Origin of the sequence: Ahrensia sp. R2A130, from assembly GCF_000179775.1 — a bacterium.
GTDB lineage: Bacteria > Pseudomonadota > Alphaproteobacteria > Rhizobiales > Rhizobiaceae > Pseudahrensia.
The window spans coordinates 1-57,671 of record NZ_AEEB01000001.1 but is presented as its reverse complement, the minus strand read 5'-3'; the positions used below and the strand labels follow the sequence as shown (position 1 = coordinate 57,671).

Genomic DNA, 57,671 nt, shown 5'->3' with positions numbered 1-57,671 from the left:
ATCCAGGTTCCCCAGCCAACCTTCTTCATTATCCTTTTCTTTCAGTTGGTTAGACCAATTCGGCGCCTTACTGCCCATCGGGTTCCCCAGCAGTGTCACACAAACCTGTCACACAGGAGTGCCCACAAACGCCACGACAGCCGCAAAGCGTGTCATCATTGACGTCAGTCCGGACATGTCCGTTTTCGAGAAATACTTCGAAAATCATGGTGAAAACAAATCATGAGCGTCGTCGGCGTCCATCTTCGGGGGAAGACTTTCGTATTCCGTCGTCGCTTATTGTCGTTTTCAAAGCATCCACCTAAATCTATCGTACTGACACTATCACTATGTACACGCGACAGGTCGGTTGCGGAGACAATGGGTGCGAGGATCAATGCTATGATTGCCGAATATGCAGCGAATTCGGGACTGACCGACGAGGTTGTCCGTCAGGCAGTGGAAATCGAGCGAAAGCGTGTCGGTAAAAGGGTGCAGGCTCTGGGCGCGGCAATGCGTGCTTCCGCCTCACCTCAGGTCGTTGCGAACAGAGTGGAAGACGAGACCATACACGGATGGACGCAGCGCCTCGTGGCAGAGTTCGGTACGCGCTTCGTAGACGACGATTACGGGCTCGGCCTGTGTAAGAGCTATCTGTCTGGCCAAGGATTATCGGACGTGGGCATCGAACGCGTTTTGAATGATGCTATCTATTATGGCCAAAGCCGCTTTGCGACTGCAGATGCTCGTCGATCGCTCTCGCAAGCCGGCGTCGAAAAACCTGACTTCCGCGAGCTAGAAGAGCATGCAGGTCGGCTGGCATTGGCAAAAGCTGAATTGCTCCACTCATATCGCGACTATCCCGACCATATCGTAAGTCACGCGCTACAAGGTTTTTTCGTCGATGTTGTCGGAGGAGACGCACCTGTTGCCGCGGCAACAGATGCGCCTGCTCAGCTCTCTGCGGGCTCCGTGCAAGCGCCACGTGCAACGTCGGCGGCAAGTCCTAACGATGTGATGCCAGAGCCGCCTACCCACGCTTCACAAAGCTTCGCCATTCTACAAACCAAAGCAATATCTCCGACGAGCGAAACTGTCGACTTCCTCAAAGATGGTTGGGGATTGAACGCTGCTCAATCCGAGCCGCCAGTGTTGCTGCCCGTCGTTCCCGGCCCTGTTGATAATTTTCCTAAGTCAGTCGAGCCTGCAGAACGTCCTGGATTACCGCTTTCAGAGCTTGAGGCACATTTGATCGAGGTCGTCGCACCCCATCGCAATTGGAATTCGAAATCTCTTTGTCAGGCGGTAACCACATCGCGGCTGCTTTTGGCTGTCTGTCATAGCAACGGGATCAAAACCACGGGCGAGATAACCCAGCTTGAGATCGGCGAGTTTGCGGACATGCTAGCTTGGCTGCCGCCTCGTTACGGACAGCGTATGGCGCACTTCAAGAAAGGCACATTTCCCGACCTCGATCTTTTGCGGAAATGGGCGCTTGAAGCGAGACAAACCGCCAAAGACGCTGGCAAGGACCCAAATAAGGCGTGTGGCCTGAGCAACCAGACGCAACGACGTCACTTCTGCAATTTGTCCGCATTGCTCGACCGTTTGCGCGGTAGCGGTCTGATTGCACCAGATCTTTTCTGGAAAACACTGACGCCGAAAAAACGCAAACCTATTCCGCAGAAAAAACTCGAACCGGAGCAGGCTGGTGAGCTGCTTACGGCAATTCAGTGGGCGTACGATAAGGCACCGGTCGGTGCCGATAGAGACGCCCTGGAAGCACTGTTCCACTCAACTTCGATGTTGATTTAACACGGCACTCGCCGAGCCGAGGTCGTTGATATGACTGCTAAAGAACTCGTGGACAACACGTTCTGTCCGTATATCGATTTCAAAAGGGCGCCCGAGAGAAGCTTCAAGAACGAGATTTCGCAGCGTCCCGTTCCTTTCCATGATGAAGCCGTTCGCCTTGGTACTCTAACTTATATCAGAGAAGCTCAGAAAAGCGGCAGAGAGCGCGTGTTTCAAGCTCTGAAGCCTGAATGCACAGATGGGCTAGGCGATGCCTATTATGATCTCCTCCGTAAGGTCTGCGATGACTACAACGCGGAGCATGATACTGATGTCGGCAACTGGGATCGGTTGGTCCACAGCCTGCGGCACTGCGGCAACAATACGATACGCAGGATTTCCCCGGACCGCGAAGCGAGGTTTGAACTCTTTGGCCATTTGGATGGCAGTGTGAACGTGGAGACCTACTCCGAGCGGTTGCCGATCTTGCGGATCTCGACGATTGTGAACGTATTCCCGGTGGTCACAGCTTCGATTAGGCCTCTTTTGGCAAGGTGACGGTTGTAGGCGGATCAGTCAGGAAACGTGCCCTCCAGCCCGTCAGTACGCCCAGGTTTACGCAATACAATCCGGGGTGAACAAAGTTTCTAAATAGGTCGGAAGAAATCCGGCGTTGGACCGTCGTGCTTATTGCCGGGTTCTGGGGGCGGCTCGCTTGCCGTTCACCCTGCAACGGCAGAGTGTATTCACCGTTCTAAAAATTAACCAAAACCGCAAAACACGATGGCAGCACATCGCAGGGTGTGAGATAATCTTATTGTCTGGATTAGGCGGTCGCAAATGCGGCCGAGGATAGAGGTTACAGCCTCTTCCCCGACCTAAACCCGGACAACGCAGTGGAGGTCGCCGGGCCTGGAGCACGGATACCCAAAAAGCACACGTCGCGAAAGCGTCGTCTTCCCTTCTTCGAACTTTTCGTTCGACGAGGATGGCGATCTGTTCTTTCAGACCCGTGGCCTCCTTTTTCGCCCCTCGGATGTTCCGAGCGGCAGGTCGAAAAAGGATAAAGACCATGAAGAACGTGAATAAGAACACCGCCCGCAACACCAAGCTGTCTATCGGCGATGTGGCGCAGAAGTCTCCCGTGACCTACGGATCGGTGCTGCCGAACCTCGGCAATGGGTTGTACCGCTCGACGGTCATGCCGGATGGCGTGGGCGCAGTGACGAGCATCGCGGATACCGATGCAGATAGCGCTGCTGCAACCCGAAATGCACCCGAGCAGAGCAACTGCACCACCAATTTACGCGACAATGCCTGCGCCTCTCTCAATGCGAGTTTCGATGATTACCCCGACGATGGCATGGGTCCTCCCCCGATCACGATCGACTGTGCTGACCTGCGGGCCGACGAGATTGCGCATCGCCTTGGTGGCACGCTGATTGCAGAAAGGCTGCACGGCAAGATCACCTCTGCCTTGCAGGCGCAGGGTCTCGACACCGAGTTCGGAGCAGACGATCGTCGCTACCTCTCCGCGGCAGGCCTCGTTCGCAACTACGTGACCACTATGGCTTCGGCGATCGTGCAGGCATCGGTCGATCGTGACCTGCCGATGGATCCGGTATTGGGTGCGGCATCTGACTTCGCCTCGACAGCGTTTGCCATTCCAAAACGTTGCGGCCCGGTGTTGAGCGATACAATGGCGGGTGCAATCGACACGCACCCGGACATGATCGTGCTGACCGAAGTTCCGATCCCGGTCCCGCAGCGCGCGATTGCGACAGCTAAGCGTCATTTGAAGGCTGGGAAAGGCGACAAGGTGAAGCCGCAGTCCTACTCGCCAGAGGAGTTTGCGAAGGCGCGCGTTCGTAACGTGGACATCATCGCGATCGACCGCCGGACAGGACACGTGATGGCAATCGAAAGCAAACGCGGTCAAGGACCATCGGACCACGGCCAGGCTTCTCGCACATCGACGAGGTTGAAAGGTATCGAGCTTAGCCTCGCTTCCTGGCTCGACTGGAACAATATCCTCGACGTGACATGCGTCACGGCGATCGTAGCCGATCACTATGGCAAGAGCGGCTTTCGCTTCGGACTGCAGGTTTCGGGAGGTACCTTCGACGAGGCCCTTGGTGTACGCGGCGTGGATGAAATCATGCGCGAACTCGAAGACTGCCTCACAGAACGCACGGCCCACGGTTTGTGGCCGGTCTTGCTGGAGACGCTCACGGCCTTCATGGAATCGGGCTTCGCCGGTCAGCCGGATACGGCGATCGACGACCATACGGCGCGGCTGTTGTTGTCGTCTGTCGTGAAGTTCCGCTCCGGAAACATCATGATGCTGGAGTTGCTGCGCAACGCATTGGACGTTTCTCGTGGAGAGAACCAGCGCAGCTAGCCGAAGCGACCGGCAAGAATGGGCGAGTTTTGCTTGCCCCGACTAGCCGGTCTCAATCCTTGGGACGGCAGCACCTCGTATACGAAAGGTGCTGCCGCACTCGGAAAAACTCGACCGGCTCGTGAAGTTACCAGTCCATCAAAACGGTCTGCACGCGTAGATTTTGAGCCGGTCTATCTCGTTCCAAGTCTGACGCGCGTCGCAGAGCGTCCGGACCCTGCTGATCTCGATCACCCTATTTTCTCTCGTTCGCCTCCGATGTCCGTCGCGATATAGGAAAGGTGGAGCCGTATTTGAAAGCAAAAATAAAATGTCGAACACTCCCAAAACCCCGTCGAGCAGAAACATCATCAATATCAACGGCTACCCTGCCTTCCCGACGTCCTTGGACGATCTGCCTCCGCCGCGCTACGTGGAAGAGGTTGAGATCGGACATACGTTCGATGCACAGACAGCGGACGGTCGCGGCATCACAGTCTATGTCCCGCCTGCTGATATGCCCCTACCCGCCGACCCTCCGCCCTTGGCTGAAGCTCGACATGAGCCCCGGTCTCTGGCGAACTGCGCCATCGGCATATGGGCGGACCCTGCGCCGGTGGTTGCACTCTGCTTTATCTACGGACGGCTATTCGGCTGGGCCGGTCAACCGATCCCGCGTTCGCTGGCGGCGTTGCTGCTCGAACATGTGCGTCTCGGAAATTTAGCCGCGAAGCTCGTGGCGGATTGGTTGGTCCGCTCTGGAGGCCTGACAACTGAAGAAGCTGCGAACGTAAAGGCGGCAAAACAGGTCAACAAAGACCACCACCTCCTTCTCGAAGGTTCTTGCAACAGTTCTCCTAACAACGGGTTCGATGGTGGCGAAGATGCGTAGGAACTCATTCAGGCGCTCAGAGCGGCCTACGAACATGACGAATGGCACGCTTCCGATAGGTCAGCTGCCGCGGACCCGCAGATCGAAAGTTGATGTCAGGGCCCGTCAAAAAACGCTTCACGGAAATCAGCCGCAATCAGTTGCGGCTCACTTTGAATTCCGTGAATTGGCAGATCAACAGACGTTCAAAACCGCTTTCCCAGACGTTGCGGCGTTGCTCGTTGATAAAGATCGCAGCTTCCTTCAGCTTGGCCATCCCCGCCTGCATAAGCTTTCCGCCGCCTTCGAAGATGTTCTCTTGCGGACTAGGCGATTTAAGTCGTCCCTCGCGTTGGCCTCATCTGATGAGGATATGTTAGCCCCCTCGCAAACTGGTCACGCGGCTGAGCACAGCGTAATCATCGAGGCATCACTGTCGTCCTGCGAGAACCGTTTGGCTGACCTGCCGGTTCTCGTCAGCCTGCTCACCGGCCTGCCGGTGACGCCCGTCCGGTTTGGGAATGGACCACTTCCCGAGATCATTGCGGCGCTGGTGAAGAGCAACCGGCCGGACATCAATGAGGATTTCGAGGAATGGGAATGTCGAACCGACCCTGAGCTGGCGCTGATGATCGCGGACCACCTGTTTGGGTTGGCTGTGATCCATGACAGCGCATCGCTCGCTCATCTTGGTGATATCGTTCTGCATGACGTGTCGATACGCCATCGGACACGCGATGTGCTGAACCGTCTGACCATTCGCGCAGAAATGGTGTTGGGAACGATCAATCCGCGGTCGGTCGACTTCGATCGGGAGCCGGAGACGCTTCACGAGCTCGCATTCGAGCACGCCCGTGTCGCCCTGACGGTATTGCGGGCGTCGGTTGGCTGCATAGGGACGCCTCTTCTCGCCGATTCATTCGATGTCATGAGATACAGCGTGTCTGCTTTGGCCAGAGAGATGGGCGATCTAGCTTCCCAAGCTCGAACAGATCTTCTCTCCGACATGACCCGGTGCGTTGAGACATGGTGGTGGGACGTGTTCGCCGCAGAACCGCGTGTCGACGAACCGACTGGAGTTTCAGAAAAGCGGTCGGGTGACTTGGTGGATGAAGAAGCAAGCGACAGATCATTTCCATCCCGAACGGAGGCTTTGTCCGACGCCAAGGTCCTAATTAGAACACTAGACCATCTGAAACGCCAGCGCCCGACAGTTCCGATCGTTGAACAGCGCATGCGCACAATGGAACGGCTTCTGCAGTTGGTGGCGGACGAATGCGATCGAGCGGAGCAGCGCGTGATTGCGGACTGTAGAAAACCGGCCGACGGTGAGGTCTTCGTTGCGGATGCTAACCAGAACTCAGGTTCGCGTAGCGTTCCGCAAAACCAAGTGGTTCGCAATATCGAAGAAGAGAGCAAACAGAGCGGGACCGTCCAAGGGCAAAACGAAACTGCCGGAGATCGCTCCGCGTCGGATGCGTCCATCAGCGTGCCTGGGACGCGTTCCATGAAGCGGTCCGTTCCGTCGTCTGGTCCAGAGGACGGTGCGTTGAATTCTGGTCTTACAAAACCGGCACTGGTCGTCCTCGACAGCGTTCCCGTGTCCGGCACGAGGGAGATGAAGGACGACCTGAAGGTCTTTCGGGAAGAACTCGCCGGTGTGGCTCTTCCGCTTGTTCGAACTCCAGACCTCGTTCCAATCCGGCAGCATCTGACTGCACTGCTTCCACACCTGTCGAACATCATCGATGTCATCCTCAACGCTGTCGCGCGCCATGAGACCGTTCGCATACCCCCGATCCTCCTCATTGGTCCGCCTGGGTCCGGTAAGACCACGCTGGCGGAGGAGCTGGTGGCAGCGTTCGACTTGCCTTCGGTCACATGGGATGCAGTTGGGTCGAGTGATGCTAACATCTTCGGCGTCGATCGCCGCTGGGGGACTGCGGCACCGGGCATTCACTTGGACTTGATCATGGAACACCGGATCGCGAACCCGGCGATCATCGTGGATGAGTTGGAAAAGCTTGGCGGGTCGCGTCGCAACGGCGATGCACGCGTGAAGTTGCTTGGACTTCTTGAACCGCGGCGATCGAAAGCGTTCCTTGATCCCTATCTCGCAACGCCTTTGAACCTATCCGCCTTGAATTGGGTGTTCACCGCCAACGAAGTCGATGGGATTTCCAGCCCGCTTCTCAACCGGCTTCAGCGTCTGGACTGTCCGTATCCTGCGTCCGACCACCTTGATCTGTTAGCACCACAACTGCTGATCGCCGAATACGAAGCACGCGGACAGAATTGCGATTGGGCGCGTCCGCTCGATGGCACCGAGCAAGGACTGCTCAAACAGCACTGGCCTGGTGGTTCGATCCGCGACTTGCGTCGCCTTATCCAGGTAGTTGTAGACAGCCGCGAACGGGGTGGCCTGATGCACTAGGCATGCTCTTATCGAATATCGGCTATGCGCCCATTCCAGACATTCGAGAACAGCCTCTCTGCGCCGAGAGCGGACATTCAAGGTCTGCCGACCTAATATTTTTGCCACTGGCGAATTGGGCGGGAAGTGGTCATACCCCGGTTTTTGCGTTGGCTAAGTCCGAATTGGCGATCAGATGGTACGGGTTGCAGCAGCGCCCTCTTACTCCTTGCGCGCTTCATCGATGTTTGGAACATTGACGAGCGCCCAATCGCAGAGCGCGACGACAGGCTCTCGGAACGACTGATCCATCGCAGTATGTTCGTGTTCGACCTTCGGCGGGATCGTTGGATGGTATGTCCGCTTCATCAGACCATAGCGTACCAACCCCTTTAGTGTCAGCCGAGCATGCGCTGTGAGACGTCGAGGTGGCGTTTAAGAGCGTTGAAGCGAGGCGTACCGTATCGCGCGAGACTAATGACAACGAGAACGCGGAAATCTTCGGCGCGATGGACGCGGGCAACGGCCGCTTCGACTGCAAGATGATGGTCATCAGTTCGGAAGGATTTAAAAGGGCGTGACGAAGCCTGTCGGATCACCAAATAACCACGCTATATGATGCAATTAAGAGATATACCGCTTGTGCGATCAGCGCTGCTTTCCCACACGGCTGGCTATATTTCAACAAACCCAAGATGGTCAAATCGAGTGAGTGGCCCATGGCAAAGAAAATCCGACGTTCTCCCAAGCGAGCAGTACTGCCTGCTGATGAACTAGGTAACATAGGCGAAAGTCTATTTCAGGGTCTTGCGGCTGTCGGGCGGCTTGTCGCCAACAAAAGCGGTATTGATCAGAAGGGCTGGGACTACGTGGTCCAGCCTGCGCGGGGGAGCATTGCACTGTCTGGGTCGCTTGATCAACGGTTGGAATGGTCCAGCAATGTGCAGGTCAAAACAACTGCAAAAAAGGGCGGGACTCGTATTGGTGTCAAAATATCAACGCTCGAACTGTTTGCAAAAAGGTCTGAACCGTCGCTCATCATCGTCCTTGTCCTGGAGACGGATGGTGAACCAAAGCGTGGCTACATCATCTCCCTTATCGGTAAGCAGCTGAAACGCGTTTTAAGGCGTTTGCGCCAAGCCGAAGCGCAAGACGATCCCAACATCGCAAAACAGACACTGTCGTTTGATTACAAAAAAGTTGGACGTGCTTTCAAATTGACCGGGGAAGGGCTTCGTGAGGCGATCGAAGCCGAACTAGGCAGCGACCACAGCGCTTATATCGTTGATAAACAACGCCAGTTGCAGGAACTGGGATACGAAGACGCGGAACTGGTAGGACAGGTCGCATTCAGGCTTGAAGACGAAAATCAACTGGGGCGCATTTACCTCGGATTAGAGCCCATCCGAACTGAGGCGATGAAGGTTTTCGACGCTCGCTTTTGAATAGCCATTCCATACGGCAGGTCGTTGTTCGATGAAATCGATCATGTGTTTCTCACGCCGCCACTCATCGGAACATGGCGCGTTGCCATGAAAGTAGCGAATCCCCTTATCGAAGCTGCTGTATTCGTTGTGAGCTTGCATGTCTCACCTTCAACGATGCCGGGACCGCGATCAGTGCTCAAACATCGGGAGTTTGAGGTTATTTTCAGCGATGATGGCATGAGCTTTAAGACGACCGGCAATTTCGAGGTGGACAAGCGTGATCTTAGCGCATGGTGCAAACTGACGCGCGGGCTTTCGAACATGGCCAGCGGTGAAGGGATCTTAGCCATCACACCTGCGTCCGGTGAAACGATGCAATTTCCGGTGACGGGACCGCTGACTGGGCCTGATACTTCGCATTTACCGCAGCTTCTTGATTTCTTTGAGGGCTGGCGGAAACTGATCGGGTTGGCTGGGGTCGATGCACGTGAAGAGTTTACGCTCGATGACGCACGGAATACCCGGGATGCCCAGGTTGCTGTCGGTCTGCTGTTGGACCAAGCGACCTCTGGCTATTTAGAGCTCGATATTGGGGATCAGATCGAGAGTGATGACGCGATTGGACTTTACTACAACACCTGCTCTTTTGCAGGGGCAACTGTCAGTTTCTGTGCGCGAGTCTATATGCAACGGGTCCCAGACGATCCTGTCATCTTTCGTTCCAAACGGTTCGAGCCGGTGGAAATCCGATCATGCGTTGAAAATCTTGACCAGTGGGGAGAGGATCACGCCGAAGCAGAAGGAACCCATATCGTCTTACGGCCTGACCTTATCAGTATGGTCTAATGGCGAGTAGGATCTAGATCTGTCCGAGATCCCCCATCCTGCCTCGCAGTCATAAGGCGGCAGGCGAGTTCTCTTTGCCCCCATCGAGTGGCAAAGGTCTCGCTGACTTCGAACCAGCTGCCGTCATTACCAGCTCCATGATTAGCACCCATGCAGGAGCACTGACACTCGTGTCCCTTGGCGTTCATGCAGGCGTCGGAACATTTTTCGTACTCACGATAGGGCTGAATGACATAGATAGCTGGATAACGTTGCAAGGCACGGGTGATGAAATCATCGAACCAAGCTTTGGGAAGTTCCCAACATTTAAATCCCATCGACCAAGCGGGATTGGTGCGTCTTCCGTTTTGAAGCCATCGCCGGTTATCCTCCGCGAAGGGCAGTTTTACGCGCAACCGTTCCCCGGCACCGTCCCGGCGTAGAATTATGGGCACAGCCCCTTGTTGCCAGACCCGTTTTAGGCGGGGATCATTAGGGGCCGACACGCGCGACCCCTATCATGGCAATCGAACACGTAAGCGACGCGCGCGCTCTTGAAACGCCAATGTGCCACCTTCGAGTATGTTACAGACCACTTCTCGCATGTCCGGGTCTTCCAGACCTTCGGCGCGATAGCTGATACGTGGCAGTCCGCTGGGGGAATAACCTTTGGTTTCCGCCAAAATGATCTGGTCTGCGTCGGTGTTGATCACGAGATTTGCGTTGTGAGTGACCATAATCACCTGTCGACGATTTTTTGCCTGCAAAAATAGCCCAACCAGTTCGTCATAGACCGACTTCGGGTCGAGGTTTTCTTCGGGCTGGTCAATGATGAGCGGTCGGTCATCGCCGTCGTCTAGGGCGAGATAGAGCAGGAGCAAAACGATGCCCCGCGTGCCTGGGGACAGTTTTGCAATATCGACGCCATCATAGGATATGCCGTATTGGACCGACAAATGATCGGTGCTGAAAAGCCACTGTGCAAACCGATTGAGCCAGGTCCGATAGGCATCTTGGTCATTGGGGTCGACGGGCGCGTAGGACAGTAGATCTCTGTAGTGGTCGACGATGAAGGTTTGCATAGCGGTCTCGATCTCGCGAGCCGTCCCTCTCTCCCAAGCCGCCTTCAATCCATCACTTGCGATTTCAGTGAGTGTGCCAGTGCGCGCAAACTTACCGCCGCGGAGATCGAGCAGCTCCTTTTCCGCGAAACCGGCCCATCTTTCGATATCCGCACGCCTGTGGACCGAAAACTGGAGTTTCCTGAGTGTACCGGTCGAAGCGTCGAGCCGGTCTTGCAGTGGTTTATACAGATCTGGAAGAGCGTCTTCTTCAGCCAAGACAGCTGCGATTATTTTTTGAAATGCAGCGTCTCGTTCGGCATTTAGTCCTTTTCGTCGGTCGCCTGCAGCTTGGGCATCGACCAACCGTGCAGAAATCTTGCCTTTCTCACGTTCTTCTTCTCCAATTCGTTTGGTGAGCGCTTTGAACCGGTCCCGGGCGAGTGTGTCGGTTTTCAACAAACCCGCCAGGCGACCGATCTCATATTCCAGGACAGCAAGTGAGGTCTTCGAAAGATCAGCATTTTCGTCCAGAAGTGATCTGCCATCACTAGGGGGAGAAACGGGCGGTCCCTGAATTTCCTTGATTCGACGATCAAAAAACTTGGCGTAATTTGGAATACGTTCGTCGACCGGTCCTTTGTAATCAAGAAGGAAGTCCTCCCATTGTTCATCGGACAACCCGGTGTCGCCAATGCGAGACTGTGTCTGGCGCAGCAATTCAGGCGCACGGGATGCGCGCATGTTGCCGACCTCGTCTTGCAGGGTGTCGAGCGCTCGTTTTTGGCTTCTCAGCTGTTCGATGGCTGATAATTTGGACTGAATGGCTTTCGTCAATTCGGCGTGGCGAGCCATAGCCATTTCGGAGTTAGGAATGACGAGTTTCGAGACATCGTCCTGGTACCCGTTGATGACTTTAATTTTGTCTTCGAGACGCCTCGCGAGTGCGGGAACCAGCTGCTGCTTTTCGTGCTCTTCACCGATCTGCTTTGATGTTTGGGAGAGAGACTGGGCTTCTCGTTCCTTTTGCTGATGGTAGCGGTCGATTTTACGGTGCCGCAGTTCGCGGAAATTGATCGCGCCGTCCCGGGACTCTTCATTATGGGCATCGAAGATCACGCGTTCGATTTCCGCGATAAGATCATCGGATGGACCTTGTGCAGATGAGCCGAGATCTTCCACGAAGCGTTGTGACAAATAACGCGCACGCGGGTGGGCGGACGAAAATTCGGAATCCAAGCCGTCAAGAGCGCGGCTAGTTTGTTCGCCGCCGCCCCATGTCAATGTAACTCGGGCCTCCCCGATTAAGGGGCGTGCCCGAGCCAGAAACGATGAACTGATTGCATCTTGATCGCCCGATTCGGTTTCGTTGGGCAAGGCGTCGCAACCCATGGCGATGATGTCGGCCAAAGCAGTCTTGCCGGATCCACGGGACCCAATCACGGTGACTAACCCAGAGTTCAGCTTTACAGTGAGCACCTCTAGCCAATCGGCACCTTCGATTGTGATAGTATCGACCACCCGAGATGGCATGGCTGCTCCCGGTGGCTTCGGTCCAATATGAGTTCGGCCGGCAGGATCGATGCAAGCCTGACGTAGAGTGTCGAAGGTCGCAGCGCCTTTGATCCAAGAGAATCGATCGTCGTGAACCTCTCCCACGTCATCAGATTTGTGAGCGTCGCTACCATGTAGGCACGGTTTCAAACCGCCATAACGCGCTTGAAGATCCGTCGCGGCCACAGATCCGTTGCCCAACCAGAATTCTCTCTGATTTGGGCTGCTGGCAAAGATGATATGCGCGAAGGACTCTATCTCTTCACGCATCGTTTTGTCAGAGGCCGCACGCAGGCCGGGCGTGCCATCTCCAGACCCACCAGCGACAGCCACCAGAATATTCGAATTTGCTCAAGCACTGTCACGGTAGGCATCTCGCAGAGCGTTGAAACCAACCTTGAACTGCTCAGCGCCAGCCTTCAAAGCTGCTCGATCATCAGATATCGACGGATTCGAGCGTTTTCCAAGCCTGATGAGATCATCCACGCTACAATCATACGTATCGTTGAAAGCGCGAAACGTCAGCCTTTTGAGAAAGTGCTTTAACTCCTCGACGTGATTATCGTCATCTGGACACACGATGAGATGCAGATTTACAAAGCCTTTTTTGGCAGCGACGTCCAAGCGTAGTTCCACGTTGGGAAGCAGCAATTGAACCGATTTTAGTCGACCGTTTTCCTGATGACGCCGCGCCTGTTCGTAGGTCTCAGTGACGTAGTAGTCGGTAACTGCGACCACGTTTAATGCAGGGCTAACTTCCTCGATTGCTGTAAGGTAGTCGGGCCAAGCCGTTATCCCTTTGAAGTGGTCGTTCATCACGGTACCTGGAGCGTGGATATGTGGCTCCCATCGGAGCCATTGAGCGCCGCGATTTGTCATTACCCGTTTTCCTTCGGTGCCTGTTACCCGAGTTCGTGATTGTCATGATCCGATCCCGGTCAAATTCGACTGTGACAACATCAAACTGAAATCGAATCCTCACCATTATGCACTAAATGCACCGCTTGCACCACCTGCACCAAAATACTACATTGGGTACAAAGGAGACGATTATGGCGCAGTCGAAGCTTGATAAACCGGGTCCGGAACACGCTCTGCAGATCTTTGTCGGCGGTGGAGGCTCACCAGATCGCGTAGGACTTAGGGGGGAAATGATAGATCTCCCTGTCATCATCGGTCAAAACACAGCTGTGAAAAAATTTAAGGCAAAAAAGAGCGCCACAGATACTGTTTGGACAATTAAGAGTGGGCAAGACGGAGCTCGACGTAATAGCATAGGACAGCTTGAACCCGCTTTGGTAGAATTTTTAGAACAAGCGTTTACTTCGGAGCGATTGATCGGCTTAATAGTCGATAAAGAGAGTGGCACATTATTTTTGAATGAATCTACTCTTCCTCCGATTGAGGGGCAAGATTTATCCGCTCTCGCACAGAGCGTTACCGATATTTCTATTCCAGAATTTGAAGACAAGCCTTCTGATGATTATTGGACCGCGGATAAAACTGCTCGTGAACTCAATGTTGCAAAATCCACGATTACCCGACAGGTCAAGACAAACAAGGTAGTCGGCTTTAAGTTGTTCAAGAATGGTCTGTATATTCCAAAGGATCAATTTGACGGCGGCATGGTCATATCGGGCGTTGAAAACATACTCGCAATATTTGAATTTGATCATCACGAGGCCTGGAGGTTTTTGTCGAGTTCCCTGTTCTACGGTGATAAAAACCCGCGTCCTATCGACCGCCTTCGAAATGCTAGAACCGAAGCGGAACGGGCAGATTGTCTTTCTGAACTCGGTTCGGCGAAGAGAGGTTTTGAGTTTGGGGACTTCAGTTGAATGCATCAGATCTAGCCGTCATCACCGGAGCGCGTAGGCGGGCGGTTGCCGATTTATTTGCAGGCATGATGGTCACGCGCCCCCTCAACAACTTCGTGCGCGTCACGCCGACTGCCCGCGCTGCAACCCCCTTTGGATACGGCGCGAGCACAAGTCGTTTCAGCCCTTTGAGAGCAAGCCTTACTCCTACGCCGCCTTTCGGTGTCATCTATGGTGCCATGGAGCTTGCGACAGCTTGCTACGAGGCAATTATTCGAGACAGTTTCGATATCCAGGCTAATCGAGTTCTGAGAAAAAAGACGTACAATACACAGTCCGCCGTGAATTTCTCAACGGCGCCGGGACAGGCGCTGAACCTTCTCGACCTGACCGGAGGTGCAGCAGCAAAGCATGGAGTGCCGATGGATGTCATACGGTATTCGGACCACGAAGCGGGCCAGTATTTCTCAGAGCTCGTCCATTCTGGACTGGTCGACATCGACGGCCTTTTGTACGCTAGTAGGTTCACAGAAGGCTTATGCGTCGTCGTTTATAATCGAGGAATCGCGAAGCTCGTATCGCCCAATCCCGCGGTCGCTCTCAAAAAGTCGTTGCTGGCACCGACGATGGCTCCTTGGAATATCGCAACACGTTGAAACTAGACCGGACCAGTTCGGAAAAATCGCGGTCGCATATGGCTTCGGCGCTGCAATCCTTGGCAAGATCGTGCATTCGTGCCTGCCGCTCTTACCATCACTGGCTCGCATAGTGAGGTAGGACTGGTCGCGCCCTAGTGGGCATCGGCGCCGGTCAAGCGACTGTATGCTCATGTGTCAGTGACCTGAGACCTAACTTTCCACCAGCAGAGTAGTCTAAAAATGGGGAGCGGCTCAAATCAGGGACGGGTCCTACTCAAAACTGGAGAAAGAAACAGAGCTTTGCTGCTCGGTCTGGCACTGACAGTCTTCGAGTGATGGATCGGTCTTCGGTAGCGACCACATGAGTTTGGCATTAAAACAGCCTACGAGCGTCTGCTTTCAATATCACCCATCATTCTAGGAAATGTCCGATGTCGGCCACTAACTGTTGGCGCCAACCGAAAACCAGTTTCGCATGCCCGCGGCTGCATGTTCGAGCATGTGACAGTGCAGCATCCAACGACCGGGATTGTCGGCAACAAATGCGATCTCCACGGTTTCATCGCGGTCGATGAAGAAGGTGTCCCGCCAGTCGGCGTTTTCGACGGAATGGCCGTTACGAGTGATGACGCGAAAGTGGTGGCCATGCACATGCATGGCGTGCGCCCAGCCGGTGCGGTTGATGGTTTCCACGATAATCGTCTGGCCTCGCCTGGCCGCGAACATGGGATCGGTCGTCATGTTGGCCGCACCATTGAAGGCCCAGACCTGCTGGTGCTCCATCATCACTGGACGGGTCAGCGGTTCGCCATTGTAGGTCATGGCACCTGCGCGCCCCATGGCGCCGCCGGTCAATATGAGCGGAACACGCATGGCGCCCTGAATGTCTGGTTCGGCGATAGCGTTGGGGCTCAGGATCGGTGCCATCTCAAGCTTTGCCGCACCGCCAGCGAACTCGAATGTCGCAAGTGGCACGGGCTCAGCTTCAGACATCTGCTGCAGCGCGAAGTCACCCGTATCGATGAGCGCGAAGCTCCCTTGCTCCTGGCGCTGCACCAACAAGTCCATCCGTTGCGCGGGGGCAAACGCGATCGGCCCGTCGATCGAACGCGGCGCGTCGAAGACGAAACCGTCGAGACCGATCAGCTTTGCACCCAATGCACTCGGGTCGATCTGGAAGACACGGGCATTTGCGGCGTTGATAAGCCGGATGCGGTGCGCTTTGCCTGTGGCAAGGTCGAAGCGCGGCGACGATTGCCCGTTCACCGTCATCCAGTTGCCGAGCCTGCCGGCGTGGCTCCAGTCCATGAATGCGCCGAGACTAGCGTCGTGCAACGCGCCGTCCTGACCCAAGCGCCAATCATCAAGAACGAGTGTCAGGTCACGGTTGCTGTCGAAGGTCGGGGTCGGCTCGTCCACGATCAGTGGGCCGTAGAGGCCGCGCGCAACATGGCTCCAGCTTTTGTTGTGCGCGTGATACCAAAATGTTCCAGCGTCCGGCACCGTGAAATCGTAGTCGAACGAACCACCGGGCGGCACCGGCTGCTGCGTAAGACCGGACACGCCATCCATCGCGTTTTCGATACGGATGCCGTGCCAGTGAACCGACGTTGGCTCCGCAAGGTCATTGACAAAGCGTACGCGGACGCGTTCGCCTTGCGTCACGCGGATGATCGGGCCGGGTGTTTCGCCGTTGTAGAGCCACAGATCGGAGGACGCGTGGTCGCCGCCCGCGAGAGCGTGCTGCGTCACCGAAGCGCGTAATTCGAAAACCCCATCGCCCACCTTGGCGAGCGAGAGGCGTGGCAATGCTGGCGTTGCGGCAGCAGCCAGCACGGACGCGATGAAGGCGCGGCGATGCATCATGTCAGGTTCCTTCCATCGCTGTGGGCAGCGACAGGACTGTGGTGAGAATTGCGGTGAGCGCGAAGATTGCAATAAAGGCAACGGCCTCGAACCGGATGGACGTCTGTAAGGCAGGCCCGGCGGTCGGATCGCCTGCGGAAAGCGCCGGCACCAGACGCAATTTGTTGAGCGCGGCCAGTCCAAGAAGCAGTGCGACCGTCCCGAGTTTTACAAGCAGCACCTGGCCGTAGGTCGTGCCGACGAGGTTCTGGAACGAACCGACGAGCGTGTAGGCGGTCCACCCGCCAGCGACGGTAAGCACGGCCACCGCCCACATGGCCTGTTGCCCGAACCTATGGGCAAGCCTGCCAGCTTCGGGCGCGGGACTGGCCGAAGCAGCACGGTGCAACGGCAGCAGCCCGCCGATCCAGAACGCGAGGCAGAGGACATGCACTGTAATCAGAACCGTGAGCCACCATGACGGATCATTCGTCGCGTGCCCCACCATCGGAAAGGAGAGCGCCGTCGCCACCACCCCGACGGCAGCCAACGGCCACAGCGACGCGAGACGCAGCGTCCCGATGATCAGCAGCATCAACCCTAGAGAGCGAAGGCCGACACTGGTGCCAAGCGGTGTGCCGGCAACGAGCGACCATATCTCGGTATCCATGACACCGGCCATCCCGTCGTCCATCAGTCGGCCGCTCTGTATCAAGATCTGCGCACCGCCAGCGATCAAGGCGATCAGTGCCGCGGTGATGATGAACCCGGGTTGATGATGAGATTGCGCACGCTCCACGAACAGCCGAAACATCAACGTCCCCATGGCGAGGCTGCTCCCCGCATAGACGAGCACTTTCGCCAACAGTGCGAACGCCTGCCACAAGGTGATATCGAAAGGCACAGGATCTAGCGCGGTGCGACTGTGTAACCGAAGGAACCCTTCAGTACGTGACCATCCTTGCCGAGCGCCCGCCAGCGAACGAGGTAGGAACCGGCGGCTTTCGGTATGCCGTCCATCTCGAAGGCACGGGCAAAGGATTTGGTGGGCAGATCCAGTCGGACAGGGTCCGATGCCTTCTCCTGCTTGACCGTCACCTTCGTCAGCCGTGCAGATTTACCGAACTGCATGGTGATCGTCTTCGGCGGACTCGCCAGTTCCGCTCCATCTGCCGGCACCGTCATTTTTAACGGTGAGTGTGCAAGAGCAGATGCTGCGGTCGAAAGGCAGATCGTGGCTGCCAAAAGAGTTCTCATCATTATCATTCTCCGATTCAATCGATGCCATTGGCGCGTTGTAGAGTACGAACATAGGCGGTGATGGCCGCCGTATCCGCTTCGCTCACACCGGCGATCGGCGGCATGTTGCCGTAGGGCCAATGGTGCTGGCGTACACCGTTCTTGACAGCAAGCTGGAAGGCCATGTCGCCGTGATGGGACGGTTCGTAGATGATGTGAACGAGCGGAGGCCCGGCACCGTCATTGCCTGCCGCATTTGTACCGTGACACGCGGCGCAATTGGTCGTGAAGAGTTTTTCTCCGCTCGCTGCCAACCCCGAGAGAACGGGCACCGTAACACCGACCATCGATTCACTCGCGCCCATCATGTCTCCCATTCCCATGCTGTCGCCACCGCGATGCATGGACTGCATCCACGAGAATATCGCGAGCGTGACGGCGGCGAGAACACCGACTACGATCAGCAGAATCCGCGCCATCATTCAGGGTCTTTCGCAAGGTCATCGATGATCGGACAGTCCTGGCGCTGATCGCCATTGCATGATTTGGCCAAAGCAGAGAGCGTCGTCTTCATAGAGACGAGTTCCGCGATCTTGGTTTCTACCTCTGCGATCTTGCCCAATGCCAGCGCCTTCACATCGGCACTGGCGCGACTGTCATCGCGGTAGAGCGACAGAAGCTGCCGACATTCCTCGATAGTAAAGCCAAGGCTTCGCGCGCGCTGGACGAACCGCAAACTATGCACATCGCGCTCATCGTAAGCGCGGTAGCCATTCGCTGCGCGACCCGCCGTCACGAGACCAATTTCCTCATAATAGCGCACGGTTTTGGGCGGCAAACCGCATGCTTGCGCTGCGTCCTTGATATTCACTCCGACCTCCGTGCCTTCCGTTCCGAGACACCGGAATAGGGGTTCCAGCTACGGGAAGGTCAAGCAATTTTACGAACTCGATTCTTGGCTTGACCTTTCCGTAGCTGGAACCCGTAGCGATAGGTCGAACCTGCCGGAATTTCTGACAGGGCAAGGAATCCAGGAACGACACGACATGAGCACCACCACCGCCACCCTCTTCAGAATGGATACCGACAAGCACACCTGTCCCTACGGGTTGAAGGCCAAGGATCTGCTGGAGCGTAAGGGCTTTGCAGTCGACGACAACCTGCTCACGTCCAGAGAACAGACGGATACGTTCAAGGAAAAGCATGACGTCGAAACGACACCGCAAATCTGGATCGGCGATGAGCGCATCGGCGGCTACGACGCGCTGCGCAAGCACTTCGGGCAGGAGGTGAAGAGCAAGGACGAGACGAGCTACCAGCCCGTCATTGCCATCTTCGCGGTCGCGGCCTTCATGGCACTGGGTCTGAGCTGGTTCGCCTACCAGCATCTGTTCACGCTGCGCGCCTTCGAGTGGTTCATCGCGATCTCCATGTGCGTGCTGGCGATCCAGAAGTTGCAGGACGTGGAGCAGTTTTCGACCATGTTCCTGAACTACGATCTGCTGGCCAAACGTTGGATTCCGTACGGTTATGTCTATCCCTTTGCCGAAGCGGGTGCGGGTATCCTCATGGTTGCTGGAGCGCTGTGGTGGCTTTCGGCACCTGTCGCGCTGTTTATCGGCACCATTGGTGCGGTCTCGGTGTTCAAGGCCGTCTACATCGACAAGCGCGAGATCAAATGCGCCTGCGTCGGTGGCGGCAGCAAAGTCCCACTGGGCTTCGTCTCGTTGACCGAGAACCTGATGATGATGGTTATGGGCAGCTGGACGCTGCTGAAGAACCTCGTGCTGTGAACGTGACAGCCCTCGAAAGGCATCCACTTCCCATCGCCGGGTTTCTCGCGATGGTCAGCCTGCCGGTCCATGTGATGCTTCCGCTGGCCTGGTCGCAGAACTTTGCGGCGGGCGTTCTCGCGCTGATCGGTGGGGTTTATGTGGGGTTTGCCGCGATCGACGGTCGTCTCTCGGTCATCGCCATCGAAGTGATAGTTGCGTTGGTATTCGCGCTCGGTGCAATGGTCGCACTCGCCATTTCACCTTGGTGGATCGCCATCGGCTACATTGCCCACGGCGTTTGGGATTGGCTCCACCATTCGCCCGCCTTCGGGCATGCCGTTCCCCGTTGGTATATCCCGCTCTGCGCGCTCTACGACGTGCTGGCGGGTATGGGACTACTGCTAATATGGGCGCTGCTGTACGGTTCGTAGCGGCCCCGCGCCGTCTTACGAACCACACCGGACCGCACCAGTGCCGCCAGCGCGCGGTAGGTGGCTTCCTGCGTCAGCCCGATACGCCGTGCAAATGCGATCACATTGCCGGTCAGCATGCCATCGGCCAGTGCCATGTGAACCCGCTCGCGCGCACTGCGCACGTTCAGCAGTTCGACCAGTCGCCGGCCGGCCTGCACCTGACGTGCAAAACGAGCTGCGATGTCCATCGAGAACGCGGCGTCCGTCTTCATGCGGTTCAGCACCGCATCACGATCAATCCGAACAGCTTCGCAATCCGACACCGCGACCGCGTCGCAGTGATAGCGTTCGGCAAAGAGCGATGCCTCCGCAAAGGTCTCGCCCGACGAGGCGCGGTGCAGAACAATTTCGGTTCCGGCCTCGGTATGTCGCCGTAGTTCAGCCTCTCCTGACAGGACGAAGAACATTCCACGTGTGGGGTCGTCCTGACGGAACATGGTCATGCCCTGCCGCACCGTATGATGGTGGAATGCGTCTTCGGGAAGCTGGTTAAAAGGTGCTGGCACATCGTAGTGCATATGATCAAGATCATATCTCATTCATTGCAGATAGCCGACAAACTCTTGGCACACAATGGAGGCCAGCCCTATGACCCGAACCACGTTAATCGCATCTGCCGGTACCCTTGCAGCCGTCGCCTTGGCTGCGTTTCTCCTCCTGCCAAATGGACGTGTCGGAGGACACGCTGATCATTCGGCAGCTTCTACCGGCGTCCCGCAAGAGGCCGGACAAGGCGCATTCGCTGCGCTATCGGAAATTGTCTCGACTCTTTCCGCAGACCCTAAAACGAATTGGTCCAAGGTCGATATCGACGCACTACGCCGTCATCTGGTGGACATGAACGAGCTGACGTTGAACGCCCGCGTACTCAGCGAAACCGTGCCCGACGGCCTTAGCTTCACGGTTACCGGAGAACCGCGGACGGCAGCTGCTATCAAGCGCATGGTGCCCGCTCATGCCACCGTCGTGGGCAAAGACAACTCCGCGCTAATCGAAACGGCAACGGTCGAGAGCGGCGTCGTGCTGACCCTGTCGAACCTGTCCGACACCGACCTTGGCCGGTACAAAGCCTTGGGCTTCTTCGGCTTTATGGCGACAGGCGCCCACCACCAGCCGCATCATCTGGCTATGGCGAAAGGTGAGCCGGTGCATTCGCATTGAAGGCTAAAGGCGAGTTCAGCTACGATTTTTGTGCGTAATTGTGTGAAGCGAACTCTTCGCGCTTTGACGAGCGTCTGGAACGGCCATATCCACATCTCGCATCGTATCGAAATTCGCAGGTGCGCCCCAATTTAGGAGGCGCTTCAAAAGCGATTCTAGGGGCCCCTGTTCGAAACGAGCGAGAAGAAGAGGTGCAAGCACCATCTGAACGATCGTAAGTGCCAACGATGCGATGGCCAGCTGGTAGTGTTCGACCTCGCCGAACAAGGCGAGGCCGAAGCCCATAAACAACAGATTGCACGTTACGGTTTGCGCGATGTAGAGCGATAGCGCCATTCGCCCACAGGCCGCCAGCGAATGGCGGATCATGCGAAGCCAGCCTCGGGTCACTATGATCGCGACCAGTGCGAAATTGGCCAGCGCCAGTGATATCCGCCGTAAGTCGAACCCGTATTGCGTGACGAAATCTGCCAACGGTTTGTGTAAAGCTGAATCTGGTACATCGAGCCGCGTCAACACACCAAGTGTCACGCCCACCGCGTAACCTACCAGCGCCAGCTTCACGTAACTCACCTCAGACCATTGGCCAATGAAGAAACCAGATCGAAACAGCACCATTCCGATTAGCAGGAAAGCGCCGATATCGAGTAGGTGATTGGTCATCATTTCGGTGGTCTGCTGCTGAAAACTTTCCGGAGCCATTGCAAGAAAATTACCGATGTAACCCATCTGACGCGTTGTGACCTCGGCAGTCAGCCGCTCGATAAACTCGTTATATTCTTCGTCGAACTGCTGCTGTGAAGCTTCAGCGGTCTCGTTGGTCGCCGAAGCCAGATGCACTAGGCTTTCCAGAGCACCGTTTGGCAAGTCGAACAGACTGAAATCATCCAGACCATCGACCAGAGGTTCCTCACGTCGCAAACGCTTGCGGTCCTCGTCCGATAAAGTGTCCTCCATCTGTCCGCGCGCTTCGCCCAGTTCCTCGACATTCTGACTGGTGAAAATGGAAGAGCCGATGATCATGATCACCGCTATCGCGATGAGCTTGCGCGATGAGACATGGCGAAATGGAAAGATGAGCATGCCCAACAGGCCATAGGCATAGAGGATGTCGTGCGGCCAGATCAGCAGATAAGCATGCACCGCGCCGAAGACGATCAACCAGAGCAGCCGCCTGAAATAACGGTCGATGTCTGCCACCTGATCGGCTACCCGTTCCGCGCGTGACAGAAGCAGCATGGCAGACGCGCCGAACAAGATGGAGAACATGCCGCGCATGACCCCTGCGATGCCGCCTGCGGTAAAGTCCCATACGAGTTGGTTGAGCGTATTGTGCTCGCCCCAAATCATGGGGATGACCATGGCCTCGAAGGGCAAAGCAAACAGATAGATATTGAACCACAGGATGCCGAGAACGGCGACGCCGCGACCGACGTCCATCACCTCATGGCGGCCATCGGTGCGTCTTAGGCGAACGGTCTTGAACATCAGCGGGGTCCGGCACTCGCCTTGCGGTGCGGGTAGAGACTGTTGATCCGAACTAAACCTCGAACCAAAAACGCTTTTGATACAGCTTCCAATTAGGTGCAAGCCTGTTTTCATCTTGGCCGCGAAAATACGACGACCCGATGCCGATCAACCTAGCTCAGCTACGTGTTTTGCAACTATCGCAGGTCGTCATCAGCTGGGGAGCAGGATCGCATACTCGTGGCCGTCGCGTCGCTTGGTGGGGCACGTCCCGGATTCCGCAAGCTGGAACATAGAGCGAAAACTTCGATTGTCAGTTCGACCGTGTTGTTGCAAAATGCGGCGCATGGTCATTAGGGCATTCAAACAGTTCAAGCTCTGGCTCGTTGTCATGCTGATGTGTGGCGTTGCGTTGTCTGCCACGTCGCGTGTTGTTTCGCACGATGTGCTCGAATTGGCTTCCATCGTTGCTGCCCACGAGGCGGATGTCGAAAAGCATGGCCACGCACATGAGGCTATTGCCGACATCATTCATGCCCATCACGAGCACGGGCACGAGATCGCCGACCACGACCACAACATCGCATACCTTCCGCCGCACGATAATTCCGATCAATTCGTCTTCGTGGGCGAGCGGTGGAGCTTTTCGGACCATGGCCTGTTGGGACGCGGAGCGAACGGCCCGGACCGACCGCCGCGCGTGTGAAGTTGCGCCCTTCGGGCGCATCGACATCACGCAATCCAACAATGCGGAAATTGAGAAATGAAGCTCTACCGATCCACTCGGTCGGGACTGTCGTTGCGTAATGCGCGATGGTTCCTGACCTGGTCCTCCATGACCATTCTTGTACTCGTCGCCTTTGCGACTTCAGCTGCCGCTCACGACGTCACGCCGGGAGATGCCGGCTACATTCAAGAGATATTCGGGGTGCACATCATCCCGTTCATCTATCTTGGTGCGAAGCATATGATGACGGGATACGACCACATCCTGTTCCTGCTGGGCGTGGTCTTCTTCCTCTATCATATGCGGGACGTTGCCCTTTACGTCAGTCTGTTCGCAATCGGACACTCGATCACGATGCTTCTCGGCGTCTGGTTCGGCTGGGGCATCAATGCCTATATCATCGATGCGATCATCGGTCTGTCTGTCGTCTACAAAGCGCTCGATAATCTTGGCGCCTTCCAAAAGTGGTTCGGCTTTCAACCCAACACCAAAGCGGCAACGCTGATCTTCGGGCTGTTCCACGGAACGGGTCTCGCATCGAAGATCCTGGAATATCAGATTGCCGAAGACGGTCTTCTGGCTAACCTGCTGGCCTTCAATGTCGGCGTTGAAGTCGGTCAGATACTGGCTCTGTTCGTGATCCTCATCGTGATGGGCTACTGGCGCAGACACCCTGATTTCATGCGCCATGCGACCGGTGCCAACATCATCATGGTCTTTCTCGGACTGCTACTCACGGTTCAGCAAATCTCCGGCTATTTCGGCCAATTGCAAACATCAGCGATCGGATAAATCATGCACAACGCACCAAAACCCAAGATTGAAGACCTTCCGACCCTGCCGCAGCTTCGCCGTTCGGCAATTGTCGCGACCCTTGGAGCTGTCGCCATCGGCATCATGGTCTACCTCCCGGCCGAATATGGGACCGACCCGACCGGCGTCGGCAGCGTGCTCGGCCTCACAGAAATGGGAGAGATCAAGCAACAACTTGCCAACGAGGCTGCGGAAGACAGCCTCACCCATGACGGTGACAGAAGTTCATCACTGACGGACACCCTGTTCGAATTATTCGTTTCGACGGCTAACGCTCAAAAAGTCTGGAAGGACGAGATCACCTTCACTCTCGCTCCCGGCGAAGCCACCGAGATCAAGGCCAAGATGGAAAAGGGTGCCACGCTCTTCTATTCGTGGACGAGCACCGGCGGTCGCGTGAATTTTGATCTCCACGCGCACGCAAGCGGTGAGAAAGTGACCTATGAAAAGGGGCGCGGCAGAACCGAAGGCGAAGGCAGCTTCGAGACGCCATTCACTGGCAACCACGGCTGGTTTTGGCGAAACCGCGATAAGGTCGACGTGACTGTGACGCTGAAAATGCGCGGCGACTACAGCGAAATTGTCAAAACCGAGTAGCGATCTGAAGCGGCCGGGCGCATTGATAGAGCAGTTCGGCCGCTCGTTTTTCCAGAAACCGATTTTCTAGGAGCAAAACGTAGGCTTTGGCGAGAGGTGATCTCGAAGCACTTCCCTAACACCTCTCCGTGTTCTGCAGAAATGGGCGGCAGCTTTCACAAAGCGACCGGCCCTTACGTGGCTGAATTGGTGAAATGGGCGAGCTTTAATGTCCGTTATTTGGCTCGATCATCAAAAATTTAGCGTCCGCTATCGGCCAAGGCTGTGTGGAAACGCGTGCGATCTGGGGTTTGCACGGGGATCGGGCATGTTGCTGGTTTGATAGCTTCTGAGCCGTGTCTAGGGCTTGGTTAGGTCCGTCGTGAGCGGTTTTTGGCTTTTGGCGGGCAGATTCCGGTGCGAAGGTGGCCCACCTTGCCTTACGCGGATTGCAGCGCCACCATAAGCGCGCCTAAACCGACGATGTTGAGCACGCGGCGTAGATTGTAGGCGAGGATGTGCAGGCTCATCTCGGCGGCGACCTTCGGGCGGGTGCGCGTGAGGAAGTGGGTGTGACCCATCCAAGCCTTCAGTGTTCCGAACGGATGCTCCACCGTCGAACGGCGTACCCGCATGGCGTCCGGGTTCTCATCTAACCGCCGTTCCACTTCGTCGAGAATGTCCTCGTGGTCCCAGCGTCTTATCCGACGCTGCTTGAGCGGGGTACAGCGGTCCTTCAATCGACAGGTCGCGCAGGCCATCAGGTTGCGGTAGAAGTTGATGCTGCCTTGTCGGTCGGAACGGTGAGAACCGCGTGTAAGCGTTTCGCCTGCGGGGCAGATGTAGAGATCGTTCTCAGCGTCGAACGTGAAGTCCTGCTTCGCGAACATGCCCCGTTTGGTGCCGCTCGACGTCAGTGGCTTGGGAACTAGGGTGGTGATGCCCGACTGCGCACATTCAAGAAGTTGCTCACCGCTGTAATAGCCGCGATCTGCAATTACCCGCAGTTCATCGTGGCCGGTCGCCTCGCGCGCGACGTTCGACATCTCGACCAGTTGGGAGCGGTCGCTGCCAGACGTCGTGACCTCGTGCGCAACGATCAAATGGTGCTCGGTATCGACCACAGTCTGGATGTTGTAACCGACGATGCCGGACCCGCGGTAGTTCATGGATCGTGCATCAGGGTCCGTCAGCGATATCTGTTTGTCCGGCGCTTTCTGCATATCGCGTTCGATGGCCTTCAGCTCGACCATCTGCGCCTTCAGCGTGACGATGCGTTCCTGCAGTCGATCAACCTTGGCAGGCGGCAGAGCAGGTTCGTCGCGATCTGCCGCATCGAGTTTGGACATGTAGCGGTCGATGCTGGCTTCGATGTCCGCCATGCGCCGTTGCATCTTGGCAGGTGTGAAGTTCCGGTCGCGGTTGTTGACCGCTTTGAACTTGCTACCGTCGATAGCAACCTCGCCACCACTCAGCAGGCCGATCTGACGACACAGCCCCACGAACTGGCGGCAGACCTTGCGGATGGCGCTGCCGTTGTCGCGTCGGAAGTCTGCAATGGTTTTGAAGTCCGGTGCGAGCCGTCCCGTCAGCCACATCACCTCGACGTTCCGCCCGGCCTCGCATTCCAGCCGACGGCTCGAATGAATGCGGTTGAGATAGCCGTAGATATAGATCTTAAGCAGCACTGACGGATGGTAGCCCGGTCGACCCGTATCCGCGGCACCGGCAAACCCTAGCTCAGCCAGGTCGAGTGCCTCTACGAACGCATCGACGGCACGGACCGGATTATCCTCACCCACGAAGTCTTCCAGATGATCGGGAAACAGAACCGCCTGATCACGCGCCATAACTTCGATGAACCGCTTCATCCAACACCTCCCTGTCAGACACAAAGCGTATCAGATTCAGCCGTTTCCACACAGCCTCGGCCACACTCCGCACGTCGCTACAGCGTTTGCTTGCGCAATTTCGATAGATGCGTAGTGCGCACGACAATCGTGCGATCCAGCGCCTTTGTGATCCTAGCTGCTGCAATAAAACCACTCGGCAAGCCGCTTCCAAGGCTTGTCCAGCACATGCCGTGATCTCGGCATCTGGAAGCCTACAACCAACTCTGAGGACTTTCCATGAACATGAATATCATCACCTCCAGCTTTGCCTCGGCAGCATTCGCGTTTTGCCTGATGATCGCGAACCCGGTCATGGCTGAAGAAGAGCCGACGCCAACATACCTGTTGGCAAACCTGTCAGTCACGGACTTCGATGCCTATTCCAGAGACTACGCCAATCTGCTCGGTCCTCTCCTCACCAAAGCGGGTGCGGAAATTCTGGTCGTCTCACCGAATGTGAAAACTCTGGAAGGCGACTATGCGCCCAATTTGACGATCGTGGTGAAATTTCCGAGCGCTTCGGCCGCGGACGCCTACTTCGGTTCAAGTGAGTATGGTGCGCTGCGTCCGGCCCGTCAGGCCAACACAGTCGGCGCTGCGTCTACGCTCGTTCTCGCTCCACAGTTCGTGTACCCTGCCGAATGACACATTAAGCGCCCCGGCGCGGCCGGGGCGCTTCGATTTTTCGCCATCCTACGTCGATGCTTTCAGGTGGTCGATGAAGGCGCGCGTCTTGTGTGGTACGTAGGCGCGGCTCGGGTAAACGATCCAGGCTGCAGTGTCGAAATCCGCCGCGCTCGTAACGAAGGCCGGGAACAGATCTATCAATGCGCCAGCCTCGATATCCGCATCGACTGTCCAGTCCGCAAGCAGAGCGATGCCGAAACCGTCGAGCGTCGCCCGGCGTAGCGCAAGCGCATTGGAGATGGACAGCGTTCCTCGCACTTCGACCTCGGTGATGTCACCTGCCCCGGACCGGAAACGCCAATGCGATCGGTACCCGGGCAAACGGAAGACGAGACAATTGTGGTCGCCAAGGTTTACAGGTGAAACCGGCTGCCCGTGTTGCGCGATGTAATCCGGTGCCGCGACGACGCGGTATCGGGTTTGCAGGAGACGTGTGGCCACCAGCGATCCGCTCATGCGCGTGCCGAGCCGGATGCCCAGATCGATCCCCTCGGCTGCGATGTCCACCACCGCATCCGACAGGATGAGATCCAGCTCGACCTCCGGGTAGATGGTCTGGAACGTAGCGATACGGGGTATCAGCCAACGCTCGCCGAACGCGACCGATGCCGTTACGCGCAACTGCCCTTTGGGCGCTCCCAACACATCCGCGCCCGCTTCGCGCGCAAGTGTCAGCTCGTCGATGAAACCGGCTATGCGATCATGATAGACGCGCCCGGCTTCGGTCGCGCTCAGTCTGCGCGTGGTGCGTTCGAACAGGCGGTAGCCGAGTTCGTCCTCCAGCACCGCGATCTGCCGGGACACGGAAGACGGATCGACGTTGCGTTCCCGCGCAGCTGACGCGAATGATCCGTGCCGAAAAACGTCAATGAAGGTGTGAAGAACGTCGATATCCATTCATGCATATATCGCACGACACTAGGGCACAGGTCCATCTGTCGAAGTCGAACCACACGGATCACATTGAGCGTTCTTCAACCTGGAAGGCCCTGATCCATGACCCGTATCCTCCGCATCGACTCCTCATCGCGCCCATCTTCCCCGTCGGCTGGTAACGGCGGCGAGGGTTCCTTCAGCCGCAACCTCGCTGACAATCTGATCGAGCATCTCAGCGCTAAGCATCCCGAATCCGAAATCGTTGTGCGTGATTTGGTCACCAACCCCGTGCCGCACATCGCGAATGAGACGATTTCCGGCTACTACACGCGTCCCGAAGCAATGACCGATGCCTTGCGCGGTGCGACGGCTCTGTCGGATGAATTGATCGCGGAGGTGAAGGATGCGGACGTGATCGTCTTATCGGTCCCGCTCTACAACTTCTCCATACCGTCTGCGCTGAAGGCGTGGATCGATCATGTCGTGCGCATCGGGCATACATTCTCTTACGAGGACGGGCAGTTTGCCGGTTTGGTCGAGGACAAGCCCATCTATGTTTGTTTCTCCTACGGCGCGGGCGGCTATGGGCAGAATGGCCCGTTGCAAGCCTACGATCATATGAAGCCATACCTGATGATGGTGCTGAAGTTTATCGGCCTTGCGAGTATCGAAACCTTCGCAATCGAGGCGACCACGGCGGATACCGCGACAGTCGCAGATGCGCGCGCAACTTCCATGCAGGAACTCGCTGAACACTTTGGCACCATAGCGCCCGTCTGAAGAGCATTTGCCTACAACACACCTGCTTGTCGCACCCGGACGCTTCCGCGTCGGGCCGATGCACCTGCCTATCCCTACTGACACCAGACCAATTGAAAGATCCGAATATGCTGAACGAACACATCGACCTGACCGGCCGAACTGTCCTCGTGACAGGAGCGAGCCGCGGCATCGGCGAGGCCAGCGCCCGGCGCCTCCACGCAGCTGGCGCCAATGTTGTACTCTTGGCTCGAACCACATCGGACATCGATCGCATCGCGGAAGCGTTGGGAGAACGAGCGCTCGCCATACCGTGCGACGTTGCGAACTGGTCTGCGGTCGAACATGCGATCGAAAAGACAGTCGAGCGGTTCGGCAGCATCGACACGCTCATCAACAATGCCGGGCTGATTGAGCCGATCGCCAGGATCGAAGATGCTGACCCGTTGGAATGGAGCAAAGTGGTAGACGTCAATCTGAAGGGAGCATTCCAGATGGTCCGCGCCTGTTTGCCCGTTATGAAGCGGGCCGGCGGCGGCACCGTACTCAACATATCCTCAGGTGCCGCCACGTCAGCGCTGGAGGGCTGGTCGCATTATTGCGCTACCAAAGCGGCGCTCCTGATGCTCACGCGTTGCCTCCATAAGGAAGAGGCTGGAAGCGGCATTCGTGCCGTCGGATTATCGCCGGGCACCGTTGCTACCCATGTTCAGACAGCAATTCGAGCATCCGGCATAAACCCGGTGTCGAAACTTGCAGCAGACGCGCACATCCCTGCCGAATGGGCAGCCGAAGCCGTTATCTGGCTCCTGAGCGATGAAGCACGGGTTCACGATGGAGGGGACTTCTCAATTAAGAACGACGATGGCCGTCGTGCTGTAGGACTTCCATTATAGGTCTAGGCGGCCTCAGCGCTTATAGGCGGACACTCGATGTGGCTCCGCCAATATCCGAAGTCCGCTTTTTGACTTTCGGACCAACAGCGTCAATTTCCGCTATCGGCCAGGATTAGCGCTCGCTGCGATAACGGCACCAACATTGTTTCCCCTCGAATTGAGCATCAGAACTTAACATCGTCCCTTGCATCAATGCGGGCCGGAGCGCGAACATATGGAGATGAATTCTTGGCAGCAGCAGATTCATGCCTTTGTCGGCACCCTTGAACTTCCGTGGCGCTCCGAACGCGCGAGGCTGCTTGGCACTGGGGAAGATCTTTCGGGACTGACAGTCGGGGTAAAGGACGTGATCAATGTTGTCGGCCTGCCGACGGGCAACGGCAGTTTGGCTTGCGCTGGTGCGGAGCCGAAGGCGCGGGACGCCGATGTCGTCGCATCGTTGCGCGACGCCGGTGCGTCGATCATCGGCAAGACGACGACCACAGAGTTCGCGTTTACCGATCCGACCGAGTGCCGCAATCCCCATGATTTGCGCCGAACGCCCGGTGGGTCCAGCAGTGGTTCGGGGGCCGCTGTTGCAGCCGGAATGGTCGATATGGCGTTGGGAACGCAGACGGCCGGTTCGCTCATCAGACCGGCTTGTTACTGCGGGGTCGTCGGCTTGAAACCCACTTACGGGTGGCTATCGCGCAATGGCGTGACGCCGCTTGCACCCAGTTTCGATACGGTCGGAATCATCGCGGGTTCGGTCGGCTTGGCAGGTCGTGGTTTGCGGGCGATGGCCGGGCAGATGGAGGACGTGGACGAAGTTGAAGGTATGGCAACGTTCGGCGGTCTGCTGCCAGCGTTCACCGCGATCGATATTGATGCGTCGAGCGCATTCCAGGACGCATCTCGGATACTGGCCAGCCTCTCGTCTCACCATGAAACTGGTCCGTTGCCCGTCGATGTCGACACCATCGTACGCCATCACCGCACGGTGATGAATTTCGAGGCGTTCCTCCACCATGGTGATTTGCTGGAGGGCCGCTCGGGTCGGTTGCTGAAACCGAAGTTTCGCACCGGATTGCAGCAGGGGGCTGAAATTTCGCGTGACGCATATGATGATGCGCGAGCTCGGTTGAACGATGCGCAACAAGAATTTTGGGCATGGTTCGCCGACCGTGATGTCGTGCTCACCCTGGCCGTGCCGGAAGGTGCGCCCCTTCTTGGAGAGACCACCGGCTTTCAGGATTGGTTGACGCCCTGGACCGTATTCGGCGGCCCACTGCTCGCCCTGCCCTGGGGGCTGGACCGTCTGGGTCGACCGCGATCGATCATGCTCGCGGGGCGTCCCGGCGAAGATATGCATTTGCTTGCAATCGCCCGAATGTTGGAAAAGAAAGCGCCTTCGATACCCCCTCCGGTACTGCCTAAGCTTTCCTAGTCGCGCAGCTTCACCACTGCATCGACCTCCACAGAGGCGTTGCCGGGCAAGCCGCGAACGCCAACTGCAGTGCGTGCGTGCCACCCGTCTTTGCCAAACGCCGCGATGAAGACGTCCGTTGCGCCATCGATGACCCTAGGCGTATCGGCAAAGCCCGGTTGGCAGTTCACGAATCCGCCGAGCCTCAAGACGCAATCCACTTGGTCGAGCTCGCCCCCGCACGCCTCTCGCAACCGGTAGAGCAGGTTTAAGGCGCAAACTTTTGCAGCCTCCTGGCCCGCAGATAAACCTTCTTCGGTGGACGCTACGGGGCCGGTATGGGTGACGCGACCGGCCCATTCGCAAATCTGCCCGGACAGGTAGATCGTGGAACCATCGCGGCGAAAGGGCAGAAACCGACCGCGCGGGGCCCAGTCGGGCGGTAGCTCCAACCCGATGGCGGCCAACCTTTCCTCCACGGCGCTCATGCAGCGGCTTCGATCTTTGCCAGATAGGTTCGCCAGTCTCCCAGCTGCGAGATGTCCTGCGCCCCTTCCGTGCCGCTGGCTTCACAAAGGAAACCTTTGACCGTCCCTCCGTCCGAAAGTTCGATCGTGCCGATACCAAGCGGGCTAGGAATACCGGCCATGAACGATCCGAATTCGTGTTCGGGCAGCGCCCAGATTTCCAGATCGATGGCCGCGCCCACATCCGTATCCCGAACCAGACCGGGCCGCGCCGGTCCGTCGCCCGACAAGGCGTAGAAGCCATAGACCGCCGCCGTTTTGACCGTTCGCAGGAAGGTCGCCCCGCGATCCGTCAACTGCCAGTTGAGCGGAAGTCCCGACATGTGAGCACCGCATACGGCGATCTCCATCGTGTCGGCAGCAACCGCAGGTAGGTCTTGCGGCTGTGGCACCGGGTGCTTGGTCGCCCCCAGATTGCGGGTCGTATCGCGCTCGAACGATCGTGCCAGCGATGCCACATCAGCGTCCCGTCCAGCCGCGGCGAGCAGCGTTATGCTGCCGGGGCGACCATCGCTCCGCGCTTCGGTGGGCACGGCAATGCCACACATGTCGAGCAGGTTCACAAAGTTGGTGTATGTGCCGAAATTGTTGTTGGGCGTCACGGGATCGGCTTCGAGGTCCGCGACGCTGTAGAATGTCGGGATTGTGGGAACGCAGAGCATGTCGCAACCGTCCAGGATCGGCTGCGCTGCGCGTTTCAGATCGGACAGCTGGTAGAAACCGCGAAACGCATCGGCCGCCGTCATGCCCTCAGCCGCCCCGATGATACCGCGCGTGACGGGATGCACGGCGTCGGGCGTCTCGTTCAGCAGGTTCTCGATCACGGTGTAGCGCTCTGCCACCCAAGCGCCCTGATACAACATGCGGGCGATGGCGAACAATGGCTCGAAATCGAAGCGCTGGATGGTCGCGCCATCCTGCGCCAGCCGCTCGACATCGCGGGCAAATGCGGCTTGCTGCACATCATCGCCGAAGAACTCGATGGACGCATCATCGGGAATCGCAATGCGCAAGTTCGGTGCCGGGGCCGATAGATCGGGAGCAACAATAGGCTTAGAATAGGAGTCGGCTTCATCATAGGCGCAAGCGACCTGGAAGGCCGCGTAGGCGTCGTCCACCGTCAGTGCGAAGATCGACACCGTATCCAGCGTCCGACAGGCGGGAACGACGCCGATGGCCGACAGCGCGCCCAGCGTCGGCTTCAGCCCCACGATGTTGTTGAGCGCTGCCGGCACACGGCCTGAGCCTGCCGTATCCGTGCCGAGCGCGAATGTCGCGATGCCGTGCCCTACCACGACGCCGGACCCGCCGGACGATCCACCCGGGACGATCGCAGGATCGATGGAATTGAGCGGCGCACCATAAGGCGTGCGAACACCCACGAGCCCTGTGGCGAACTGGTCGAGATTGGTCTTGCCGATCATCAACGCACCCGCGGCCCGCAACCGGGCAACCACGAAGGCGTCTTCATGCGGCGTATATGCATAGGCGGGGCAGCCCGCTGTCGTCTCGATCCCGCCGACGTCGATATTGTCCTTCACCGCGAATGGTATGCCCCACAGCGGCAGGTCCGGATCGCAGTTGCCCAGCGCTTCAGCTTCGTCCTTCAGCCGGTCGCGGTCGCACAGGTGGATGAAAATACCGGGATCGTTCACGGCATCCAATCGTGCGAATATTTCGTCCACCACATCGGCGGGCCGGGTGCCACCGGCATAGGCCTTGCGCAACGAGGCGCGGTCGAAGGGCAGTTGGTCCAGCATGGAAGGCTCCGTGGTTTTCGTGAAATCGGGCGGGGGTCGGGGATGTGTCAGGCAGCGGGGAGACGACGGGCCGGCGGCTGAGGTGCAGCCGCCAACAGATTGCGCGTGTAGTCGCTTGCAGGGTTCGTCATGACCTCTTCCGTGGGGCCCTGCTCCACGATCTCACCATCCTTCATGACGATGACGTGGCTGCACAGCAGACGCACGACGTAAAGATCGTGGCTGACGAAGAGATAGGTCATGCCGAGCTTTGCGCGCAGGTCGACCAGCAGGTTCAGCACCACCGCTTGAATAGACACGTCGAGAGCCGCCGTCGGCTCATCGAGGATCAGGAATTTCGGCTCCAGCGCGATGGCGCGCGCGATGCCGACACGCGCCTTCTGCCCGCCCGATAGCTGGTGGGGAAAGCGGTCCAACAGCGCAGCAGGCAGACCGACCAGCGACGCCAGTTCCTCGATACGGGCAGCAAGCTTGGCTCTCGAAACTTTGCCCAACCGACGCAAGGGTTCGGCTATAGTCTGACGCGCGGTGTGGCGTGGGTTCAGGCTGTCGGTGGCATCCTGGAACACCATCTGAATGTCGCTTCTGCGCGGGTCTCTGGAAAAGTCGCGCGCGGGCACAGCTGCGATATCGGTGCCGTCGAAGATGATTTCGCCCGCGGTTGCATCCATCAGGCGCACAAGAATTTCCGACGTGGTGGACTTGCCGCAACCGCTCTCGCCGACCAGCCCGACGCTCTCGCCCTTCCGCACTTTAAAGGAGACGCCCTTGAGCGCGTGCACCAGTCCGGATTTGCCCTGATATGTCTTCTTCAGATCGCGCACATCGACAAGAACCTCGTCGCTCACCACCGCCTGCGTTTCTTCGGTGCGGTCCTCGACCGGCAACAGGTTGCGGATGCTTTCGCCAATCCGCGGCGTCGCGTCGACCAGCTTGCGGCTGTAGGGGTGCTGGGGATCGGCGAAGATAGCGTCCGGCGCGCCTTGCTCGACGATGACACCGTCCTTCATCACGATCATCCGGTCGCAATATTGCGCGGCCAAGCCCAGATCATGGGTGATGAGAATGCTGCTCATATTGCGTTCGCGGATGAGGTCGCGGACCAGATCCATCACCGCTTTCTGGGTGGTGATGTCGAGGCCCGTGGTGGGTTCGTCCGCGATCAGAAGCCGAGGGTCGCAGGCGAGCGCGATGGCGCAGACGATGCGCTGGCACATGCCGCCGGACAGCTCGAACGGATAGGCATCGTAGCGCGCTTCGGCATCGTTGATCCGCACGGCCTCCAAGGCGGCGATGGCCTTGGCGCGAGCATCGTATCGTGTGGCCGTCGCGTGGTGGCGCAACACGTCCTCGATCTGCTGCCCCACCTTGCGGATCGGGTTGAGCGCGGCGCGCGGGTTCTGGAAGATCATAGAAATTTCGCGCCCGCGGACATCGCGCATGTCGCGTTCGCTCGCGCGGCGCAGATCGATGCCAGAGTAGACCGCGTCTCCCGCCGTTATTGTGCCACCGGCGTCGAGAATGCGCATCAACGCATAGGAGGTAACGGATTTGCCTGAACCACTTTCGCCGACGACGCCCAGAATTTCACCCTTCGCCACATCGAAGCTGACGCCGCGCACGGCATCCACCGCGCCCCTGCGGGTCTGAAACGACACGGCAAGATCCTTCACGCTCAACATCGCGGTCAGGTCCGTTTGCGGGGGTCGACGATGTCGCGCAGCCCGTCACCCAGCAGGTTGAAAGTGAAGACGGCGATCATCAGCCACAGGCCCGGAAAAACCGCCAGCCACCATTCGCCCGACACGATGAAATTCGCACCCTCCGCAACCATGATGCCCCATTCAGGTGTTGGCGGCCGCACGCCCAGCCCGATGAAGGACAGGCCGGCAGCATTCAGGATCGCCCAACCCAGATTGAGCGAGACCTGCACCATCATCGGTGGCAGCGCGTTGGGAAAGATGTGGAATGCCAGCACCCGCAGGTCGGAATTGCCCGCAAGTTTTGCAGCCCGTGCAAAGCCCGCATCGCGGCGGATGTTCACCTCCGCCCGCACGAGGCGTGCGTAGAAGGGCATGTTGATGATGGCGGTGGCGTAGATGATGTTCTCGATCGTGTTGCCGAGCGCAGCCACGATGCCCATGGCCAGCACGAAAAGCGGGAAGGCCATGATCGTGTCGAGAAAACGGTTGAGCACGCTGTCGATCCAACCGCCCCAATAACCGGCGATCCCGCCGAGCGCAGAGCCTACGACGAAGGACAGTGCCACCGCCGCGACCGAGATCGACAGGTCCAGCCTGGTGGCGACGATCACGCGGCTGAACACGTCGCGTCCCACGTTGTCGGTGCCGAACCAGTGCGCCCATGACGGCGGTTGAAGTGCGTTGGCCGCGTTGGTTTGCAGCGGATCGTAGGGAACGAGAGACGGGCCGAACACAGCTGACACGATCAGCAGGCCGAACATGATGAAGGCGAACAGCGTGACCGGGTTGGCCTTCAAGACATAGATGAGGTGATCGAACGTGCCCGACGTCTGCTGCGGCCCTTCGGTGGCAATGGGTTCGACAGGTGCCAACGCAATGGCGGGTGCGTTCTCGGTCGGCAGACGCGGCGCACCCGTCCCGACGTGATCGGCGCTCACATCGCTCATTGCGCCGTGAACCCAATGCGCGGGTCGATGACCGCGTAAAGCAGATCGATGACGAGATTCAGTGCGACGAACAGCAGTGCCATTGCAAGAACGAAACCCTGCACGGCTGCATAGTCGGAGACCACCAGCGCTTCCACCGCATAGGAACCGATGCCGGGCCATGCGAACACCTTCTCCACCAGCACGTTGGCACCCAGTGCGAAGGAGAAGACCATGCCGAGCGTGGTGACCACGGGCAGCAAGGCATTTCGCAGAGCGTATCCGTAAAGAACCTTGCGGCTGGACAGTCCCGCCGCCCGCGCGGTGCGGATGAAATCCGACGACAGGGCGGTCAACATCGAGGCCCGTGTCATGCGCGCGATCGGGGCCAGGGTGAACAGGGCCAGCGTGATGGCCGGCAGCATCAATTGCTTGGCGGCCCCGCGCCACGTTTCCCAATCGCCCATCAAGGCTGCGTCGATGAGGTAGAAGCCCGTGACGTGGTCCGGGTCGAGATAGATGAAATCGAGCCGCCCCAGCGGCGATGGCGCTATGCCCAGCAGGTAGTAGAAAATGTAGATCAGCAGGATGCCGGTGAAGAATGTCGGCAGTGACACCCCCGCCGTCACCACGACACGGCACAGATGATCGACCCATGTGCCGGGCCGGGTCGCGGCCAGGATACCCAGCGGTATGGCAATCGCACAGGCGAGGATGAGAGCGGTCAACGTCAGTTCCAGCGAGGCAGGCAGACGGTTCGCCAGATCGGTCGCCACCGCTTGTCCGCTTGACAGAGACTGTCCAAGATCACCGCGCAGAAGATCGCCTACATAAACGAAGAATTGCTGCACCAGCGGTTTGTCGAGGCCCATCTCGATGCGGGTCTGTTCGATCGACGCTTCATCGGCGGCCACGCCTGCGAAATAGACGGCAGGATCACCGGGCAAGGCCCGCGTCAGCAGAAAGCTGATGATGACCACGCCGATGACCACCGGAATGGATTGCGCGCAGCGAAACAACACTGCGCGCAGCTTTGGTGACTTGGACAGCAAGGTCTACACGGCCTTCAGCGGGCGAACGTCCAGCTGTCGGTGGAACCAGAACTCGTAGCCTTCCACACCATTGGCCGCCACGTTGAGGGCCGGCTGATAGAGCGGGATGCGCGGCAGGTCTTCGAGAACGATTTCGAACATGCGTTTGATCTTCGGCGCGTATTCGGGATCGTCCATCGGCATGTGCAACGTGGCGTTCACCAGCTCCTCGACCTCCTCGTTGCGATAGTTGGAGGAGTTGAACAGGTGCCCGTCCTGATAGGCCCAGAAGAAGTAGTAGTCCGGCGTGTTGAGCCAGCCGCCGAAATTCTCCAGATGAAGCGGCAAGCGCTTCTCCACCAGCACTGCGGTGCGCCAGTTGGCGCCGGGGATCTTCTCGATTTCCACGGTGATGCCGATCTTGCCGAGCGCCTCCTGCACGAGCAGCGCCGTCGGCTCCATCCACGATGCAAGGTCGAGGCTGATCGACAGCGGTACCTCGAAGCCATCGGCATATTTCGACTTTGCCATATGCTCACGGGCCTTATCGAGATCGGTGAAATACTGCGTCTTGCGTGGCCAGGCTATGTCGTCGATCTGCTCGCTGCCACCCCATAGCGGCACGCCACGGCCATAGGCTGCCGTCTGGAAGATGTCCTCATAGGGAATGGCGTAGGCGATGGCCTTGCGCACATCCGGGTCCTGAAACGGCTCGAAGGAATTGTTGGGGCACAGGCAATGAATGCAGTTCTCCACCGGCGTGGAGAAGACGTCGATCTTGTCGGCAAGTTCGGCTGCATCCTTGTCGGGAATGCCGAATGCCATCTGCACGTCGCCGCGCTCCACCAGCGCTCGTCTCGTGGCGGGGCTGGGCACTTCACGAACGACCACACGCTTGATGGCAGGCAGGGGGCCGCCCACCCAGTCGTCGTTGCGCTCGTAGACGAGCTGCTCGCCCGGCGTCCACCGCGCGACCTTATAGGCACCGGAACCCGCAGGCGTGGTGTGCAGATATTCGAGACCCCACGGATCGTCTTCGGCAGCGTTCGCCTTAACCTCGGCAGCGTTAATGACGAACGGCACCGGCACCGCCAGATCGGGGATCGTCAGCTTCGACGCACGGTCCAGCTTGATGACGAATGTCTCCTCATCGACCGCGATGAACTGCTCGGGGCGTTCCAGCCCACCGGCCTTCATCTGGACACTGGGAAAACCGCCCACGGAGACGGCGCGGTCGAAGGACCACTTCACATCCTCTGCGGTGACCTTGCGCCCGTCCCAGAAGGTCGCATTGGGTTTGAGCTTGAACGTAAGCGTCATGCGGTCATCGGACTCCGTCCAGCTTTCGGCAAGCTCGGGAACGATGGTCGTGTAGTCATAGGACAGGCCGCCGCCGGGCGCTTCCTTCGTGCCGAAGGACAACAGGCGGTCGTAGCAGTTGATCCCCACTTGATAAGCGGCGCGGCTGGTGCCCGTGCGGTGAAGATCGAGCGAATTGATGGTTTGGCCGATGACGACAACCAGCGTGTCCGCACCCTGGGCCGCAGCCGGCATGGAGCGCAAAAACGGCAGAATGGATGCACCGGCTGCACCCATTTTAAGAAAATCGCGTCGTGAAGAGTGATCGGCCATTGGTGAACCCTTTCCCTGAAACGTGCCGCGAAAATGCAGCTCTTGCAAAAGCCTGCGCTCTATCTGCGTTGACATCTATTGCTATAAATTCACATGATCGGTGCGTTTTTTGCATCGATATCGAGAGGCCTTGCGTGATGAGGCACCTGAAGACGTTCGAACTCATCGAAGCCGTCGTGCGTGCCGGGTCGATCCGCAAGGCGGCGGAGGATGCCAGCCTCACCGCGTCTGCGCTCAACAGGCGGATCCAGAACTTCGAGGACGAATTTGGCTGGCCCATCTTCGAACGGCTTCCGCGAGGGATGCGCCTCAACCCGGCCGGCGAACTTCTGATGGCGCATATCAGAAACCAGCGCACGGACATGCAGCGGGTGCAGTCACGGGTGGCGGACTTATCGGGAGAACGGCGGGGCCACGTCTCCATAGCCTGCTCGCAGGCGACAATCCCCTATTTCCTGTCTCACCAGATCGCGCTCTACCGCAAAGAACATCCAGGCGTGACATTCGCGGTGAATGTGCGCGATCGCGTGCAGGCGGAACAGGATCTTGCGTCCTTCAGCAGCGATCTCGCCCTCGTTTTCGAGCCGATCCACATGGCCGAATTCGAAGTCATCTGCGCAACGGCACAAGCAGTTCATGCCGTCATGCGGGCTGACGATCCGCTGGCAGATCGAACGGACCTTCGCCTGCGTGAATGTCTGCGACACAAATTGATCCTGCCCACCAAGGCCTATGGTGTGCGTCATCTGCTGGAGATCGGTGCAGCGACGATCGGCGAGGCGCTAAACGCGGCTGTAGAAACCGAGTCCTTCGATCTCATCCGCCATTACATCACCCAGGAACACGCCATCGGCTTTCAGATCCCCATCGGTCTCGACAGCGAGCGGCAGGCCGATATGGTGCATCGCCCGGTTTCCAAAAAGGATGTGCCGGTCGGGCAGTTGCTGCTCGGCCAGATGAAGGGCCGCACCCTGCCGGTGGCATCCGCGAAGTTTCTGCAACAGCTCACCGAAGCGCTCGAAGGGCAGTCCTGAAATCTACCACAATAGCGCTGCAAAAAATGCAGCACATCTGTGCAAATTGAACAGAAGACAGCATCACTGCCAGCAGGCATTTTCCATCGCGCATTCCCTTTCTACCACCGCACCTCCCGCGCTGAACTATAGGAAACCGCCATGACCGATGTGAAACACACCACCCGCCGTACGATTTTGAAGGGCGCCGCCGGTCTGGCAGGCCTGGCCGCCATGCCGGGACTGTTGAGCACGGCAGCCCATGCCGCCGACATGACGGTCGGCTTCATCTATGTCGGCCCGAAGGACGATTTCGGCTACAACCAGGCCCATGCCGAAGGGGCGGCTGCCGTGAAGGCGATGGATGGCGTGACCGTCATCGAAGAAGAAAACGTGCCAGAAGCCGTGGATGTGCAGAAGTCCATGGCCTCCATGGTCAATCTGGATGGCGCGCAAATGGTGTTCGCCACATCGTTCGGCTATTTCAATCCGCATGTGATCGAGACCGCGCCAAAATTTCCGGATGTGCGCTTTCAGCATACGGGCGGGCTGTGGGTGGAAGGCGAACACCCCACCAATGTGGGCAGCCAGTTCGGCTATATCGGCACGGGCCAATATCTCAACGGCGTTGCTGCAGGCCACGCGACGAAGACCAAAAAGATCGGCTTTGTCGCCGCCAAACCTATTCCGCAAGTACTGCTGAACATCAACTCTTTCCTGCTGGGCGCACGCTCCGTCGATCCCGAAATCACCTGCCAGGTCATCTTCACCGGTGAATGGTCGCTTGCGGTCAAGGAGGCGGAAGCGACCAACGCCCTGCTCGATCAGGGCGTCGATGTGGTGACGTGCCATGTGGATGCGCCCAAGGTCGTGGTGGAAACCGCCTCCAACCGCGATGCCTTCGTGTGTGGCTATCATGTGGACCAGTCACTGCTGGCGCCGCAGAAATATCTGACGGGCGCGGAGTGGAACTGGGCCAGCGTCTTCCCCGACATGGTCGCCAAGATCAAAGCCGGTGAAAGCGTGCCGAATTTCGTGCGCGGTGGGCTGGCCGATGGCTTCGTGAAGATGAGCCCACTCGGACCTGCTGTCACAGACCAAGCGCGCAAGCAGTTCGAGGCCACCAAGGCCGAGATCATGAAAGGCGATTTCTCCGTCATCAAGGGCCCGTTGAAAGACAATACGGGCAAAGAGATCGCTGTCGCCGGTACAGGCTTTGCCGAAACCGATGTCGCGCTGGAGAAGATGGACTATCTCGTGGAAGGTGTTCTCGGATCCACCTCCTAGGCGCAGCGCGGGCGATTCGTTCATGAGCGTTTCGGCAAGGCAGCGGACCATCGCGACGGGCACATTGCAAGCCGGTGGTCTGCGCGGCTTCCTGTCCAACAGGAAGGCGGAGGCCGTGCTCGTGCCGACCGGCGCGCTGCTGGCTGCATTTGTGCTGTTCTCCGTCTTCCTGCTGTTCCTCGGCAAATCGCCGGTGGAGTTCTTCCAGCTTGTTTGGCGTGCGGGTTTCGGCACGCAGTTCTCGTGGGAGAACACGCTGTCGCGCACAGCACCGCTGTTGTTGGCAGCACTTTGCGTGGCAATTCCCTCGCGGCTGGGCCTCATCGTGATCGGTGGTGAAGGTGCTATCGTTCTCGGCGGCGTCGCGGCGGGGGCGTTCGCCATTTTTGCAACGGGCCTCCCGGGCGCGCTCGGCATGGTTGGCATGGCACTGGCGGCGATGGCCATGGGCGGAATCTGGATCGGCCTCATCGGCTATCTGCGCCATGCGCGCGGCGTCAACGAAACCATATCAAGCCTGTTGCTCGCCTATATCGCCATCGCGCTGATGAACCATTTCATCGAAGGCCCGCTGCGCGATCCCGCAAGCCTGAACAAGCCGTCCACAGCGCCCGTGGACGAGGCCTACCGCATCGGTAATCTGCCCAGCCTCGACGTGCATTGGGGGCTGGCGGTGGGCATTCTGGCCTGCATCGTCTCATACATCCTCATTGAAAAGACCACCTTCGGTTTCGCCGCACGCATCGTCGGCGGCAACACACGTGCCGCGCGCATTCAGGGCCTGCCGGTGGGCCGGTTGATGGTCGGCTTCTGCGCGCTGGCGGGAGCATTTGCGGGGCTGGCCGGCATGATCGAGGTCGCCGCTGTTCACGGCTCGGCTAACGCATCACTTGCTGCGGGTTACGGCTATACCGGCATCCTCATCGCGTTTCTCGCGCGCCACAATATGCTGGCCATCATTCCCGTCGCCATCCTTCTCGCCGGTATCGAAGCGTCCAGCGGACTGGTGCAGCGGCGCATGGACCTGCCGGACGCGACCATGCTGGTTCTGCAAGGGTTGGTCTTCATCATCATCTTGATGAGCGAGACGCTGATCGGTCGTTTCGCGATCTTCCAGCCCAAAACGGAAGCCGTATGATGAGCGCGGATGATCTCGGTCTCTGGGCTGTGCCCATCGCCATGCTGGGCGGCGCGATCCGCGTGTCCACACCCTTCATCTTGGTCAGTCTTGGCGAATGCATCACCGAGCGGTCGGGTCGTATCAACCTGGGGCTCGAAGGCACGTTGGTTTTCGGCGCGATGGCCGGTTACGCGGTCGCCTACGAAAGCGGCTCGGCTTGGATCGGCGTTGCGGGCGCGGCGCTTGCCGGAACGGCGTTCGGGTTGGTGCACGGCTGGATCTGCAAGCTGCCGCGCGTCAACGACATCGCGGTCGGCATCGCGCTTATGTTGTTCGGCATCGGCCTCGCCTTCTTTTTCGGCAAGCCCTACATCCAGCCCTCCGCACCCGATCTGCCTTCGATCCCGCTTGGCTTCTGGAGCGATATACCGCAGCTGGAAGCGGCCTTGCGCGTCAACGTGCTGTTCATCATCGGCATCGCGCTCGCCTTCGTCATCGCGTGGATGTTCCGGTCTACCCGCACGGGCCTTACCATCCGCGTGGTCGGCGACAGTTCGGATGCCGCACGCGCCATGGGTATCGATGCGAACCGCGTGCGGTTGCTGTCGACGGCAGCAGGCGGTGCGCTGGCCGGTGTCGCGGGGGCCTACCTGTCGCTCTACTATCCCGGCAGCTGGACGGAAGGAATTTCCTCAGGTCAGGGGCTGATGGCCGTGGCGCTCGTCATCTTCGCGCGGTGGAACCCGATCAACTGCATCTGGGCAGCACTCTTGTTCGGGGCAGCTGGCGCGCTCGGCCCCGCCTTGCAATCGGTCGGCGTCACATCGGGCTACTACCTGTCCTACGCCGCACCCTACGTGCTCACGCTCATCATTCTCATCGCAACCAGTTCGACCACCCGCGCGCTGGAAGGCGCACCGGGCGAGTTGAGCATCACCAAATAGGAGACGGTCATGAATGGACTTGGTGGCTTGAACAAATCCCCCAACGGGGTGGTGCTCGGCATGGTGCAGCTGCAACTGCCCGTGGTCGAAACGCCCGACGATCTGGCGCGGCAGACCACGCGCATCGTGGAGATGGTGGGCAAGGCGCGACGCAATCTCGACACGATGGACCTCGTAGTCTTTCCCGAATACGCGCTGCATGGCCTGTCGATGAACACGAATCCAGACATCATGTGCCGGTTGGACGGGCCCGAAGTCGCAGCCTTCAAACAGGCCTGCATCGACCACAAAATATGGGGCTGCTTCTCCATCATGGAGTTCAACCCCATTGGCTATCCCTACAACACCGGCCTCATCATCGACGACCGGGGCGAGGTAAAGCTGAACTACCGCAAGCTGCACCCATGGGTGCCGGTGGAACCGTGGGAGCCGGGCGACGCCGGTATTCCCGTCATCGAAGGCCCGAACGGCTGCAAGCTGTCGCTCATCATCTGCCATGACGGCATGTTTCCAGAAATGGCGCGTGAATGCGCCTATAAGGGTGCCGAGATCATGATCCGCACGGCGGGCTACACCGCGCCGATCCGCAACAGCTGGCGCTTCACCAACCAGTCCAACGCCTTCTGCAATCTCATGGTCACGGCGAATGTTTGCATGTGTGGGTCCGACGACTCCTTCGATTCCATGGGTGAAGGCATGATCGTCAACTTCGACGGCACCATCATCGCCCACGGCACGACGGGCCGCGCAGACGAAATTATCTCGGCAGAGGTGCGCCCCGATCTCGTACGCGAGGCGCGGGCGAATTGGGGCGTGGAAAACAACATCTACCAGTTCGGCCATCGCGGCTTCACCGCTGTGGCGGGCGGTGCGCAGGATTGCCCCTACACCTACATGCACGACATGGTGGCCGGGCGTTACGAATTGCCATGGGCGGACAACGTGAAGGTGCGCGACGGCACGTCCTGCGGCTTTCCCACACCACAACGACGCTACGGCGAAATGGGCACGGCGGCCGAACCGCATATCGCGGTGCCGGAGGCCGCCGAATGAGCGCCACCATCGCCGCCGACCCTTACGCTTGGCCATGGAACGGCGATCTGCGCCCGGCCAACACCGCGCTCGTCATCATCGACATGCAGACCGACTTTTGCGGCAAGGGCGGTTACGTCGATGCCATGGGCTACGACCTGTCGCTCACCCGCGCGCCCATCGAACCCATCCGCACCGTGCTGGACACCATGCGCGCGCAGGGCTTCCACATCATGCACACCCGCGAAGGGCACCGCGAAGACCTTGCCGACCTGCCCGCCAACAAGCGCTGGCGCTCGCAGCAGATCGGCGCGGGCATCGGCGACCCCGGCCCCTGCGGCAAGATATTGGTGCGCGGCGAGCCGGGCTGGAACATCATCGAGGAACTGGCCCCGCTGCCCGGTGAACCGATCATCGACAAGCCCGGCAAGGGCAGCTTCTACGCCACCGATCTGGAACTGATCCTACGCACGCGCGGCATCGACAACCTTATCCTCGCCGGCATCACCACAGATGTCTGCGTCCACACCACCATGCGCGAGGCGAACGACCGCGGCTTCGAATGCGTGATGCTGGAGGATTGCTGCGGCGCGACCGACCGTGGCAACCACGAGGCCGCTGTAAAGATGATCAAGATGCAGGGCGGCGTGTTCGGTGCCGTCTCGGACAGCCGCGCGGTGCTGAAGGCGCTTGCGCCATGAGGTCCGACACCTTCACGAGTGACGACGGCCCTATCGGCGTCGAAACGCTACACATGACGAAACGCTTCGGCGATTTCACCGCGCTGGACGACGTGTCGATCCATGTGCGGCCCGGTACATTCCACGCGCTGCTGGGCGAGAACGGTGCGGGCAAATCCACCCTCGTCAAATGCATGATGGGGTTCTACCGGCCCACCGCAGGCGAGATGATGGTGAGCGGCCAGCAGGTCGTCATCGACAACCCCAAACAGGCCCACACGCATGGGCTGGGCATGGTCTATCAACATTTCACGCTGGTGCCGTCGCTGACGGCTGCTGAAAATCTGGTGATCGCGCGGCAATCAACGTCAGACATCATCGACTGGCGTGCCGAGAACGAACGGCTGGCCACCTTCATGGAGCGCATGCCGTTTTCCGTAGCACTCGACCAACGGGTCGGCCGTTTGGCGGCAGGCGAAAAGCAGAAGCTGGAATTGCTCAAGCAGCTCTATCTCGGTCGGCGCTTTCTCATTCTGGACGAACCCACCTCCGTGCTGACGCCGCAGGAGGCGGACGAACTGCTGGGCATGGTGCGCGGTCTGGTGGACGATACGGGCCTGACCTGCCTGATGATCTCGCACAAATTTCGCGAGATCACCGCATTTGCCGATGACGTGTCGATCCTGCGCGCTGGCCGCCATGTCGGCGGCGGGGCTGTTGCGGACCTGTCGACCGACAAGATGGCCGCCTTGATGATCGGCGAAAAGACACTCGCCGGATCAGCTGACCGGCAAAATCTTGACGGCGAAATCGTGCTGGCGGTGCGCGGTGCCGAGGCCGACGACCGCTCCGGCATCAAGACCATCGCAATCGACACGCTCGATGTGCGAGCAGGCGAGATCGTCGGCATCGCGGGCGTGTCCGGCAACGGGCAGATGGAACTGATGGAAATGCTGACCGGCCAGCGCCCGCTTCATGGCGGCGACATTCACGTCAACGGCGAACGCTTCGCAGCCACGCGGCAACAGGCGCATGATCTGAAAGTGCGTTTCATCCCCGAAGAGCCGTTGCAAAACGCCTGCGCCGGTCGCATGAGCGTGCGCGAAAATCTGGCGTTCCGCAATTTCGACGCGGGATCCGGTTCGATTTGGCTCGACGGTCGCGCCATGACGCGCGAGGCAGCGCAGCTAGTGCGCGACTTCAACGTCAAGACGGCGTCACTCAATGCACCTATCGCGTCGCTATCGGGCGGCAATGTGCAGCGCGCGGTGCTCGCGCGGGAGTTGAGCGAGACGATTGGTCTGCTCGTGGTCGCGAACCCCTGTTTCGGGCTCGATTTCTCGGCCGTGGCAGACATTCGCGCGCGCATCGTGGACGCGCGAAATGCGGGTACCGCCGTCCTGCTTATCAGCGAAGACCTTGACGAGATTCTGGAACTGTCGGACCGCGTGCTCGTCATGTCGGACGGGCGCATCGCCTATGAAAGCTCTGCCGCCACGGTCGATCTCGATAGCGTGAGCCGGCACATGGCAGGGCATGCGTGATGGTGTCCGTACCCGCCCTCCCCTTCCCGTTTCCGCTGCGCGTGGACGAGGCCGCATTGTTGGTCATCGACATGCAGCGGGACTTTGTGGAACCGGGCGGTTTCGGCGAAAGCCTCGGCAATGATGTGCGCCCGTTGCAGGCCATCATTCCGGTGATCGCCGACCTTCTAGCCCTGTTCCGTCAGCAAGGCTTGCCGGTCATCCACACGCGCGAGTGCCACCGTCCCGATCTGACGGATTGCCCGAAAGCCAAACGTAACCGCGGCGATCCGCCCTTGCGCATCGGCGACGATGGTCCGATGGGCCGACTGTTGATTGCGGGCGAGCACGGCGCGGGCATCGTCGATGCGCTAGCGCCCATAGCGGGCGAAACCATGATCGACAAGCCTGGCAAGGGCGCGTTCCACGCAACCCCGCTGGGCGATGAACTGGTCGCGCACCGCATCACCCAACTGGTCGTGGCGGGCGTGACGACGGAGGTCTGCGTGCAGTCCACCATCCGCGAGGCCAACGATCGCGGCTTCGAATGCCTGCTCGTCACCGATGCAACGGAGAGCTATTTTCCCGCCTTCAAACAAGCCACCATCGACATGCTGACCGCGCAAGGCGCGATCGGAGGTTGGGCGACATCGAGCGGCGAACTCATGGAGGTCATAAGATGACGGTTGCATCGAATGCACAGCTCGCGACAATCGTCTCGCTCGCTGGTGAAGTTTGGGAAAGCCTTCCCTTCGAACCCTTCCGCCCCGGTGTCACCATACACCGTATAGTGACGGGGAAGCCCGAACTAGCGCTTCTCAAATACGAACCTGGCGCCCGTGTGCCGCTTCACCGTCATACGGATATGGAAACGATCTTCGTACTGTCCGGCTCGCAATCCGACGAAAACGGCACCTACCGGACGGGCGATCTGGTGATCAATCCGAAAGGCTCGGTCCACCGCGTCTGGTCCGATGACGGCTGTGTCGTCCTGTTACAATGGACGGCACCGGTCGAGGTTTTAAGTGATCTCAACGATGGTGGTGGATGACCCTGCTGCAATCTGGCTGCGGTCTCTTGAAAGAACAGGTTCTGACCTTCCGACAAACCGTGGCAATCGGTTTTCGAAATTTAGGGGAAGTGGAAGAATGGGGTGATCACCACCACGGCCTGAATGACGCACCGACATCGTCGCACAGCTCTTGCTGATGCTATTTTGCCTATGTTTGGCTATCGCAACGCCATCAGATTATAGGTTGAGTCCATATCGCCAGCAGACCACAGAGTCATAAACGGGTATGAGAGGTGTGCTTGCAAATGCATGACACCAAGAGCGCTTAGTACGCTAACTGCCAGTCGAACCCGTTCGTCGGGATCGTAGATCATCGGCAGCGCCTCGCTGCAGCGGTCGGTCTTAAGCAGGAACGTCGGAAAGGACGTTGTGCCGATGCGTCGGCCTTCGGCGAAAGCCTCATTGCTCAGCGCTGGATAATGCAGATCGGGCAGCACGACGTCCGGTGCGATTTCGGCCAACGATGGCGCGTAGGCATTGACGTAGTTCGGGTCCATGCTGGCACGTCGTGTTGTACAAGACTACGGAGAACGCAGATTTCGCCATAGAGCCTGAGGAATCAGCGACCTCAATTACGAGCGTTATCGGTCCCTAGGGATTCTGCCCACGAAGCCCGACTTTCGCTCGCCGAAAAAACCAAACTTTTGCCAACGGACCCGTTACTGCCCCAAAAAGTAACACATAGGGGCCATGGCCGTTTTTTCCCATTTTCGAGGAATCACGGCGGCGGACATGTCGAGGTACCAAACGACCCTGCCAAATGTGTTCGCAACACGGTAGAAATGCCACATGTGTTGAGATTAAGTAGCCATTACAGGGTGTTGTCAAAATTGGGTAACGGATAGGGGCCATTTGACTGGACTGAAAACATGATAGCCTCCGATCAAAAGCATAATAGACTTCGTTTAGTGCCAACCATGCGCTCGAACTTCTGATCGTACGGTCACTATCGGCAGCCAGCGAGATAGAACGCTCGACGGCTTGTCATACGCTTAGCTTGACGGTTACGCGGGTTATTAGTCGACTGCGCCAAGCGCATGAAGCGGACTACGTCGCCGAATTCTGTCATCTGCACCGCTCACTTTCCTATCCCAACCTGGACCGAGATAAGACCGGCGCCATCCACGACGCACAAAAATTTCTGATGCGCAGTCACCGATCGAACCGATCGAAACGTGCGACTTTGACGAGACTTCTGAACGGACGCCAGCGCCGCCAAACTGGCCAACGGACCCGTTACTACCTCAAAAAGTAACACTTAGGATGCAATCGGTAACGGATAGGATGCAAACCATTTTCGACCGTGACTTGGCACCCTTGAAGAGCTTCTCTCGAAATAGGGATTTCTTGGAGGATGAAGCGCATTTTATCGGCAATAACACTCCTTGCACGCTTACCAACTGCTTGTAATTCCAACTGTTTCAGCCTGCATGTTCAAATCGAGTAACGGATAGGATGCAACGTCATCTCATTGGCGGATCGCGTTGCGTCTAGAAGTGCGGTTCCGGTGTCGGACAGGCGAGAAAATGCTTTGTGCAACTTAAAGGTTCTGGTCCGCCAGTCAGAGTTCGACAGGCGTACCAGGCGCGTTGTGTCATTCCGCGCATGCGTTTCTCGTCGACCGGCTCCGCCAGTCTTTGAATTCATCGGTTTTTGCGAGGTCCTTGATCAGTTTGTCGTGGCTTATTGCCAATTGCGCGACCAATCGGTGATCGCCGTCATCCGAGATGTGCAGGACCGCGGAAACGAGTCCACTGAACGATCGCTCTTCCCTGCCCTCTTCCAAAAGCAAAGGGGTTCCGACATCCGCGACGAACATGGCGAGTTCTGAGGGTTCAAGTGGGGCCACGCCTGAGTGAGTAGATCCGGCCATCGATCCTCGGTGGGCTCTGGCTATGCGCTGGACGCCGCCACCGTTCTTCACGAACTCACAAAAACCATCGGGCAAGACACCTTTTGCTGCCACGGCGTCCAGGACAGCAGCCCATTCGCTTCGTTTGGATTTACCTCCCGCGGACGTCTCGTCTGGATAGAGGTATGAGATGAGAGCCGTGCACGCGTACCAAGACTGCCCTCGAATGCTGATACCGACCCGTCTCATAAACGCGGTCCATGCAGCCGGTTCTTCTAGGTACGGAAAGTACACCCTATAAGCTGCGGCCAAAGCGAGATAGGTTGCCTCTCGCGTTCCGATCTCGGCGTAATGTTCAACTTCGCGAAGTTGGTTGAAGGCATAAATTACCGGCTGTATCGCCTTGTGCGGGGGCGAAAAAAACGGTGATGAAAGATAATGCGGTTCATAGGGCACCAGTGCCTTCGATCCGCTGGGACGGGTCTTGGCATCATACGGTGCCGCGCTCTGCTGAACGCCGGATGATGCTTGGGAAGTTAGTAATACTAACTTCCCTTCATCGCTGGGCGCGTCCACAGCGTTAGGTTTCGAGGTATCTTTATTGTCGAATGAGTCCTGCATCGGGTAAGCTCCTACGCGCAAGTTCGCTGGTCCTCGGCCGGAGCCGAGTGGCTACAAGGGAAAAGCGATTTGGAGCGCGTCTATGATCTCACGCGTAGGCCTCACCTGCCTACGCTCAGTTATCGACGACCCTGCCAAAACAGGCCGCCGAATAGTTTGCTCGTCACGTCCAGCGCGCACGATCGGGCAGACCGCGTCACGCACCTGCATATTCAATCCGAAAGGACACTTCGTCAAATTATCTCGCATCCATCCACAAAACAGATGGTTGCCGAAATGCACTCGCGAGCAGGAACCGTTCTGTGATACACGTGTGTCACACAAAGACGTAACACCGTACGGGATTCGACGTGGCGAATTTTAACCAAGCCATTGAAAAAGATACACTTTCTTCTGACTTGGATATTGGCTTCCCCTCCAGGTTCCCCAGCCACTTCCCCTCTCCTATCCCCTGAATTGCAGCGTTTTCCGCCGCTCTATGTCCCCGGAAACACTGGGCGTTGCTCTTCGGTCCACATACGATTCCACAATCGCGTCCGCATTCATGGATTCGAACCTGAGCACGCTTCATCTAGAGCGAATTCGAAGGAACCTCAGGTGCACGGGCGAGATCCGTCGTGAGCGTCCGGCACCTGATCCGACGTGGAAACCGCAACGTGTATCGACGGCGCGTTCCGACCGTTAACCAGTCCTCCTACGGCACGCGGGACATTTTCGTCGCGCTGGGCGATATTCCAAGAGCAGACGCCGAACGCATCGCGCGGGGTCTCGATGTATTGCTGGACGACCTATGGAGCTCGCCAATGGACGACACGACGAACCCTGTCCGGGAGGCCCTCAACGACGTCGTGCGAACCTTCGTCCGCGAACAGTCCGATGAGTTCGCGCGAGACCGGTACGAACAGTCTCACCGGTTCGATGGTGCCGACTATACGCCCGTGAAAGGCTTAACCCCTTCTGCGGGAATGGCATCGAACGGTTCGCCGACGAATTCGACGCCACTGCGGATTCGTCAACGCCGGACTAATAACCCACCAATACCGATGCGGTGACGAAGCCGACCGGCAGGTCCTTTTTGCAAGCGGTCAATCCAAAGCCCGAGTGCGATATGTGTCTTGCCGGTTCCGCTGTTACCGACAGCAATGATGTTCTCGCGGACAGTGACGTAATCGCAGCGTGCCAATTCCATCAACAGCACCTTGCTCAGGAACGGCATGTCTTTGAAGTCGAAGCTATCGATGCTTTTGATTGTTGGGAATTTGGCGGCCTTAATCCGCCATTTCACCATCCACCATCCGCCGTTCACTGTCGATCAGTTCCAGTTCCGCCAGTCGCAACAGATAGCGGGAATGATCGATACCTTCAGCCGCACATTGCTTGGCAACTTTATCGTGCTCTCTCAGGAAGGTTGGCAACCTGAGGGATTTAAGGTGATTGGCCGGCAGAAAAGCTGTGGCGTCTTGTTCATGTCCCCGCCATGATCGCCCACCGGATAGCAGCGCCATGTAATCACCAGCAGATGTCGCGGCGACATAGGCTTTGGGCAGGTAGGGATAGACTATCATGTCCAGCCGGGGTGGACGGCGTTCAATCCGGCACAGCACCAGATGTTTGACGGCATCAAGGCCAATCATTCCTCGTTCCAGAGCAGATACGATCCCGGCTTCGACATCGATCATGGAGAAGGTCTCCAGCAGACGTAACACTTGGACAAACTCCCGCTTGCCGGGCTTGCCATGCGAGCTTCCATCAATCGGCGCAGGGTGATGAACGCTTCAGGCAGTTCCCAATCAGCCAGCGGTGCCGCCCGATCCAATGCGCTAATCTTCTGCTCTATCAGCGCCAGATAATGCACTGCTCTTGCCCTGCGCGGAACCCAAGGGAATGGATCGAAGACGTAATCCTTTTTCTCCCATGATCGTGGATGACGGGCGATCATCTCCGTCCCGCGGGCAGTCACCACTTCATGAACGTAGCCACGCACCATAACCGGTTGATGGCCGTATTGGGTGGGAACGGAATAATCGTTGCTGCGGTAGCGAACCAGAGACAGCGAACTGACCCGAACCATTTGTTTGTCACAAGCATCGTAGGGAACGGCAGGCAAAGGCTGAAGCGCGGCAGCGTCAGCGGTAAACCGTTCGCCAATCGTGCCTTTATGGCCCCGCAATTTGTCCGCCATTCGCTTGCGGCATTGTTCCCACAGATAGGTATTCAAATCGTCAAAGCTGGCGAACCGCGGCTAGGTAACCATGAAGTTGCTGGTCAAAAACGGGGAGGGTATAGTCCTTCACGATGGTGATGCCACCAGCATATCCATGCTCGTCACGCAGCCGTTCGAACACCCGTTTCGACGTATGCTTCTGCTTCCGGGGAACGGTCTTATCAGTTTCCAGGATCGCGTCGGTGATCCCGACAAACGGATCCAGCGTCGGTCGCTTCACCGGCTTGAAACGACGATAACCTGGCGGTATCGAAAACAGCAGCATCTTATCGACAGTCCGACGAGCAACACCAAACAAACCGGCAGCTTCACGTCGGCTCATACCGTAAATCAAAATGGCATGGCGTACTCGACCATACAAACCCACGCTCTTCACCAATCCCTCCGATCAAACAGAGAGCCTATCAGTGGCGGAGTTTTACTCCGGCCCCAACGTTATAAAACGCCCGTTCATAGGTGGAATATTGCTCCGGCGTTCTCAGGTTTTGGTAGCAGACGCTTTTGGCAGCACTGACCGTGCAGCGGCGACAGTTACACCTTCGAGAACCTTCAATCCTCCGTTTTTTCCATGTTCTGCCAATGTCTGACAGAGCATCCGAGCTCCTCTTCAAGCCACAGCCTGAATTTCAGGACATTTGGTTTTCGCGCTGAGTTTTGCGTGCTCGCAAACCAATACGTTGCGCCCGTCAATGTTCGTTGGCGAAACGGAGACACAACCAGTCCACGTTCCAGTGCATCGCATGCAAGTGTTTCCCATGCCATGAATATGCCTTGGCCAGTGATGGCTGCATCCAGGCAAAGCGAGGCATCTGCATAGGTTGGTCCCGCTCGTAGTTCTGGTGTCGGTACCCCTCGTTCTGAAAACCAAGCGTCCCAGCCATAAAGATTTTCGTTCTCACGAATGATGGGCAATCTGGTTAGGTCTGCGGGTGAACTAATGCGCCTTGCAAGACTGGGCGAGCAAACCGGAAAAACACGTTGATCGAGTAGTTTGATCGCGCCGACGCCGAGCGCGGAGTCCTCGCCGACCCGAATGCCGATATCAACTTCGGATCTCTCCAAGTTGACCACTTCGATTGTGGGAACAACCCTTATGCTGATTGCCGGGTTTAGCTCGTTAAAACGCTGAATGCGCCAAATGAGCCAGCGACTTGCAAAGATTGGTGCGACGGAGACAGTAAGCACGGCTCCGTCAATCGCGCGTATTTCTGAAACGATTCCCGACAGGTCAGCAATTGCATGTGTCAAGCGGGGAAGAATTTCCGCGCAAACCCCCGTCGGTTTTAAACCGGCAGATGTTCTGAAGAACATAGCCCGGCCTAACGCGCCTTCTGCCTTGGCCAACCTTTGACTTAGCGCACCAGCAGTAACGCCCAGTTCATCCGCCGCACGTGCCAGGGTGCCGGTGCGAGCGATGGCTTCGATGGTTCGCAACGCTGAAAGTGGTATAGCATTGAGATCGTGCATTTAGTTTTTCTAAAGGACGTAAGTTCCGAAGTCGATTCACAACCCGCCTGTTTCGGGCAAGGCTTGGAACATGAGACAGTGCCTCACCTCCCTTCTTAAAGCGCTAACCGCTACGGCAGATCAAAGTCGGCGGACGCTGGACCAAGAAGCCAATTGGCGCAGAGATCCATTGTCTCACCCTGCCATCCAGCAAATGAGCGAGCGTGAGCGTGCAGATGTCCCGTTTGATCCCGACAGCTTCGAAGCTGAATAGAGGGTTGGAGTTATATGTACCGGTAATTCCAAGTGCGGCCATTGCGATACGCGTGCTCCAGTAGGCCACATGTGGTGAAGCCGATTGCCTGAAACGCATCTATGAAAGTTCGAGCACGAGAGTTGCGTGGTCTGAAACTTCCGGCTGAGTTAAAACATCGAACGCAGCAACGGTCACTGCATCGTTTACAAACATGTAGTCCGCGAACCGCTCCGGTTTCAGGTAAAGAGCCGTACGCGTGGTCTCGAAACCCCGTGACGTTACGAGTTCGGTCAGGCCAAGTCTTGACTGCAAAATCCTAAGCGTTTCGCTGTCCGGGCACACATTGAGATCGCCGCACACCACCAAACGCTCTCCTTCCCGGTGCACCACATCAATCAGATCGGCAAAACAATGTGCCTGCGCCGCGCGTTCTGGTGTGTCGTCCTTGCCCGCGAGATCGCGCAACCCATGTAGATGAGCAATTGTGACTGGCTGGTCCGCCACGAAGTCGTAGAGACGGACTACATGCGCTGAGCGAGATCGGGGGTGGTCACCATAACCATGCGCACCGAACCCTCCATGGGCGAAGTCCTGCACCTGCCCGATCACAGTTAGTTCTCGACGAACAAAAGTCGCCAATCCCCATTCGGATGGGTATGCATGCTCACCATGCCACAAATCACCTCGTGCGGCAGGACAGAACGTGGCGCGGTGGCCCGGAAGGGCTTCGCAGATTTCATCAAACATACGTGCCCGTTGAGGGAGTATCGTACCAATCTTTGGATCACGATAGTCCATCACCGCTGCGGGAGCGTTCGGCGTGTGAACCACCTCTTCCAGACACAGAACATCGGGTGCAAGTTCCGGCAGAAATGCCAGCACTCGGTCGTGTGGCCGTCCACCCCACGCGTTGAGAAGAGCAATACGCATAAGCGATTAGTTGACGCTTACGCGCAGAGACGCAAGCGATACGGTTTGTGGTTCGGCTGAGTTCCCTTATTCGGCAGTCGGGTTCTGCGACGTGGCGACTGTCATTTAGTCTGACGGAGCACCCTCGACGCTTATTTCTTGGGCTCGCTGCAGGCGCATTACCGGGACTGGTTTGTGATGGCCTGTTCCGCCGCAGCCTCATCCCCCTTGTCGCAAAGACGCGCGAAAAGGCGCATCTCTATTGTCGGCGTCCCAGCTTCACACACGGACGCAAGAAAAATCAGCCAAGAGGCGTTGTTGGATGAGAAGCGACTGCTCCTATCTTCATGCCACTGACATCCGGAACAGAACTCGGGTTACCATTCTACCAAGCTGGAGTCGGTTTCCATCAAGCTGGTAGCTGGGTGCAGGTCGCTACGTTTGCCATCTGAGGCTATGTCACGCTGGAATGCTGAAAAAACGATCAGCGCCGTGAATGCGTCGTTGGGGGCTTCCTCCGGAATAAAATGACCCGATGGCATGGGCGAGAAATGAGGCAGGCCGCACCAACCCCGCCAGATGCGCTCGACATAAAAATGACGCCCTACGACACCCTCATCTCCCCACATAACGAGCGTCCGACACTGTATCTTTCTGCCGTCAGGTCAATCTATTTGATCGTGCTTCCGGTCAACGTGGAAACCTGCGCGGAAACACTCGCACTTGGCCGCAATAGCTTCGGGCGTTTGGTTGCAGGTTAAGTATGCCTCCAAAGCCAAGTCATCGTACTGCACGACCTTGTTGGACAGCCCCAACAGGATCAGCCGTACGAAACCAACGGCGTCTACCGCGATCAGGGTTTCTGGCAACGGATGGTCCTGCGTCAAGAATGAGAAATAGAAGTAATCCTGCGCGATCTGTGCGTTTGAAAGTTCATAAAAATCCAGCCCAGGGATGACATCTATAAACGCAAGTTGGGTGACTGCTTCCGGGTGACCCAACGCAAGTCTTCGGGCTATCCGCGCTCAACAGCTGCCCTGCCCCATGGAGGTGGTCCACCGTCAGAGTTACAGCTCATTCTGTTGAAATCGTCATTGTGTGCGGAAGGACTAAATTCTACGGGCATTATTGCAAGGGAATGGATAGTTTGACTGCTCCAGAATAGATATTTGCGTTGGATCCAATGCCACCCAACCCGCCTGATAAAGAGATTTTCGCGCCCCCGGTTGAGGTGATATCGAAGCCTAATCTCGTAGACCCGGTAATGCCCAGAGTTTCTGCCGCAATTGACCCGTTTGTGAACTGGCCGCCATCACCAAAAGCACTCACTCCTTCGAAGCTTCCAAAAACAGAAATGGTTTTGTCTTCGCTAAACTCAAAGTTGCGGGAGAACTTTGGTCCAATGCGCACTTCTCCCTGCGAAACTGTGCGCTCGGGAATGCCTATATTTAAGCTGTCGGAATACGCTTCTTGAGTTTCACTAATATAGCTAAGCTCCAGACCTGGTGTGATGTTCCAATACCCAACTTCAAAGTCCCCTATTAAAGCAGCGCTGATCAGCCAGCGGCTTGTATCGAAGGTGTCTGTGTAGGTTCCAAATGGGTTGATGTCGTTTCGGGATTGTCCCCATGCCGCACGGGCATCAAAATGAAAATTCTGTCCGAGTTTAATTGTGCCGTATGGACCGATCATCCATCCTTGGCCATTCACTTGCGCTACATCATCTTTGAATTTCGTTTGGTCATATTGAAACGAGAACCCAACAAGCGCTTGCGGTGATAGGAGATAATCCAATCCAAAGTGAGCAATCGCAAATTCCCCGCTTTCTGCAGCCGCGTCAGAAAAAGCAAATTGCCCCTCCGCCCAAAAATCCCATTTGCTGGTTTTATAAAAGGCATCATCCAGACGGTTGAATGCATGATGCATTTTTTGAAGACGATTGAAGCTTGTCGAATAAGAAATAACATTCCCATTTAAGGCGGCATCAAACGGAACTGGATTTGTTACGTTGAACCCAAAAGCTGACACAGTGCCGGTTGACGGACCGCCGTCTCCACCTCGTAAGCGGTCAATGCGGCGCGAACGGCTTGGTTGATGAGACAGAATGAGTCCGTTACGTGCGCCCAGAAAGTTACTGATAATCTTACCCGTTGTATCGCGGGTTTCCAGCAGGTCGAACGTGCAGATCAGGTGTCCACCGTCGGGCAAATTAAACTGAACTGTTCTAGTGCTGAGATTAACAACTGCGTTTGGATCGTCGCACGTGATAGCTTGGGTACCAATACCATTTTCGGACAAATCAGTTTGAGTGATGGAATGCTGACCTGCGTCAACATCATTGATTACTGTCAGTCCGGTCTCCGCTCTGGTTACGACATTTAAGTTCAAGCTAGTTGTCGCGGAAACAAAATTCACACTCGTGTCTGTACCGGCAGAATTGACAACCAAGGTCACGGTTCCCCTGGCTATGAAGGAAGTCGTCAGTTCAGATGATGCAATATTTCCGTTTGACGCGTTATCAGTAACCGTGTTGGCGGAAACCTGAACCACTACAGAACCGGTGTTCGCAGGTGTGATGACGGACGTAAATGAATTTCCAACGCCAGCAACTGGCGGACTGCTTGTTCCATTCACAACTCGAATGTCATTTAAATTATCAAATCCGGATACCTGTTCTGAAAATGTATATGTAACAACATAGGGCCCATTAACAATTGCGGCGCCGGTAGCCAAGGTAACCGTTGGAGAAACTGTGTCAGCAGG

The 57,671-nt window shown here is 57.6% G+C and carries 51 protein-coding genes, 1 tRNA gene and 3 pseudogenes (1 of these 55 running past the window's edge); 30 read left to right on the top strand and 25 right to left on the bottom strand.

Features of this window, described 5'->3' with window-relative positions; translation table 11 throughout:
- The 6 genes from R2A130_RS00270 to R2A130_RS00245 form a co-directional block, all read left to right on the top strand.
- Positions 1 to 18 (top strand) — tRNA-Gln (locus tag R2A130_RS00270) (it extends 56 nt beyond the left edge of the window).
- A 363-nt stretch (positions 19 to 381) separates the two neighbouring features.
- Positions 382 to 1,794: a hypothetical protein gene (locus R2A130_RS00265; protein ID WP_009462731.1), complete on the top strand. Its 1,413-nt coding sequence runs from the start codon at positions 382 to 384 to the stop codon at positions 1,792 to 1,794.
- A 30-nt stretch (positions 1,795 to 1,824) separates the two neighbouring features.
- Positions 1,825 to 2,331, top strand: coding sequence for a hypothetical protein (locus R2A130_RS00260; RefSeq protein WP_040304305.1), 507 nt, complete (start codon positions 1,825 to 1,827; stop codon positions 2,329 to 2,331).
- A gap of 514 nt (positions 2,332 to 2,845) precedes the next feature.
- Positions 2,846 to 4,174 carry a hypothetical protein gene (locus R2A130_RS00255; RefSeq protein ID WP_009462727.1) on the top strand — a complete coding sequence of 443 codons (1,329 nt, stop codon included), beginning with the start codon at positions 2,846 to 2,848 and terminating at the stop codon, positions 4,172 to 4,174.
- Positions 4,175 to 4,484: 310 nt separating this feature from the next.
- Complete coding sequence (locus tag R2A130_RS00250) at positions 4,485 to 5,045, top strand: hypothetical protein (protein WP_009462725.1); 561 nt, start codon at positions 4,485 to 4,487, stop codon at positions 5,043 to 5,045.
- A 352-nt stretch (positions 5,046 to 5,397) separates the two neighbouring features.
- Entirely contained in the window at positions 5,398 to 7,458 is a 2,061-nt protein-coding gene (locus R2A130_RS00245; RefSeq protein WP_040304303.1) for an AAA family ATPase, read from the top strand.
- A gap of 201 nt (positions 7,459 to 7,659) precedes the next feature.
- Here R2A130_RS00245 and R2A130_RS19105 read toward each other — a convergent pair whose 3' ends face one another.
- Positions 7,660 to 7,824, bottom strand: coding sequence for a winged helix-turn-helix transcriptional regulator (locus R2A130_RS19105; protein WP_371179338.1), 165 nt, complete (start codon positions 7,822 to 7,824; stop codon positions 7,660 to 7,662).
- Positions 7,825 to 8,156: 332 nt separating this feature from the next.
- On the opposite strand from R2A130_RS19105, the gene R2A130_RS00240 reads away from it, so the two are divergent.
- Positions 8,157 to 8,882: a hypothetical protein gene (locus R2A130_RS00240; protein ID WP_009462715.1), complete on the top strand. Its 726-nt coding sequence runs from the start codon at positions 8,157 to 8,159 to the stop codon at positions 8,880 to 8,882.
- Positions 8,883 to 8,906: 24 nt separating this feature from the next.
- Positions 8,907 to 9,710, top strand: a complete 804-nt coding sequence (locus R2A130_RS00235) for a hypothetical protein (protein ID WP_009462713.1) — start codon at positions 8,907 to 8,909, stop codon at positions 9,708 to 9,710.
- A gap of 497 nt (positions 9,711 to 10,207) precedes the next feature.
- Here R2A130_RS00235 and R2A130_RS18865 read toward each other — a convergent pair.
- A pseudogene (locus tag R2A130_RS18865) lies at positions 10,208 to 13,183 on the bottom strand (TrlF family AAA-like ATPase).
- Positions 13,184 to 13,356: 173 nt separating this feature from the next.
- Between R2A130_RS18865 and R2A130_RS00225 the strand changes: the two are divergent.
- Positions 13,357 to 14,142 carry a hypothetical protein gene (locus R2A130_RS00225; RefSeq protein WP_156798342.1) on the top strand — a complete coding sequence of 262 codons (786 nt, stop codon included), beginning with the start codon at positions 13,357 to 13,359 and terminating at the stop codon, positions 14,140 to 14,142.
- The gene (locus tag R2A130_RS00220) at positions 14,139 to 14,777 is read left to right on the top strand and encodes an RES family NAD+ phosphorylase (RefSeq protein ID WP_040304300.1); all 639 of its coding nucleotides are present in this window, start codon (positions 14,139 to 14,141) and stop codon (positions 14,775 to 14,777) included. Before R2A130_RS00225 ends, R2A130_RS00220 begins: the two co-directional genes overlap by 4 nt.
- A 423-nt stretch (positions 14,778 to 15,200) precedes the next feature.
- On the opposite strand, the gene R2A130_RS00215 is transcribed toward R2A130_RS00220, so the two are convergent.
- The 5 genes from R2A130_RS00215 to cueR are packed head-to-tail and all read right to left on the bottom strand — an operon-like array spanning position 15,201 to position 18,714.
- The gene (locus R2A130_RS00215) at positions 15,201 to 16,625 is read right to left on the bottom strand and encodes a multicopper oxidase family protein (RefSeq protein WP_009462704.1); all 1,425 of its coding nucleotides are present in this window, start codon (positions 16,623 to 16,625) and stop codon (positions 15,201 to 15,203) included.
- Between the two features lies 1 nt (position 16,626).
- Positions 16,627 to 17,508, bottom strand: a complete 882-nt coding sequence (locus tag R2A130_RS00210; RefSeq protein ID WP_009462702.1) for a copper resistance D family protein — start codon at positions 17,506 to 17,508, stop codon at positions 16,627 to 16,629.
- Between the two features lie 5 nt (positions 17,509 to 17,513).
- Positions 17,514 to 17,864, bottom strand: coding sequence for a copper resistance CopC family protein (locus R2A130_RS00205; RefSeq protein ID WP_009462700.1), 351 nt, complete (start codon positions 17,862 to 17,864; stop codon positions 17,514 to 17,516).
- A gap of 14 nt (positions 17,865 to 17,878) precedes the next feature.
- Positions 17,879 to 18,325, bottom strand: a complete 447-nt coding sequence (locus R2A130_RS00200) for a cytochrome c (RefSeq protein WP_009462698.1) — start codon at positions 18,323 to 18,325, stop codon at positions 17,879 to 17,881.
- Positions 18,322 to 18,714 carry a Cu(I)-responsive transcriptional regulator gene (cueR, locus tag R2A130_RS00195; RefSeq protein WP_009462696.1) on the bottom strand — a complete coding sequence of 131 codons (393 nt, stop codon included), beginning with the start codon at positions 18,712 to 18,714 and terminating at the stop codon, positions 18,322 to 18,324. Before cueR ends, R2A130_RS00200 begins: the two co-directional genes overlap by 4 nt.
- A gap of 175 nt (positions 18,715 to 18,889) precedes the next feature.
- Between cueR and R2A130_RS00190 the strand changes: the two genes are divergently transcribed.
- Together R2A130_RS00190 and R2A130_RS00185 are read left to right on the top strand one after the other, a co-directional pair.
- Positions 18,890 to 19,636 carry a glutaredoxin family protein gene (locus tag R2A130_RS00190; RefSeq protein WP_009462694.1) on the top strand — a complete coding sequence of 249 codons (747 nt, stop codon included), beginning with the start codon at positions 18,890 to 18,892 and terminating at the stop codon, positions 19,634 to 19,636.
- Positions 19,633 to 20,049 (top strand): hypothetical protein, encoded by a 417-nt coding sequence (locus tag R2A130_RS00185; RefSeq protein ID WP_040304298.1) that lies wholly within the window; start codon positions 19,633 to 19,635, stop codon positions 20,047 to 20,049. The genes R2A130_RS00190 and R2A130_RS00185 overlap by 4 nt, the downstream gene beginning before the upstream one ends.
- On the opposite strand, the gene R2A130_RS00180 is transcribed toward R2A130_RS00185, so the two are convergent.
- Positions 19,989 to 20,630, bottom strand: a complete 642-nt coding sequence (locus R2A130_RS00180; protein ID WP_009462692.1) for a Crp/Fnr family transcriptional regulator — start codon at positions 20,628 to 20,630, stop codon at positions 19,989 to 19,991. The genes R2A130_RS00185 and R2A130_RS00180 overlap by 61 nt on opposite strands.
- 49 nt (positions 20,631 to 20,679) lie before the next feature.
- Between R2A130_RS00180 and R2A130_RS00175 the strand changes: the two genes are divergently transcribed.
- Positions 20,680 to 21,252, top strand: coding sequence for a hypothetical protein (locus R2A130_RS00175; protein ID WP_009462690.1), 573 nt, complete (start codon positions 20,680 to 20,682; stop codon positions 21,250 to 21,252).
- A 15-nt stretch (positions 21,253 to 21,267) separates the two neighbouring features.
- Here the strand turns inward: R2A130_RS00175 and R2A130_RS17285 are convergent, their stop codons facing one another.
- Entirely contained in the window at positions 21,268 to 22,740 is a 1,473-nt protein-coding gene (locus tag R2A130_RS17285) for a DUF418 domain-containing protein (protein WP_009462688.1), read from the bottom strand.
- A 325-nt stretch (positions 22,741 to 23,065) separates the two neighbouring features.
- Here R2A130_RS17285 and R2A130_RS00165 point away from each other — a divergent pair, with 325 nt between their 5' ends.
- The 3 genes from R2A130_RS00165 (at position 23,066) to R2A130_RS00155 (ending at position 24,856) form a co-directional block, all read left to right on the top strand.
- Positions 23,066 to 23,425 carry a hypothetical protein gene (locus R2A130_RS00165; protein WP_156798341.1) on the top strand — a complete coding sequence of 120 codons (360 nt, stop codon included), beginning with the start codon at positions 23,066 to 23,068 and terminating at the stop codon, positions 23,423 to 23,425.
- Between the two features lie 129 nt (positions 23,426 to 23,554).
- Positions 23,555 to 24,238 carry a HupE/UreJ family protein gene (locus R2A130_RS00160; RefSeq protein ID WP_156798340.1) on the top strand — a complete coding sequence of 228 codons (684 nt, stop codon included), beginning with the start codon at positions 23,555 to 23,557 and terminating at the stop codon, positions 24,236 to 24,238.
- A 3-nt stretch (positions 24,239 to 24,241) separates the two neighbouring features.
- Positions 24,242 to 24,856 (top strand): hypothetical protein, encoded by a 615-nt coding sequence (locus R2A130_RS00155; protein WP_009462681.1) that lies wholly within the window; start codon positions 24,242 to 24,244, stop codon positions 24,854 to 24,856.
- A 419-nt stretch (positions 24,857 to 25,275) separates the two neighbouring features.
- Here R2A130_RS00155 and R2A130_RS00150 read toward each other — a convergent pair whose 3' ends face one another.
- Positions 25,276 to 26,706 carry an IS1182 family transposase gene (locus tag R2A130_RS00150; protein WP_009462677.1) on the bottom strand — a complete coding sequence of 477 codons (1,431 nt, stop codon included), beginning with the start codon at positions 26,704 to 26,706 and terminating at the stop codon, positions 25,276 to 25,278.
- Between the two features lie 258 nt (positions 26,707 to 26,964).
- Here R2A130_RS00150 and R2A130_RS00145 point away from each other — a divergent pair, with 258 nt between their 5' ends.
- Positions 26,965 to 27,372: a DUF1330 domain-containing protein gene (locus tag R2A130_RS00145; protein ID WP_009462673.1), complete on the top strand. Its 408-nt coding sequence runs from the start codon at positions 26,965 to 26,967 to the stop codon at positions 27,370 to 27,372.
- 48 nt (positions 27,373 to 27,420) lie between these two features.
- Here the strand turns inward: R2A130_RS00145 and R2A130_RS00140 are convergent, their stop codons facing one another.
- Entirely contained in the window at positions 27,421 to 28,311 is an 891-nt protein-coding gene (locus R2A130_RS00140) for a LysR family transcriptional regulator (protein ID WP_009462671.1), read from the bottom strand.
- 99 nt (positions 28,312 to 28,410) lie between these two features.
- On the opposite strand from R2A130_RS00140, the gene R2A130_RS00135 reads away from it, so the two are divergent.
- The 3 genes from R2A130_RS00135 (at position 28,411) to R2A130_RS00125 (ending at position 31,371) form a co-directional block, all read left to right on the top strand.
- Complete coding sequence (locus tag R2A130_RS00135) at positions 28,411 to 29,070, top strand: FMN-dependent NADH-azoreductase (protein WP_009462669.1); 660 nt, start codon at positions 28,411 to 28,413, stop codon at positions 29,068 to 29,070.
- Positions 29,071 to 29,177: 107 nt separating this feature from the next.
- Positions 29,178 to 29,945: an SDR family oxidoreductase gene (locus R2A130_RS00130; protein WP_009462667.1), complete on the top strand. Its 768-nt coding sequence runs from the start codon at positions 29,178 to 29,180 to the stop codon at positions 29,943 to 29,945.
- A 214-nt stretch (positions 29,946 to 30,159) separates the two neighbouring features.
- Positions 30,160 to 31,371 carry an amidase gene (locus tag R2A130_RS00125; RefSeq protein WP_009462665.1) on the top strand — a complete coding sequence of 404 codons (1,212 nt, stop codon included), beginning with the start codon at positions 30,160 to 30,162 and terminating at the stop codon, positions 31,369 to 31,371.
- Here R2A130_RS00125 and R2A130_RS00120 read toward each other — a convergent pair.
- The 6 genes from R2A130_RS00120 to R2A130_RS00095 form a co-directional block, all read right to left on the bottom strand.
- The gene (locus R2A130_RS00120) at positions 31,368 to 31,838 is read right to left on the bottom strand and encodes a RidA family protein (protein WP_009462663.1); all 471 of its coding nucleotides are present in this window, start codon (positions 31,836 to 31,838) and stop codon (positions 31,368 to 31,370) included. The genes R2A130_RS00125 and R2A130_RS00120 overlap by 4 nt on opposite strands.
- On the bottom strand, positions 31,835 to 33,637 hold the full coding sequence (atzF, locus tag R2A130_RS00115; RefSeq protein WP_009462661.1) for an allophanate hydrolase: 1,803 nt from the start codon (positions 33,635 to 33,637) through the stop codon (positions 31,835 to 31,837). The genes R2A130_RS00120 and atzF overlap by 4 nt, the downstream gene beginning before the upstream one ends.
- 47 nt (positions 33,638 to 33,684) lie before the next feature.
- Positions 33,685 to 35,319: an ABC transporter ATP-binding protein gene (locus R2A130_RS00110; protein ID WP_009462659.1), complete on the bottom strand. Its 1,635-nt coding sequence runs from the start codon at positions 35,317 to 35,319 to the stop codon at positions 33,685 to 33,687.
- A 5-nt stretch (positions 35,320 to 35,324) separates the two neighbouring features.
- Entirely contained in the window at positions 35,325 to 36,212 is an 888-nt protein-coding gene (locus R2A130_RS00105) for an ABC transporter permease (protein ID WP_371179346.1), read from the bottom strand.
- A gap of 71 nt (positions 36,213 to 36,283) precedes the next feature.
- Positions 36,284 to 37,318: an ABC transporter permease gene (locus R2A130_RS00100; RefSeq protein WP_009462655.1), complete on the bottom strand. Its 1,035-nt coding sequence runs from the start codon at positions 37,316 to 37,318 to the stop codon at positions 36,284 to 36,286.
- Between the two features lie 3 nt (positions 37,319 to 37,321).
- Complete coding sequence (locus R2A130_RS00095; RefSeq protein ID WP_009462653.1) at positions 37,322 to 38,929, bottom strand: ABC transporter substrate-binding protein; 1,608 nt, start codon at positions 38,927 to 38,929, stop codon at positions 37,322 to 37,324.
- A gap of 137 nt (positions 38,930 to 39,066) precedes the next feature.
- On the opposite strand from R2A130_RS00095, the gene R2A130_RS00090 reads away from it, so the two are divergent.
- The 9 genes from R2A130_RS00090 (at position 39,067) to R2A130_RS00050 (ending at position 47,579) form a co-directional block, all read left to right on the top strand.
- Entirely contained in the window at positions 39,067 to 39,963 is an 897-nt protein-coding gene (locus R2A130_RS00090) for a LysR family transcriptional regulator (RefSeq protein WP_009462651.1), read from the top strand.
- Positions 39,964 to 40,104: 141 nt separating this feature from the next.
- Entirely contained in the window at positions 40,105 to 41,229 is a 1,125-nt protein-coding gene (locus R2A130_RS00085; RefSeq protein WP_009462649.1) for a BMP family ABC transporter substrate-binding protein, read from the top strand.
- Between the two features lie 22 nt (positions 41,230 to 41,251).
- Complete coding sequence (locus R2A130_RS00080; RefSeq protein WP_009462647.1) at positions 41,252 to 42,367, top strand: ABC transporter permease; 1,116 nt, start codon at positions 41,252 to 41,254, stop codon at positions 42,365 to 42,367.
- A complete protein-coding gene (locus R2A130_RS00075) occupies positions 42,367 to 43,293 on the top strand; it encodes an ABC transporter permease (protein ID WP_040304292.1) in 927 nt (308 codons plus the stop codon). The genes R2A130_RS00080 and R2A130_RS00075 overlap by 1 nt, the downstream gene beginning before the upstream one ends.
- Positions 43,294 to 43,302: 9 nt before the next feature.
- Positions 43,303 to 44,346 carry a formamidase gene (locus R2A130_RS00070; RefSeq protein ID WP_009462643.1) on the top strand — a complete coding sequence of 348 codons (1,044 nt, stop codon included), beginning with the start codon at positions 43,303 to 43,305 and terminating at the stop codon, positions 44,344 to 44,346.
- Positions 44,343 to 45,026: a cysteine hydrolase family protein gene (locus R2A130_RS00065; RefSeq protein ID WP_009462641.1), complete on the top strand. Its 684-nt coding sequence runs from the start codon at positions 44,343 to 44,345 to the stop codon at positions 45,024 to 45,026. Before R2A130_RS00070 ends, R2A130_RS00065 begins: the two co-directional genes overlap by 4 nt.
- The gene (locus tag R2A130_RS00060) at positions 45,023 to 46,549 is read left to right on the top strand and encodes an ABC transporter ATP-binding protein (protein WP_009462639.1); all 1,527 of its coding nucleotides are present in this window, start codon (positions 45,023 to 45,025) and stop codon (positions 46,547 to 46,549) included. Before R2A130_RS00065 ends, R2A130_RS00060 begins: the two co-directional genes overlap by 4 nt.
- Positions 46,549 to 47,211 carry a cysteine hydrolase family protein gene (locus R2A130_RS00055; RefSeq protein ID WP_009462637.1) on the top strand — a complete coding sequence of 221 codons (663 nt, stop codon included), beginning with the start codon at positions 46,549 to 46,551 and terminating at the stop codon, positions 47,209 to 47,211. The genes R2A130_RS00060 and R2A130_RS00055 overlap by 1 nt, the downstream gene beginning before the upstream one ends.
- A complete protein-coding gene (locus R2A130_RS00050; RefSeq protein ID WP_009462635.1) occupies positions 47,208 to 47,579 on the top strand; it encodes a cupin domain-containing protein in 372 nt (123 codons plus the stop codon). The genes R2A130_RS00055 and R2A130_RS00050 overlap by 4 nt, the downstream gene beginning before the upstream one ends.
- A 179-nt stretch (positions 47,580 to 47,758) precedes the next feature.
- Here the strand turns inward: R2A130_RS00050 and R2A130_RS00045 are convergent, their stop codons facing one another.
- Together R2A130_RS00045 and R2A130_RS00040 are read right to left on the bottom strand one after the other, a co-directional pair.
- Entirely contained in the window at positions 47,759 to 48,097 is a 339-nt protein-coding gene (locus R2A130_RS00045; RefSeq protein WP_009462631.1) for a hypothetical protein, read from the bottom strand.
- A gap of 1,097 nt (positions 48,098 to 49,194) precedes the next feature.
- Entirely contained in the window at positions 49,195 to 50,073 is an 879-nt protein-coding gene (locus R2A130_RS00040) for a hypothetical protein (RefSeq protein WP_009462629.1), read from the bottom strand.
- Between the two features lie 656 nt (positions 50,074 to 50,729).
- Here R2A130_RS00040 and R2A130_RS18315 point away from each other — a divergent pair.
- Complete coding sequence (locus R2A130_RS18315; RefSeq protein WP_009462627.1) at positions 50,730 to 51,125, top strand: hypothetical protein; 396 nt, start codon at positions 50,730 to 50,732, stop codon at positions 51,123 to 51,125.
- Here R2A130_RS18315 and R2A130_RS18625 read toward each other — a convergent pair.
- The 6 genes and pseudogenes from R2A130_RS18625 to R2A130_RS00005 all read right to left on the bottom strand — a co-directional run.
- A pseudogene (locus R2A130_RS18625) lies at positions 51,106 to 51,578 on the bottom strand (ATP-binding protein); the annotation flags it as partial. The gene R2A130_RS18315 and the pseudogene R2A130_RS18625 overlap by 20 nt on opposite strands.
- A pseudogene (locus R2A130_RS17915) lies at positions 51,567 to 52,619 on the bottom strand (IS21 family transposase); the annotation flags it as partial. The pseudogenes R2A130_RS18625 and R2A130_RS17915, both read right to left, overlap by 12 nt.
- A gap of 227 nt (positions 52,620 to 52,846) precedes the next feature.
- Positions 52,847 to 53,764, bottom strand: coding sequence for a LysR substrate-binding domain-containing protein (locus tag R2A130_RS00025; protein WP_009462615.1), 918 nt, complete (start codon positions 53,762 to 53,764; stop codon positions 52,847 to 52,849).
- Positions 53,765 to 54,116: 352 nt separating this feature from the next.
- Positions 54,117 to 54,929, bottom strand: a complete 813-nt coding sequence (locus tag R2A130_RS00020) for an endonuclease/exonuclease/phosphatase family protein (protein ID WP_040304286.1) — start codon at positions 54,927 to 54,929, stop codon at positions 54,117 to 54,119.
- Positions 54,930 to 55,573: 644 nt separating this feature from the next.
- A complete protein-coding gene (locus tag R2A130_RS00010) occupies positions 55,574 to 55,909 on the bottom strand; it encodes a hypothetical protein (protein WP_009462607.1) in 336 nt (111 codons plus the stop codon).
- 124 nt (positions 55,910 to 56,033) lie between these two features.
- On the bottom strand, positions 56,034 to 57,671 hold a 1,638-nt coding region (locus tag R2A130_RS00005; protein ID WP_009462605.1), incomplete at its 5' end, for an autotransporter domain-containing protein.

Excerpts from the sequence above, each read along its gene's own strand:
- R2A130_RS00245 (WP_040304303.1), top strand. The coding sequence starts at position 5,398 with ATGTTAGCCCCCTCGCAAACTGGTCACGCGGCTGAGCACAGCGTAATC.
- R2A130_RS00025 (WP_009462615.1), bottom strand. The coding sequence starts at position 53,764 with ATGCACGATCTCAATGCTATACCACTTTCAGCGTTGCGAACCATCGAA.
- R2A130_RS00165 (WP_156798341.1), top strand. The coding sequence starts at position 23,066 with ATGGTCATTAGGGCATTCAAACAGTTCAAGCTCTGGCTCGTTGTCATG.
- R2A130_RS00050 (WP_009462635.1), top strand. The coding sequence starts at position 47,208 with ATGACGGTTGCATCGAATGCACAGCTCGCGACAATCGTCTCGCTCGCT.
- R2A130_RS00075 (WP_040304292.1), top strand. The coding sequence starts at position 42,367 with ATGAGCGCGGATGATCTCGGTCTCTGGGCTGTGCCCATCGCCATGCTG.
- R2A130_RS00155 (WP_009462681.1), top strand. The coding sequence starts at position 24,242 with ATGCACAACGCACCAAAACCCAAGATTGAAGACCTTCCGACCCTGCCG.
- R2A130_RS00160 (WP_156798340.1), top strand. The coding sequence starts at position 23,555 with ATGACCATTCTTGTACTCGTCGCCTTTGCGACTTCAGCTGCCGCTCAC.
- R2A130_RS00125 (WP_009462665.1), top strand. The coding sequence starts at position 30,160 with ATGGAGATGAATTCTTGGCAGCAGCAGATTCATGCCTTTGTCGGCACC.
- R2A130_RS00150 (WP_009462677.1), bottom strand. The coding sequence starts at position 26,706 with ATGAAGCGGTTCATCGAAGTTATGGCGCGTGATCAGGCGGTTCTGTTT.
- R2A130_RS00110 (WP_009462659.1), bottom strand. The coding sequence starts at position 35,319 with ATGTTGAGCGTGAAGGATCTTGCCGTGTCGTTTCAGACCCGCAGGGGC.
- R2A130_RS00080 (WP_009462647.1), top strand. The coding sequence starts at position 41,252 with ATGAGCGTTTCGGCAAGGCAGCGGACCATCGCGACGGGCACATTGCAA.
- R2A130_RS00140 (WP_009462671.1), bottom strand. The coding sequence starts at position 28,311 with ATGGATATCGACGTTCTTCACACCTTCATTGACGTTTTTCGGCACGGA.
- R2A130_RS17285 (WP_009462688.1), bottom strand. The coding sequence starts at position 22,740 with ATGTTCAAGACCGTTCGCCTAAGACGCACCGATGGCCGCCATGAGGTG.
- R2A130_RS00255 (WP_009462727.1), top strand. The coding sequence starts at position 2,846 with ATGAAGAACGTGAATAAGAACACCGCCCGCAACACCAAGCTGTCTATC.
- R2A130_RS00045 (WP_009462631.1), bottom strand. The coding sequence starts at position 48,097 with ATGGACCCGAACTACGTCAATGCCTACGCGCCATCGTTGGCCGAAATC.
- R2A130_RS00240 (WP_009462715.1), top strand. The coding sequence starts at position 8,157 with ATGGCAAAGAAAATCCGACGTTCTCCCAAGCGAGCAGTACTGCCTGCT.
- R2A130_RS00060 (WP_009462639.1), top strand. The coding sequence starts at position 45,023 with ATGAGGTCCGACACCTTCACGAGTGACGACGGCCCTATCGGCGTCGAA.
- R2A130_RS00040 (WP_009462629.1), bottom strand. The coding sequence starts at position 50,073 with ATGCAGGACTCATTCGACAATAAAGATACCTCGAAACCTAACGCTGTG.
- R2A130_RS00265 (WP_009462731.1), top strand. The coding sequence starts at position 382 with ATGATTGCCGAATATGCAGCGAATTCGGGACTGACCGACGAGGTTGTC.
- R2A130_RS00070 (WP_009462643.1), top strand. The coding sequence starts at position 43,303 with ATGAATGGACTTGGTGGCTTGAACAAATCCCCCAACGGGGTGGTGCTC.
- R2A130_RS00090 (WP_009462651.1), top strand. The coding sequence starts at position 39,067 with ATGAGGCACCTGAAGACGTTCGAACTCATCGAAGCCGTCGTGCGTGCC.
- R2A130_RS00225 (WP_156798342.1), top strand. The coding sequence starts at position 13,357 with ATGGCGCAGTCGAAGCTTGATAAACCGGGTCCGGAACACGCTCTGCAG.
- atzF (WP_009462661.1), bottom strand. The coding sequence starts at position 33,637 with ATGCTGGACCAACTGCCCTTCGACCGCGCCTCGTTGCGCAAGGCCTAT.
- R2A130_RS00135 (WP_009462669.1), top strand. The coding sequence starts at position 28,411 with ATGACCCGTATCCTCCGCATCGACTCCTCATCGCGCCCATCTTCCCCG.
- R2A130_RS00175 (WP_009462690.1), top strand. The coding sequence starts at position 20,680 with ATGACCCGAACCACGTTAATCGCATCTGCCGGTACCCTTGCAGCCGTC.
- R2A130_RS00205 (WP_009462700.1), bottom strand. The coding sequence starts at position 17,864 with ATGATGAGAACTCTTTTGGCAGCCACGATCTGCCTTTCGACCGCAGCA.
- R2A130_RS00055 (WP_009462637.1), top strand. The coding sequence starts at position 46,549 with ATGGTGTCCGTACCCGCCCTCCCCTTCCCGTTTCCGCTGCGCGTGGAC.
- R2A130_RS00095 (WP_009462653.1), bottom strand. The coding sequence starts at position 38,929 with ATGGCCGATCACTCTTCACGACGCGATTTTCTTAAAATGGGTGCAGCC.
- R2A130_RS00200 (WP_009462698.1), bottom strand. The coding sequence starts at position 18,325 with ATGATGGCGCGGATTCTGCTGATCGTAGTCGGTGTTCTCGCCGCCGTC.
- R2A130_RS00120 (WP_009462663.1), bottom strand. The coding sequence starts at position 31,838 with ATGAGCGCCGTGGAGGAAAGGTTGGCCGCCATCGGGTTGGAGCTACCG.
- R2A130_RS00190 (WP_009462694.1), top strand. The coding sequence starts at position 18,890 with ATGAGCACCACCACCGCCACCCTCTTCAGAATGGATACCGACAAGCAC.
- R2A130_RS00215 (WP_009462704.1), bottom strand. The coding sequence starts at position 16,625 with ATGATGCATCGCCGCGCCTTCATCGCGTCCGTGCTGGCTGCTGCCGCA.
- R2A130_RS00180 (WP_009462692.1), bottom strand. The coding sequence starts at position 20,630 with ATGAGATATGATCTTGATCATATGCACTACGATGTGCCAGCACCTTTT.
- R2A130_RS00065 (WP_009462641.1), top strand. The coding sequence starts at position 44,343 with ATGAGCGCCACCATCGCCGCCGACCCTTACGCTTGGCCATGGAACGGC.
- R2A130_RS00130 (WP_009462667.1), top strand. The coding sequence starts at position 29,178 with ATGCTGAACGAACACATCGACCTGACCGGCCGAACTGTCCTCGTGACA.
- R2A130_RS00020 (WP_040304286.1), bottom strand. The coding sequence starts at position 54,929 with ATGCGTATTGCTCTTCTCAACGCGTGGGGTGGACGGCCACACGACCGA.
- R2A130_RS00145 (WP_009462673.1), top strand. The coding sequence starts at position 26,965 with ATGAACATGAATATCATCACCTCCAGCTTTGCCTCGGCAGCATTCGCG.
- R2A130_RS00250 (WP_009462725.1), top strand. The coding sequence starts at position 4,485 with ATGTCGAACACTCCCAAAACCCCGTCGAGCAGAAACATCATCAATATC.
- R2A130_RS00085 (WP_009462649.1), top strand. The coding sequence starts at position 40,105 with ATGACCGATGTGAAACACACCACCCGCCGTACGATTTTGAAGGGCGCC.
- R2A130_RS00260 (WP_040304305.1), top strand. The coding sequence starts at position 1,825 with ATGACTGCTAAAGAACTCGTGGACAACACGTTCTGTCCGTATATCGAT.